Source organism: Curvibacter sp. GW821-FHT09D12 (genome assembly GCF_059416245.1).
Genome location: NZ_JBWKOU010000030.1, coordinates 1 through 55,754, shown reverse-complemented (window position 1 = coordinate 55,754; position 55,754 = coordinate 1). Strand labels below are relative to the sequence as shown.

51 protein-coding genes and 1 pseudogene (1 of these 52 running past the window's edge) are annotated in these 55,754 nt (G+C 66.8%); 20 read left to right on the top strand and 32 right to left on the bottom strand.

Translation table 11 applies throughout. The annotated features are described in order from the left end of the window. The 3 genes from AC07PT_RS27640 to tsaA form a co-directional block, all read left to right on the top strand. Positions 1-362, top strand: partial view of a Bug family tripartite tricarboxylate transporter substrate binding protein gene (locus AC07PT_RS27640; RefSeq protein ID WP_494658836.1) — the 3' end only. It extends 625 nt beyond the left edge of the window; 362 of the gene's 987 nt are visible here — the last part of the coding sequence; the start codon falls outside the window, past its left edge; it ends in the stop codon at positions 360-362. Between the two features lie 201 nt (positions 363-563). After that, complete coding sequence (locus AC07PT_RS27635; RefSeq protein WP_494658835.1) at positions 564-911, top strand: winged helix-turn-helix domain-containing protein; 348 nt, start codon at positions 564-566, stop codon at positions 909-911. After that, a complete protein-coding gene (tsaA, locus tag AC07PT_RS27630) occupies positions 908-1,396 on the top strand; it encodes a tRNA (N6-threonylcarbamoyladenosine(37)-N6)-methyltransferase TrmO (RefSeq protein ID WP_494658834.1) in 489 nt (162 codons plus the stop codon). Before AC07PT_RS27635 ends, tsaA begins: the two co-directional genes overlap by 4 nt. A gap of 6 nt (positions 1,397-1,402) precedes the next feature. Here tsaA and AC07PT_RS27625 read toward each other — a convergent pair whose 3' ends face one another. Then, positions 1,403-1,669: a hypothetical protein gene (locus AC07PT_RS27625; RefSeq protein WP_494658833.1), complete on the bottom strand. Its 267-nt coding sequence runs from the start codon at positions 1,667-1,669 to the stop codon at positions 1,403-1,405. 382 nt (positions 1,670-2,051) lie between these two features. Here AC07PT_RS27625 and AC07PT_RS27620 point away from each other — a divergent pair, with 382 nt between their 5' ends. Then, positions 2,052-2,834, top strand: a complete 783-nt coding sequence (locus AC07PT_RS27620; protein WP_494658832.1) for a MipA/OmpV family protein — start codon at positions 2,052-2,054, stop codon at positions 2,832-2,834. A 27-nt stretch (positions 2,835-2,861) separates the two neighbouring features. Here AC07PT_RS27620 and AC07PT_RS27615 read toward each other — a convergent pair whose 3' ends face one another. From AC07PT_RS27615 to AC07PT_RS27605, 3 genes are all read right to left on the bottom strand, one after another. After that, positions 2,862-4,256, bottom strand: coding sequence for a DUF1501 domain-containing protein (locus AC07PT_RS27615; RefSeq protein ID WP_494658831.1), 1,395 nt, complete (start codon positions 4,254-4,256; stop codon positions 2,862-2,864). 7 nt (positions 4,257-4,263) lie between these two features. Further along, positions 4,264-6,006, bottom strand: a complete 1,743-nt coding sequence (locus AC07PT_RS27610) for a DUF1800 domain-containing protein (protein WP_494658830.1) — start codon at positions 6,004-6,006, stop codon at positions 4,264-4,266. A gap of 91 nt (positions 6,007-6,097) precedes the next feature. Next, complete coding sequence (locus tag AC07PT_RS27605; protein WP_494658829.1) at positions 6,098-6,586, bottom strand: hypothetical protein; 489 nt, start codon at positions 6,584-6,586, stop codon at positions 6,098-6,100. Between the two features lie 838 nt (positions 6,587-7,424). Here AC07PT_RS27605 and AC07PT_RS27600 point away from each other — a divergent pair. The 3 genes from AC07PT_RS27600 to AC07PT_RS27590 all read left to right on the top strand — a co-directional run bounded on the left by AC07PT_RS27600 (position 7,425) and on the right by AC07PT_RS27590 (position 10,726). Continuing rightward, positions 7,425-7,751 (top strand): hypothetical protein, encoded by a 327-nt coding sequence (locus AC07PT_RS27600; protein ID WP_494658828.1) that lies wholly within the window; start codon positions 7,425-7,427, stop codon positions 7,749-7,751. 87 nt (positions 7,752-7,838) lie between these two features. Further along, a complete protein-coding gene (locus AC07PT_RS27595; RefSeq protein ID WP_494658827.1) occupies positions 7,839-9,428 on the top strand; it encodes a DUF1800 domain-containing protein in 1,590 nt (529 codons plus the stop codon). Between the two features lie 23 nt (positions 9,429-9,451). After that, positions 9,452-10,726, top strand: a complete 1,275-nt coding sequence (locus AC07PT_RS27590; RefSeq protein ID WP_494658826.1) for a DUF1501 domain-containing protein — start codon at positions 9,452-9,454, stop codon at positions 10,724-10,726. A gap of 16 nt (positions 10,727-10,742) precedes the next feature. Here AC07PT_RS27590 and AC07PT_RS27585 read toward each other — a convergent pair whose 3' ends face one another. After that, positions 10,743-11,708, bottom strand: a complete 966-nt coding sequence (locus AC07PT_RS27585) for a Bug family tripartite tricarboxylate transporter substrate binding protein (protein ID WP_494658825.1) — start codon at positions 11,706-11,708, stop codon at positions 10,743-10,745. Between the two features lie 33 nt (positions 11,709-11,741). Continuing rightward, positions 11,742-12,863 (bottom strand): L-talarate/galactarate dehydratase, encoded by a 1,122-nt coding sequence (locus AC07PT_RS27580; RefSeq protein ID WP_494658824.1) that lies wholly within the window; start codon positions 12,861-12,863, stop codon positions 11,742-11,744. A gap of 114 nt (positions 12,864-12,977) precedes the next feature. Here AC07PT_RS27580 and AC07PT_RS27575 point away from each other — a divergent pair, with 114 nt between their 5' ends. Both AC07PT_RS27575 and AC07PT_RS27570 read left to right on the top strand, forming a co-directional pair. Next, entirely contained in the window at positions 12,978-13,979 is a 1,002-nt protein-coding gene (locus AC07PT_RS27575; RefSeq protein WP_494658823.1) for a LacI family DNA-binding transcriptional regulator, read from the top strand. A 215-nt stretch (positions 13,980-14,194) separates the two neighbouring features. Then, positions 14,195-16,579 (top strand): DNA polymerase II, encoded by a 2,385-nt coding sequence (locus AC07PT_RS27570; RefSeq protein WP_494658822.1) that lies wholly within the window; start codon positions 14,195-14,197, stop codon positions 16,577-16,579. A gap of 520 nt (positions 16,580-17,099) precedes the next feature. On the opposite strand, the gene AC07PT_RS27565 is transcribed toward AC07PT_RS27570, so the two are convergent. The 3 genes from AC07PT_RS27565 to AC07PT_RS27555 form a co-directional block, all read right to left on the bottom strand. Next, positions 17,100-17,582, bottom strand: a complete 483-nt coding sequence (locus AC07PT_RS27565) for a GreA/GreB family elongation factor (protein ID WP_494658821.1) — start codon at positions 17,580-17,582, stop codon at positions 17,100-17,102. Between the two features lie 199 nt (positions 17,583-17,781). Further along, positions 17,782-18,498, bottom strand: coding sequence for a flagellar filament capping protein FliD (gene fliD, locus AC07PT_RS27560; protein ID WP_494658820.1), 717 nt, complete (start codon positions 18,496-18,498; stop codon positions 17,782-17,784). A 68-nt stretch (positions 18,499-18,566) separates the two neighbouring features. Continuing rightward, entirely contained in the window at positions 18,567-19,082 is a 516-nt protein-coding gene (locus tag AC07PT_RS27555; protein WP_494658819.1) for a DUF4405 domain-containing protein, read from the bottom strand. Between the two features lie 136 nt (positions 19,083-19,218). On the opposite strand from AC07PT_RS27555, the gene AC07PT_RS27550 reads away from it, so the two are divergent. Beyond that, the gene (locus tag AC07PT_RS27550) at positions 19,219-19,794 is read left to right on the top strand and encodes an Lcl C-terminal domain-containing protein (RefSeq protein ID WP_492350475.1); all 576 of its coding nucleotides are present in this window, start codon (positions 19,219-19,221) and stop codon (positions 19,792-19,794) included. 27 nt (positions 19,795-19,821) lie between these two features. Here the strand turns inward: AC07PT_RS27550 and AC07PT_RS27545 are convergent, their stop codons facing one another. Both AC07PT_RS27545 and AC07PT_RS27540 read right to left on the bottom strand, forming a co-directional pair. Beyond that, positions 19,822-20,217 carry a high-potential iron-sulfur protein gene (locus AC07PT_RS27545; protein ID WP_494658818.1) on the bottom strand — a complete coding sequence of 132 codons (396 nt, stop codon included), beginning with the start codon at positions 20,215-20,217 and terminating at the stop codon, positions 19,822-19,824. Between the two features lie 118 nt (positions 20,218-20,335). Next, complete coding sequence (locus AC07PT_RS27540) at positions 20,336-21,334, bottom strand: Bug family tripartite tricarboxylate transporter substrate binding protein (protein WP_494658817.1); 999 nt, start codon at positions 21,332-21,334, stop codon at positions 20,336-20,338. Between the two features lie 289 nt (positions 21,335-21,623). Here AC07PT_RS27540 and AC07PT_RS27535 point away from each other — a divergent pair, with 289 nt between their 5' ends. Continuing rightward, the gene (locus tag AC07PT_RS27535; protein WP_492350472.1) at positions 21,624-22,817 is read left to right on the top strand and encodes a porin; all 1,194 of its coding nucleotides are present in this window, start codon (positions 21,624-21,626) and stop codon (positions 22,815-22,817) included. Positions 22,818-22,972: 155 nt separating this feature from the next. On the opposite strand, the gene AC07PT_RS27530 is transcribed toward AC07PT_RS27535, so the two are convergent. From AC07PT_RS27530 to AC07PT_RS27515, 4 genes are all read right to left on the bottom strand, one after another. Continuing rightward, positions 22,973-23,530 (bottom strand): RBBP9/YdeN family alpha/beta hydrolase, encoded by a 558-nt coding sequence (locus AC07PT_RS27530; protein ID WP_492350471.1) that lies wholly within the window; start codon positions 23,528-23,530, stop codon positions 22,973-22,975. A 119-nt stretch (positions 23,531-23,649) separates the two neighbouring features. Then, positions 23,650-24,705, bottom strand: a complete 1,056-nt coding sequence (locus AC07PT_RS27525; RefSeq protein WP_492350470.1) for a beta-keto acid cleavage family enzyme — start codon at positions 24,703-24,705, stop codon at positions 23,650-23,652. Between the two features lie 58 nt (positions 24,706-24,763). Then, on the bottom strand, positions 24,764-25,612 hold the full coding sequence (locus AC07PT_RS27520) for a TauD/TfdA dioxygenase family protein (RefSeq protein ID WP_494658816.1): 849 nt from the start codon (positions 25,610-25,612) through the stop codon (positions 24,764-24,766). Positions 25,613-25,647: 35 nt separating this feature from the next. Continuing rightward, a complete protein-coding gene (locus AC07PT_RS27515) occupies positions 25,648-26,628 on the bottom strand; it encodes a quinone oxidoreductase family protein (RefSeq protein WP_494658815.1) in 981 nt (326 codons plus the stop codon). A gap of 130 nt (positions 26,629-26,758) precedes the next feature. Between AC07PT_RS27515 and AC07PT_RS27510 the strand changes: the two genes are divergently transcribed. Then, entirely contained in the window at positions 26,759-27,832 is a 1,074-nt protein-coding gene (locus AC07PT_RS27510) for an AraC family transcriptional regulator (protein ID WP_494658814.1), read from the top strand. Here AC07PT_RS27510 and AC07PT_RS27505 read toward each other — a convergent pair. Next, positions 27,728-28,759 (bottom strand): AraC family transcriptional regulator, encoded by a 1,032-nt coding sequence (locus AC07PT_RS27505; protein ID WP_494658813.1) that lies wholly within the window; start codon positions 28,757-28,759, stop codon positions 27,728-27,730. The two genes, AC07PT_RS27510 and AC07PT_RS27505, sit on opposite strands and share 105 nt — an antisense overlap. 139 nt (positions 28,760-28,898) lie before the next feature. Between AC07PT_RS27505 and AC07PT_RS27500 the strand changes: the two genes are divergently transcribed. From AC07PT_RS27500 to AC07PT_RS27490, 3 genes are all read left to right on the top strand, one after another. Beyond that, positions 28,899-29,882, top strand: a complete 984-nt coding sequence (locus tag AC07PT_RS27500; protein WP_494658812.1) for a tripartite tricarboxylate transporter substrate binding protein — start codon at positions 28,899-28,901, stop codon at positions 29,880-29,882. A 157-nt stretch (positions 29,883-30,039) separates the two neighbouring features. Beyond that, positions 30,040-31,134, top strand: a complete 1,095-nt coding sequence (locus AC07PT_RS27495; protein ID WP_494658811.1) for a YeiH family protein — start codon at positions 30,040-30,042, stop codon at positions 31,132-31,134. Beyond that, positions 31,127-31,435 (top strand): Rieske (2Fe-2S) protein, encoded by a 309-nt coding sequence (locus AC07PT_RS27490; RefSeq protein ID WP_494658810.1) that lies wholly within the window; start codon positions 31,127-31,129, stop codon positions 31,433-31,435. Before AC07PT_RS27495 ends, AC07PT_RS27490 begins: the two co-directional genes overlap by 8 nt. Before the next feature lie 29 nt (positions 31,436-31,464). Here AC07PT_RS27490 and AC07PT_RS27485 read toward each other — a convergent pair whose 3' ends face one another. Continuing rightward, entirely contained in the window at positions 31,465-32,541 is a 1,077-nt protein-coding gene (locus AC07PT_RS27485; protein ID WP_494658809.1) for a tartrate dehydrogenase, read from the bottom strand. A 109-nt stretch (positions 32,542-32,650) separates the two neighbouring features. On the opposite strand from AC07PT_RS27485, the gene AC07PT_RS27480 reads away from it, so the two are divergent. After that, on the top strand, positions 32,651-33,559 hold the full coding sequence (locus tag AC07PT_RS27480; protein ID WP_492350460.1) for a LysR family transcriptional regulator: 909 nt from the start codon (positions 32,651-32,653) through the stop codon (positions 33,557-33,559). Between the two features lie 136 nt (positions 33,560-33,695). Beyond that, positions 33,696-37,532, top strand: a complete 3,837-nt coding sequence (locus tag AC07PT_RS27475; RefSeq protein WP_494658808.1) for an ATP-binding protein — start codon at positions 33,696-33,698, stop codon at positions 37,530-37,532. 170 nt (positions 37,533-37,702) lie between these two features. Here AC07PT_RS27475 and AC07PT_RS27470 read toward each other — a convergent pair whose 3' ends face one another. The 3 genes from AC07PT_RS27470 to AC07PT_RS27460 all read right to left on the bottom strand — a co-directional run bounded on the left by AC07PT_RS27470 (position 37,703) and on the right by AC07PT_RS27460 (position 40,654). Then, a complete protein-coding gene (locus AC07PT_RS27470; protein ID WP_492350458.1) occupies positions 37,703-38,539 on the bottom strand; it encodes a TorF family putative porin in 837 nt (278 codons plus the stop codon). A 129-nt stretch (positions 38,540-38,668) separates the two neighbouring features. Further along, on the bottom strand, positions 38,669-39,040 hold the full coding sequence (locus AC07PT_RS27465) for a hypothetical protein (RefSeq protein WP_494658807.1): 372 nt from the start codon (positions 39,038-39,040) through the stop codon (positions 38,669-38,671). 138 nt (positions 39,041-39,178) lie between these two features. Continuing rightward, complete coding sequence (locus AC07PT_RS27460) at positions 39,179-40,654, bottom strand: MFS transporter (protein WP_494658806.1); 1,476 nt, start codon at positions 40,652-40,654, stop codon at positions 39,179-39,181. 91 nt (positions 40,655-40,745) lie between these two features. On the opposite strand from AC07PT_RS27460, the gene AC07PT_RS27455 reads away from it, so the two are divergent. Continuing rightward, positions 40,746-41,690, top strand: coding sequence for a LysR family transcriptional regulator (locus tag AC07PT_RS27455; protein WP_494658805.1), 945 nt, complete (start codon positions 40,746-40,748; stop codon positions 41,688-41,690). Between the two features lie 13 nt (positions 41,691-41,703). Here the strand turns inward: AC07PT_RS27455 and AC07PT_RS27450 are convergent, their stop codons facing one another. The 12 genes from AC07PT_RS27450 to AC07PT_RS27395 form a co-directional block, all read right to left on the bottom strand. After that, the gene (locus AC07PT_RS27450; protein WP_494658804.1) at positions 41,704-42,153 is read right to left on the bottom strand and encodes an Lrp/AsnC family transcriptional regulator; all 450 of its coding nucleotides are present in this window, start codon (positions 42,151-42,153) and stop codon (positions 41,704-41,706) included. Between the two features lie 109 nt (positions 42,154-42,262). Continuing rightward, positions 42,263-43,519 carry an NAD(P)/FAD-dependent oxidoreductase gene (locus AC07PT_RS27445; RefSeq protein ID WP_494658803.1) on the bottom strand — a complete coding sequence of 419 codons (1,257 nt, stop codon included), beginning with the start codon at positions 43,517-43,519 and terminating at the stop codon, positions 42,263-42,265. 121 nt (positions 43,520-43,640) lie between these two features. Next, positions 43,641-44,834, bottom strand: a complete 1,194-nt coding sequence (locus AC07PT_RS27440) for a saccharopine dehydrogenase family protein (protein ID WP_494658802.1) — start codon at positions 44,832-44,834, stop codon at positions 43,641-43,643. 221 nt (positions 44,835-45,055) lie between these two features. Next, positions 45,056-47,212, bottom strand: a complete 2,157-nt coding sequence (locus tag AC07PT_RS27435; protein ID WP_494658801.1) for a xanthine dehydrogenase family protein molybdopterin-binding subunit — start codon at positions 47,210-47,212, stop codon at positions 45,056-45,058. Between the two features lie 15 nt (positions 47,213-47,227). Continuing rightward, the gene (locus AC07PT_RS27430; protein WP_492350450.1) at positions 47,228-47,695 is read right to left on the bottom strand and encodes a (2Fe-2S)-binding protein; all 468 of its coding nucleotides are present in this window, start codon (positions 47,693-47,695) and stop codon (positions 47,228-47,230) included. Between the two features lie 155 nt (positions 47,696-47,850). Continuing rightward, positions 47,851-49,392, bottom strand: a complete 1,542-nt coding sequence (locus tag AC07PT_RS27425; RefSeq protein ID WP_492350449.1) for a UxaA family hydrolase — start codon at positions 49,390-49,392, stop codon at positions 47,851-47,853. Between the two features lie 35 nt (positions 49,393-49,427). Then, positions 49,428-50,570 (bottom strand): mannitol dehydrogenase family protein, encoded by a 1,143-nt coding sequence (locus tag AC07PT_RS27420; protein WP_492350448.1) that lies wholly within the window; start codon positions 50,568-50,570, stop codon positions 49,428-49,430. Between the two features lie 13 nt (positions 50,571-50,583). Next, the gene (locus AC07PT_RS27415; protein WP_494658800.1) at positions 50,584-51,594 is read right to left on the bottom strand and encodes a zinc-binding alcohol dehydrogenase family protein; all 1,011 of its coding nucleotides are present in this window, start codon (positions 51,592-51,594) and stop codon (positions 50,584-50,586) included. A 52-nt stretch (positions 51,595-51,646) separates the two neighbouring features. Beyond that, positions 51,647-52,420, bottom strand: a complete 774-nt coding sequence (locus tag AC07PT_RS27410; protein WP_494658799.1) for a transporter substrate-binding domain-containing protein — start codon at positions 52,418-52,420, stop codon at positions 51,647-51,649. Between the two features lie 35 nt (positions 52,421-52,455). Next, positions 52,456-53,184: an amino acid ABC transporter ATP-binding protein gene (locus tag AC07PT_RS27405; protein ID WP_494658798.1), complete on the bottom strand. Its 729-nt coding sequence runs from the start codon at positions 53,182-53,184 to the stop codon at positions 52,456-52,458. Further along, a complete protein-coding gene (locus AC07PT_RS27400; protein ID WP_494658797.1) occupies positions 53,168-53,818 on the bottom strand; it encodes an amino acid ABC transporter permease in 651 nt (216 codons plus the stop codon). Before AC07PT_RS27400 ends, AC07PT_RS27405 begins: the two co-directional genes overlap by 17 nt. 18 nt (positions 53,819-53,836) lie before the next feature. After that, entirely contained in the window at positions 53,837-54,520 is a 684-nt protein-coding gene (locus AC07PT_RS27395; RefSeq protein ID WP_492350484.1) for an amino acid ABC transporter permease, read from the bottom strand. 236 nt (positions 54,521-54,756) lie between these two features. On the opposite strand from AC07PT_RS27395, the gene AC07PT_RS27390 reads away from it, so the two are divergent. Continuing rightward, positions 54,757-55,458, top strand: coding sequence for a FadR/GntR family transcriptional regulator (locus AC07PT_RS27390; RefSeq protein WP_494658796.1), 702 nt, complete (start codon positions 54,757-54,759; stop codon positions 55,456-55,458). 58 nt (positions 55,459-55,516) lie between these two features. After that, a pseudogene (locus tag AC07PT_RS27385) lies at positions 55,517-55,754 on the top strand (hypothetical protein); the annotation flags it as partial.

Below are 55,754 nucleotides of genomic sequence, written 5' to 3'. Positions count from 1 at the left end.
TGGACCTGCCCAGCGGCATCAGCGCGGTCAAGGCCGGCAAGGTGGTTCCCCTGCTGGCCCTGTCGGGCGAACGCATCCCGCAGTTGCCCCAATTGGTCACCGCGCGTGAACTGGGCCACCCCGCGGTCGAAGCCTACACCTGGCAAGGCCTGGTGTTGCCGGCGGCCACCCCCAAGGAGATCGGCGCCCGCCTGGGCACTGAGCTGCAAAAGGCCATGGCCGATGCCGGCGTGCGGCAGAAGCTGTTCGATGCCGGCTGGGAGGCCCGCCCGGCCGACGCCGCTGACATGAACCGCCTGATCGACAGCGAGCGCAAGAAGTGGCAGCCGCTGATCAAGGCCCTGGGCATCACACTGGATTGATGCGCCCACCAGCCCGGTGCGGCCGCCGTGCCGGGCCTTGACTTGAACCATCGCCCAACCGGCACCCAGGGCAGGCCACTGTCCGCCGAACCGAGAGACCGCCGGCCTCTTGCCATCCAGACGGCTCAGGCTGGTGTGGCGGCCGGGCTAGGGCTGCGTTAGGATCCAAGCCAACAGCCCCTAAGAGAGTCTTCCAGCCCCATGACGACCAGTATCCAGTTTCGGCTCCGAATCCGACGCGAAGAAGAAATCGCCATTGGGCCTGGCAAGGTCCAACTGCTGGAGGCCATCGAGCGCACCGGCTCGATCTCTGCGGCTGGGCGAGAGCTCGACATGTCCTACCGGCGCGCCTGGCTGCTGGTCGACGAGCTCAACCGAAGCCTTCAAGAGCCCGCGGTGATGACCTCGGCAGGGGGTAGCCAAGGCGGTGGAACCAGCCTCACGGCGGTCGGCCAGGAAATCGTGAAGCGCTACCGCGAGATCGAAGCCAAGGCCGAACTGGCCGCCCGGGCCGACCTCAAAAAGCTGCTCAAGCTCCTGCGCCCATGAACGACGATGCGGTTCAATGCCGTCCGATCGGTGTGGTGCGCAGCCGCTTCACCGACCCCATTGGCATGCCCGTCCAAACGGCTGGTGCCCCGCATGAAGTGGCCTGCCTGGAGGTACACGAGGCCTTTGAGGCCGGGCTTCGCGACATCGAGGGCTTCGAGTTTGTCTGGCTGATCACCCATCTGCATCAGGTGCAGGTTGAGCGCCTGGAGGTCGTTCCCTTTCTGGACAACGAGCGCCACGGTGTGTTCGCCACCCGGGCACCGGCCAGACCCAACCGACTGGGTCTGAGCCTGGTTCGACTTCTGCGCCGAGAAGGCCGCTTGCTGCACTTCGCCGGCAACGACATGCTGGACGGCACGCCCGTGCTGGACATCAAGCCCTATGTCCCCAAGTTCGATGCACGCCAGACGGAACGTGTGGGCTGGTTCGCCAAGAACCTGCCCAGCCTGGAGCAGACGCGATCAGATGATCGGATGAGTTAGGGCGCGTTAATTGAACGCTTGCTCAGCCGGCGGCCCGACCCTTTGCAATGCAACCGCCAGGTCTTGTGCATCCACCGCTTTCAGCAAGAGGGACTGGGCAGCGCCATCGGGCCTCAAGAAGCTCAGCACCACATCGTTTGAGCCCATGACAGTTTCAAGCGCCCATTCCTCGACCTGAAGTGCGGGCCTGGCTTGGGTGTCGCAAGTGACCGCCGCGCGCACCCAGACGGTTTGCTCACCAGCGCTACCGCTGCCATCGTCCAGGACGGGCAAGGGTTGACGTCTCCCGAATGGCGCTGGGATCAAGGCCTCGCCCCATGAGGCCGCCGTATTGTCCTCCCTCGCCTCCCTCGAGGCGAGGGAGGGCGTGACGATGCCAGAGCGGATTGACTGCATGATGGTCGCCAGGTTCGTTATATTCTTCAGTATATAGTCCTTGCTTGTTGCGCGACAAGCAATCGGTGCCTTTCGTGAAGGGCAAGGGTGGCACACGGGTGGGTCACGGGTGGATAACGGTTGGGAAACGGGTGCGAGACGGGTGGGTCACCGCATGAAGCACGCCACACCTTGGTTGGATGGTCGCCCTGCCGGGCTTGGGTACACTCGCGCCGCAACCAGTCCCGGACGCTCGCTCGGGCGTCCCACCATCAAAAGCATGCCCACACCAAGCACCTTCAAAATTCCATGCCCCACCGGGGCCCTGATGGCCTCGCTGCTGGCCGCTTTGGCCACGCTGACGCCAGCGGCCGGTCGTTGTGAGGACACAGCCGCTAAGCCTGACGCCGAGGCCTTCAGCGGCGACATCGGCCTGGGCGTGTTGCATGGCGGCAGCTGCATTCAGGGCGTGCCGGCCCGAACCAGCGTGGTGCCTTATCTGAACTTCGAAAAAGGGCGTTTGTTTGCCCGCATCGATACCTTTGGCATCAAGACCCTGCCCCTGGGGGCCGGCCATCTGGAGCTGCTGGGCCAGGTGCGCAGCGATGGCTACAAAGGCGGCGGTTGGTCGGCGCGCAAAGACCCGGTGCCCCTGGGGCTGGGCACGCTGCAGATCACCCCGGTGGGCGCCTTTGGCGTGAATGTGCTGCACGACTTCGGCGCCTCGGGCGGCACCCTGGTGCAGGCGCGCTACCTGGCCGAGCTGCCGCTGGGGCGCGTCACGCTGTACCCCGAGCTGGGGCTGGAGCGACAGTCGTCGGGCTACACCCGCTACTACCTGGGCACCACGGCCGCCGATGCGGCTGCCGCTGGCCGGGCCTACCAGCCCGGTGCGGCCCTGAACCCCTATGTGGGCGGCCTGATTGAGCTGCCGGTGAGCGGCCCCTGGGTGCTGAACCTGTACCTGCGTCGGGTGTTCACCGACCGCAGCCTGGCCAACAGCCCCCTGGCCGGCCCGGGCCACCGCGATACGGCGCTGCTGGCACTGACCTGGCGCTACTGAGCGTTGTCGCGGTGGCCGGGCGAGCCCTCAAGCCCCCATGAAGGCCAGATTGCCCGTTGAATAGTTGCCGATGTTGGGCAGCACGCTGACCAGGTCGGTGGCCGACACCCCAAACCAGGTGGCCAAGGTGGCGGCGTACTGGTCCACCGCGGTCGACGGCAACAACCTGCCCTGCCCCACATCGTCAGGGCCGTTGTTGGCGATGACGGGCGGGGTGCCGACGAAGCCTTGCCCCTTGACCGCATCGCCCACCACAAAGTGCATGCTGCCCCAGCCATGGTCGGAGCCGTCGTTGTTGCTGACCAGGGTGCGGCCAAAGTCGGAGGCCGTGAATGCCGTCACCTGCTTGGCCACACCCAGCTCCACCGTGGCCTGGTGGAAGGCCCCCAGCGCGTCGCCCACCGTCTTCATCAAGCCTGGGTGAACGGCCAGCAGGCTGTCATGGGTGTCGAAGCCGCTGATGGACACGAAAAACACCTGGCGCTTGGCACCCAGGGTGGATCGAGCGGCGATCAGACGGGCCACCATCTTGAGTTGGTCCGCCAGGTTGTTGCCGCTCGGGAAGGGGGTGCTCAGGCTGACCCCGTTGAGGGCCGTGCTCACCTGGCTGTTGGCCGAAATGGAGCGGGCACCGACACGGGCGTACTCGTTCTCGAACAGATGGACCCGGGTGGCGGTCATGAGTTGATTCAACGCGCTGCTGCAGGCGGCCGAACCAAACAGTGGCGACTGCAGGCCCGCCACGGGCACCGAGCCGGTGGGGGTCATCTGGTATTGCACGGCCGACTTGCCGGACAGGTAGACCGCATTGCCCGACACACCGATCGCCGTGAAGGTGGCATTGCCATTGCCCGCGGCAAACAGGTCACCCATGCGGCCACCCCAGCCCGAGACGGCACCCTCGGGCGACTCGGACTGCCAGAACGACTGCTGGTCATTGTGCGAGAACAGCTTGGGCGGCAGCGGCACGGAGCCGGCGGTGTACTGGGCCTTGGTGGTGGGCTGGATCAGCGTGCCCACATTGAGCAAGACCGCCATCTTGCCGGCGTTGAACAAGGGCAGCAGGGGATCCAGCCCGGGGGCCAGGGCGTATTGCCGCCCACCGGGCAGCGCGTTGGCGGGCTGCAGCAGCAAGGGGCTCAGGCTGTTGCGGTCGATGGCCAGGTTGCTGCGAAACTGAAGCTGGGCGTTGTAGCTGGCCTGGTCATAGGGCAGCAGGGTGTTGGCGTAGTCGTTGCCGCCGTACAGAAAGACGCAGACCAGAGCCTTGTAATCGCTCGCAGTGGCGGCCGCGGCCTCGCCCATGGCGGCCAGGCTCAGGGCAAAGGGCGTGGCGCTGCCCGCCAGGGACAAGGCAGCACCGCGCTTCAAGAAGGCCCGGCGTGAGGCATTGTCGGGATGGAGCTTGGGGAAGTGGTTCATGACAGCCTCACTTTTGCGTGATGTACTCAGGACTGGCCAGCACCAGGGTCAGGGCGGCTTCGATGCGCCGCAGCTGCCCCGCCGGCGTGCTGGTCGAGACGGTGGCCACCGCGCTCTGGATCAGGTTCAAAGTGGCGGCCGAAACCTGGCCGCCCGCCAACACCTGGTTGATCTCGGACAACAGAGCGGCCGGATCATTGGCCAGGGGCAGCAAGCTGCTGTAGTCGGCCGTCAAATCCCCGGCCCCGCTGCCGGCCACGACGCGCTGCATCCAGTTCACATAGCCGGCCACCGATGATTCGTTGGTGATCTGGAACTCGGGCCCGCACAGGTTCTGGCTGGCCAGCGCCGTGCCCGGCGGCACATAGCCGGGCCGATAGAAGTTGAACACCGAGCCCGAGCGCATGGGGCTTTGCCCCAGGCGGGTGGCCGGGTCTGAGGTGTCGCCAATGGCCCACTGCCCCGATGGCGAGGTGGCACCGTACGCGCGTGCCCAATTCAGGAAGCGGACCACCGGCTCGCGCAGCTTGCCATAGCTGGGCGAGGCGGCCAGGCTGGCATTGCGGGCCTCCGGGTCGAGCAAGATGGCGCGGATGACCGCCTTCAGGTCACCCCGAACGCCCACCCCGTTGTTGCCGAAGGCAGCGGCCACCCGCGACACATAGGCCGCACTCGGGTTGCTGGTGACCAGGCGCTGGATCAGCTGCCGCCCAATGAAGGGGGGCAGGTTGGGGTGATTGAACAAGGTGTCGAGCGCGGTGTTGAGGGCATCGAGCGCTTGGGTGCCCGCGGCAATGGTGGTGCCGAGAAAGCTTTTGCTGCCCGTCTCGTAGTTGCTGGCGTGGTTCACCAACGGCCGCATCTGGTAATCCGGTGGGTATGGCGCGGTCAAACCGGCCACGTCGACGTTCCACCCCGTGAAGACACGCGCCAGCCCGCTGACATCGGCTTGTTGGTAGGTCTCAAGGCCCGCACCGTGGCTGCCCGTCTTGACGCTGCCGTCAGCATTGAGCTGCAGCAGGCCAATGGTGAAGAGCTGCATCAACTCACGGGCGTAGTTCTCGTCGGGCTCGCTGCCCGTGCTGGGGTTGGCTTTGAGGTTGCCCCGGTAAGTCAGGTAGTACGCCATGGCCGGGCTCAGCGTGATGTCTTGCAGCAGCTGGCGGTAGTTGCCGAAGGCGTTCGCCTCCAGGAGGTCGAGGTAATGCCCCACGGAGAACTGCCGCCACTGCGCATTGATGCCCAGCACCGAGACCACACAAATCTCTGACAAGGCCAGCACCAGGCGTTGGCGCAGCGGGTCGCCCGAGCTGATGAACTTGCGCCACAGGGTGTTGTCCAGACCGGTGGTGTTGTTGATGTGGCTGGCATCGGCATAGCCGTTGGCCTTGAGCCAATCGCAATGGCCCTGACTGGTCGGGGCATTGAACTGTGCCGTGATCCAGTCGCTGTAGTTGCTAGCCATCAGGGTGTTGAGGTCGGCCCGGCTGTAGCCCAGCGTGGCCTGGCTCAGAAACCGGCCGGCGTCGGCCGCGCTGGGGCCTGCGACGGTCACCGCCAAGGCCTTGGTCTCAACCGAGCCGCTGGCCAGGCCGGCCTGGCCCTCCCCGCCCCCACAGGCCGCCAGCGTGGTCAACAGCAGGCCCGCCCCGGCCGTGGCGGCCACGCGCCCAGGGGCTTCGGGCCACTGCGCCGGTGGCAGCGAGCCCACATCATCGTTCGGCATCGGGGTCTCCAGGTCGGTCAACATGGCGGTTCCTTTCCTTGGTCAATCCCTTGCGGGCGGTGGCATGGGCAGGCTGGCCAGCACCGTTGGGGTGCACAACGCGCCGGCCTTGCCTTTACAGGCTACGGCTGGCGTCGCGCAAGGCCAGATCGGTGGCCCGGATGGCCTCATCGATGTGGCGGATCGCGCGATCCCGCAGGCCGCGCACATCGGCGTAGTCCTCTTCGCGGGCGATGTCGTTGTGCGCCTTGCGCAACAGTTCCATGGCACGGTTCAGGCGGCCGCGGCCGTCCAGGCGTTGGTCTACCGGCGGGTGGTCGTCCAGGTTCTTGCCATCGTCCAGGGCCGCGCGTTTGATCTCGTTGATGGCCTCATTGACGCGCTCCATGGCCGCCTCTTCATCGACGGTGACCCGCAAGTCCCCCGGGCGGTGCGAGAGCAGCCAGCGCGCGGCGCGCAAATCGCTCAAGGCGTGCAGGTAGGCGGGGTGCTCGGCGCGGTATTGCACGCGCAGCGGCTGAGGCGCGGGTTGGGCAGGCACCATCTGCACGGCGCAAGCCATCAAGGGAAGCGTGAGCAAAAGGCTGTAGGGCCAGGTTTTCATGGATTCTCCTCGTGAAGGTCTGGTGGGGGCGAGGGGTCTCGATTCAGGCCCTGGCCAGAAGGCGCAACAAGCGCCGGGCCCACATTCGTCTGCCCCGGGCAGCGCTGGCCGACTGCGGCCCGGGTGACCTGCCCTGAGGGCAGGACCGCACCTGCCCGGCTGGCGAGGCGAGCTCGCCTGAGCGGGTCTCACGGGCAATCTCTGAATCCGAGAACATCGGTTGCGCGGGCAGTTTCATGGTCGTTCAACAAGGTCGCCTACGGGCTTGATCCATTTGTAGCGAATACGTTACCGTTCGTTAACTGACCAGGCACTGACTGCCCCGTGATACCCGACAGCCCACCCAGCGTTCGACCGCTGGCAGGCGAAGCGGTGGCACAGTTCGCTCAGGGAGAGAATCCGTTTTGACCAAGCTGCCCGCGTTTGAAAGGCAGCGCAGACGACGCTGTTTTGAAGGCCTTCCCATGGAGCGCGACACGATTCCGTCCCAGCTTTTTACTGAAGAGACGACACCCAGGCGCCGCCCGCCCACCCGAAAGATCGGGGGCCTGGGCGTGGTCGTGATCGCGGCACTTTTGGCCCTGGGGGGCCTCGCCCTGACCAAACTCATCCAATGGCTTGTCAGGCCAGCCAAGAAGTAGAAGAGGCCGGGCCTGCCCCCGCCGGAGCCGCCTGAGCCACCGGCCAAGGCCGGCCCGCACCACGCAAGCCCGCCGCGCTGAGCGTCAAGGTTTACGCAAGCGATACGCAAGCCGGGTCAACTGCGGTTTCCAGGCCCACGTTGTAGGCCCAGGGTACCCAAAACCACTCAACCGCAACATCCAAGCAGGAGATCACCATGAAAAAGCAAGTCATCCTCGGTGCCGTTCTCACCACCCTGGCCTTGGCCGGCTTTGCGCAAACCCCTGCCGCCACCTGGAAGCAGGAGCACCCGCGACGCGCTGAAGTGAATCAACGCCTGGCGAACCAGAACAAACGCATCCAGCAAGAAGCCAAGAGCGGCGAGATCAGCGCCTCCCAAGCGGCTGCGCTGCACCGCGAAGACCATCAGATCCGGCAAGAGGAGCGCAGCATGGCCTCGCTCAACGGCGGTCACATCACCAAGGCAGAACAAAAGGCACTGAACCAGCAGGAGAACAGCGTCAGCCGGCAGATCGGCAAGTAAGCCACCGGCTGCAAGGGCCTTGCCAAGTGCAGCGCTTGTTTTTCAAGCCCCGGGGCCTCTGGCCCCACCTCTGACACCACCGCCATCATGACCCTGAACCCAAGCCAACTGAGCCGACGCCAACTGCTGAACCTGGGGCTGGGTCTGCCCCTGCTGACGGGTGTTGGCCTGGGGCCAGCACGGCCTGCCTGGGCCCAGGCCATGCCGCCGCCACAGGCAGACACCCTTCACCTGTTGAACCGCCTCAGCTGGGGCCCGAGCCCGGCGCAGGTGCAACAGGTGCAGCAGCTGGGCCCCGAGGCCTGGCTGGAAGAGCAGCTGCATCCCGAACGCATCCCCTTGCCAGAGGGCCTGGTGCGCACGCTGCAGGCGCTGCCGTCCACCCAGCTCAGCCAGCGTGAGGCCGTCACGCAATACCGCAACGCGGCCCAGCAGGCCCGGCGCGACCCCGGGGCGGGCAAAGAGGCGCGGCAGGACATGCTCAAGCAGGTCAGCCTGGAGGCCGGCGAAGCCCGGCTCTTGAACAGCCTGATCAGCCCCCGCCAACTGCACGAAGTCATGGTGGATTTCTGGTTCAACCACTTCAATGTGTTTGCCGGCAAGGGGCTGGATCGCGTGCTGGTTGAAAACTACGAACAAGAGGCCATCCGCCCCCATGCCCTGGGCCGTTTCCGCGACCTGCTGGGTGCCACGGCCCACCACCCGGCCATGCTGTTCTACCTGGACAACTGGCAATCGGTCGCGCCCGGCTTTCAGCCACGGCACCCCGGAGCCAAGAATGCGCCAACCGGCCTCAACGAGAACTACGCCCGAGAGCTCATGGAGCTGCACACCCTGGGCGTCGAGGGGGGTTACAGCCAGAGCGATGTCACGGAACTGGCCCGCATGCTGACCGGCTGGACTTTCGATCTGCGTGCCCGTGGCCCGTCCCTGTTTGTTTTCGAGGCGCCACGCCATGACACGGGCAGCAAACGCTGGCTGGGTCAAACCGTGGCATCAGCCGGCCAGGCCGAGGGCGAGTGGGCGCTTGACCAGTTGGCCCGCCACCCGGCCACGGCCCGGCACATCAGCTTCAAGCTGGCCCAATACTTTGTGAGCGACGACCCACCCGCCGCCCTGGTCGATCGACTGGCCCAGCGCTTTTCTGCCACCGATGGCGATGTGCGTGCGCTGCTGAAGACCCTGGTCACCAGCCCCGAGTTTCGGGACCCGGCCCACCATGGGGCCAAGTTCAAGACCCCCCAGCGCTATGTGCTGTCGGCCTTGCGCGCCGCGGCCGTGCCCGTGGTGAACGTGCGGCCCTTGCTGGGCGCACTGCGGCAACAGGGCATGCCGCTGTATGGCTGCCCCACCCCGGACGGTTACAAAAACACCGAGCAGGCCTGGCTCAACCCCGAAGCCATCACGCGCCGAGTCAACTTTGCAAGCGCACTGGCTGCGGGGCGGCTGCATCTGGATCGCCCGGCACCCGCCCTGGCCACGCCGGGGCGCGGGGGCGGCAACCAACCGCCCCCTGGCGAGTCATCGCCGCGCCCTGCTCAGGCACTCGATGCCGGTACCTTGCTGGCCGCGCTGGGCAGCAGCATCTCGGCCCCGACCCGTGAGGCCGTGCAAAAAGAGCGCGTGGATTTGCAGGCAGCACTGGTTCTTGGCAGCCCCGATTTCATGCGCCACTGACTTTCGTCGACTGGAGCCCCCTCATGCAACGCAGAACCCTGATGTGCGCCAGCCTGGCCGCCGTGACGACGATCCCTTTGGGCCAATATGCGCTGGCGGCTGTGCGCACCGATGCCCAAGCGTCTGAAAGGCCGCGTCGCCTGGTGGTGGTTTTTTTGCGGGGGGCGGTTGATGGCCTGAACGTGGTGGTGCCCTACGCCGACCCCGGGTACGCGCGCAGCCGCCCCACCATCGGCCTGCGCGCGCCAGGCCAAGACGGGGGCACCCTCGACCTGGACGGCCAGTTTGGTCTGCATCCAGCCCTGGCGCCGCTGATGCCCCTGTGGCGTGCCGGCCAACTGGGCTTTGTGCACGCTTGCGGCTCGCCGGACCCGAGCCGTTCGCACTTTGATGCGCAGGACTACATGGAATCCGGCACACCGGGCCGCAAGGCCACCGAGGATGGCTGGATGAATCGGCTGCTGGGGCAGCTGCCACAGGAGGGCACGGCCCCAGGGCCGGCGCCCACGCGCGGCATCAGCGTGGGGCCGGTGCTGCCACGCATCTATGCGGGCCCGCAGGCGGTGGCCAATCTGGCCACGGGTGATGCGGCCAGCAAACCCATGGCCTTGGACCGTCCGCGGGTGGGGGCGGCCTTTGACAAGCTGTACGCAGGCCAAGACAAGCTGGCCACGGCCTACCAGGCATCGCGCCAGGCCCGCCGCGAAGTGATGGACTCGCTGCAAGGTGATGAGGCCATGAGCCAGGAGATGGCGGCAGCCAACAACGGCGCACCGCTGCCCAACGGCTTTCCGGCCGATGCCGCCCGTTTGGCCAAGCTCATGCGAAATGACCCTCGGGTCCAGCTGGCTTTCATGGCGGTCGGTGGCTGGGACACCCACGCCAACCAGGGCGCAGCCACCGGGCAGCTTGCCAATCGCCTTCAACCCCTGGGGCAAGGCCTGGCCAGCCTGGCCCAGGGCCTGGGCCCGGTGTTCGAAGACACCGTGGTGTTGGTGATGTCCGAGTTTGGGCGCACGGTTCGGCAAAACGGCAATGGCGGCACCGACCACGGGCACGGCAATGTGGTGTGGGCACTCGGTGGCCCGGTCGCTGGCGGCAAGGTGCATGGCCGCTGGCCGGGGCTGGAGCCCCAAGCGCTTTACGAAGGCCGCGATCTGGCCGTGACCACCGATTTCCGTGCCATGCTGGCCCAGGTGGCCAGTCGCCATCTGGGGCTGGCGGACCCGCAGCTGGCAGCGCTGTTGCCCGGTTTTCAGGCCCCTGTGGACTTGCGGCTGGACTTGATCCGTGGCTGAGGGTGGACGACCCTGATCAATCCACGCTGATCTTGCCCTGCTCAATGACCTGCCTCCAGCGGGCATGTTCGCGCGCCTGAAACTCGGTGAACTGCTCGGGCGTGCTGCCAACCACCTCAAAGCCCAGCTCCAGCAGCGGTTGCCGCACGGCCGGCTCGTTGAGGATGGACAGCACCGCGGCATGCAGGCGGGTGCGAACCTCGGCGGGCACGCCCTTGGGCAAGACCACCGCTTGCCACGAATAGACCGTGGCGCCCTTGTAGCCCAGCTCGTCCATCGTGGGCACCTCGGGCAACAGCGGCGAGCGCTGGCTGCTGGTGATGGCCAGGGCACGCAGCTTGCCGGCGCGCAGGTTGGGCAAGGCGGTGTTGATGTTCATGAACGAGGCATCCACCTGACCTCCGAGCAGGTCCTGCAGCGCGGGCACGCCGCCTTTGTAGGGGATGTGCAGGCCGGTGGTGTGGGTTTCGAGCCAGAACAGTTCCGCAGTCAAGTGATCGCTGGTGCCATTGCCCGCCGAGGCAAAGCTCAGCTTGCCGGGTTGGGCCCGCATGCGCTCCAGCATCTGGGGCACGGTCTTGTCGGGTGAGCCGGCGCGCACCGCCAGCACATTGGGGGCCTGCACGAGCACGCTCAGGTCGTCAAAATCTTTCAAGGGGTCGTAGCCCAGGCCCGATTTCAAGTGGGGGCCGATCACCAAGGGGCCGAGCGAGGTCACCAGCACCGTGTGGCCGTCGGGCGAGGCCCGTTTCGCCACCGCCGTGCCGAGGGTACCCCCTGCCCCAGGCGTGTTCTGAACCACAAAGATGCCGCCCCCCAGCTTGGCGGGCAGGCGGTTGGCCAGGGTGCGGGCCACGGAGTCGGTGGTGCCACCTGGCGGAAAGGGCACGATCAGGGTGACGGGACGGTCGCCGGGCCAGCCTTGGGCTTGAGCCAGCAAGGTGGTGCAGGCCAGTGTGAATGCAGCAATCAGGGCTTTCATCATGTCTCCTCGGGTGGGTATCGTGGTCCGGCCTCAGGCCGAGAAGCTGGCTTGCTCACGCGTCCAGTGGCGGGCCTGCTCGCTCAGCGAGAGGCCCAGGCCCGGGCGGCTGGGCACCAGCATCCGCCCGTTGCGGATTTCGATGCGTTCGTTGAACAAGGGCTCCAGCCAGTCAAAGTGCTCCACCCAGCCTTCACGCGGATAGGCGGCCGCCAGGTGGATGTGCAGCTCCATCGCAAAATGCGGGGCCACCAGCAAACCGGCATGGTCGGCCTGGGCGGCCACCTTGAGGTAGGGGGTGATGCCGCCCAGGCGCGGCGCATCGGGCATCAGAAAATCCGCGGCCCGGTGGCGGATCAAGTCCATGTGCTCGGCAGCGCTGGTGAGCATCTCGCCGGTGGCGATCGGGGTGTCGAAAGCCTGGGCCAAGGCGGCGTGGCCCTCGTGGTCGTAGGCATCGAGCGGCTCTTCGATCCACACCAGGTTGAAGGGTTCGAACGCCCGGCACATGCGTTGCGCGGTGGGGCGGTCCCACTGCTGGTTGGCGTCCACCATGATGGCCACCCCCTCGCCCAGGTGGGAGCGCACCGCCTGCAAACGCGCCAGGTCCAGCCGGCCATCGGGTTGGCCCACCTTGAGCTTGATGCCGCCGATGCCCCGTTCGATCGAGGCCGCCGCGTTGACCAGCAACTGCTCGGTCGGTGTGTGCAAAAAGCCCCCCGAGGTGTTGTAGCAGGGCACCGAATCGCGGTAGGCGCCCAGCAGCTTGGCCAGCGGCAATTGGGCGCGACGAGCCTTGAGGTCCCACATCGCCACGTCGAAGGCCCCAATGGCCTGGGTGGCCATGCCGCTGCGCCCCACCGAGGCACCGGCCCAGCACAGCTTGTCCCACAGCTTGCCGATGTCGCTGGCGTCTTCGCCCAGCAGTGTGGGCGCCACTTCACAGGCATGGGCAAACTGGCCCGGTCCCCCGGCCCGCTTGGCGTAGCTCAGGCCCAGGCCGCGCTGGCCATCGGCGGTTTCCATCTCGACAAACAGCATGGCCACCTCGGTCATGGGCTTTTGCCGGCCCGTCAGCACCTTGGCGTCGCTGATGGCTTGGGCCAGTGGCAGGTAGCAGGACGAAACCTGCAATCGGGTGATGCGTGAATCCATGGCTTGTTAACGTTAACAAATTGATTGAAAAAAGAAGCAGGCCGATGCCTGCCGACGCAAATGTTATCGTTAACATGACTTCGATGCTTGGTGGTTTTCCCTGATCATTGCTCGATGTCCTCTTCTCAGCCGCCCAAAGCCACCACCTTGCACGATGTCGCCCAGGTGGCCGGGGTGTCGTTCATGACCGTGTCGCGCGCGTTGAACACGCCCGATCGTGTGTCACCCGCCACGCTGGACAAGGTGCGCCAGGCGATTGCAGCCACCGGCTACATCCCGAATCGGTTGGCCGGGGGTTTGAAATCCAGGCGCAGCATGACCGTGGTGGGCCTGGTGCCCATCATTTCGGTGGCCCAGTTTCTGCCCACCGTGCGCGCCCTGACCGAAGCCCTGGATGAGCAGGGCTACCAGTTGATCCTGGGCCAGATGGGCTACGACCACGCCCGGGAAGACAAGCTGATCACCACCATGATGGCGCGCCGCCCCGATGGCTTTGTGGTGATCGGCAAACTCAACTCTGCCGCCGCTCGCCAGCAACTGCGCGCCGCCGGCATTCCCGTGGTGGAGACCTGGGACCTGGTGCCCGACCCGGTGGACATGGTGGTGGGCTTTTCGCACCAGCAGGTTGGGCGGGCCGTGGCCGATCATTTTCTGGCGCGCGGCCTGACCCGCCTGGCCGTGGCCACCGGGGATGACGACCGGGCCCAAAGCCGGCTGGCCGGGTTTTTGGAGCGTGTGGGGCATGAGGTCCCCGTGGTGGTCAACCCCGCCCCCAGTAGCCTGGCGCACGGTCGCCAGGCCCTGACCGGCCTGCTGAAGCAAGACCCACAACTGCAGGCGGTGTATTGCAGCTCGGATGTGCTGGCACAGGGGATCCTGGTCGAGGCCGCCGCCAGGGGCCTGCGCATTCCGCAGGACCTGGCCGTGTGTGGCTTTGGCGATGCCGATTTTGCGGAACACCTGTTCCCCTCACTCAGCTCGGTGCGGGTGGATGGTGCATGGATCGGGCGCCAGGCCGCTCAGATGATGCTGGACCGCTGTGCCGGCAAAACGCCGCCTGAGCGCAGGGTGGACGTGGGGTTCAGTGTGGTGGCTCGGGCCTCGAGCGGCGGTTGAGGCGGGGCGGGCTCAGAACCAGGCCCAGATGCGGCGCAGCAAAGCGGGAGCCGGGCGGGCGGGACGGAAGACGTAACGGGGTGCTTTGTACATGGGCTTCTCGGTGCGAGGAGTATTGCTCAATACTGTACAAAAAATCAGTATCATGAGCAAGGCCTCCAAAAACCTCCGACCTGTTCATCCCTGTCGTCAGCCAGCGCCCTCTGCTCTCACTGATGTCCTACTCGCCCGCACCCACCGAGCTTCCGGGCTTCATCCTGACACGCCACTGGCGCGATCTCGCTGAGGGGACCGAGATCGAATACTGGCTGGCCACCGACCAGGGGCCGATGAAGGTGCTGTTGACCCAGCAGACCTCGGTCGCCTTTGTGTCGGCCCACCATCGGGCGGTGGTCGAGGCCCAGTTGGCCAAGCTGCCAGGCCTGGAGCTCAAAGAGCTCGGTTTGAAAACCTTCGACCAGGCGCCCGTGCTCGGTGTCTATGCCCGCAGGTTCCGCGACCTCAGCAAGCTGGCGCAAGCCCTTCAGCCTCTGCAGATCCCACTCTATGAGGCCGATGTGCGCCCGCACGACCGATACCTGATGGAGCGGTTCATCACCGCCGGTGTGCTGGTCGAGGGCGGGCTGCGCGAAGGTTCTACCCTGGTCAACGGCCGCTTGAAGCCCTTGCCGGCTTGGCGCCCGACCTTGAAGGTGGTGTCGCTGGACATCGAAACGAGCGCGACCGAGGCGCTGTACTCGATCGCCTTGGACGGTGCGGGCGACCGGGTGGTGTTCATGCTGTCGCCGGCGCCAGCGCCGGCCGAGCCAACGAGGGACTTCAGGCTGGTGTACTGCCCCACTCGCCAGCAGATGATCGAGCAGCTCAATGCCTGGTTTGCGGCCCATGACCCCGACGTCATCATCGGCTGGAACGTGATCCAGTTCGATCTGCGGGTGCTGCAGAAGGCGGCCGACGCGTGCGCCGTGCCACTGCTGCTGGGGCGCGAGCATCGCCCCATCGCGTGGCGCACCCACCCGGGCCGCCAGGGCTACCTGTTCGCCCCCATGCCGGGCCGCGTGGTGATCGATGGCATCGAAGCCCTGAGGGCGGGCATGTGGAGCTTTCCGTCGTTCAGCCTCGAATCGGTCTCACAGGCCCTGCTGGGCGAGGGCAAGGAGATCGGCGATGCCTATGACAAGATGGCCGAGATCGAGCGGCGCTACCAGGAAGACAAGCCCGCGCTGGCCAGCTACAACATCCAGGACTGCGCGCTCGTGTTGCGCATCTTCGACCAGTTGGAGCTGCTGCCCTTCATGCTCGAACGAGCCCAGACGACGGGTTTGCAGGTGGATCATTTTGGCGGCTCCATCGCCGCGTTCAGCCACCACTACCTGCCACGCATGCACCGCCTGGGCTACGTGGCCCCGAACGTGGGGGACATCGCGGCCCAGGCCTTCCCGGGCGGCTATGTGATGGACTCCAACCCGGGCTTCTACGACTCTGTGGTGGTGCTGGACTACAAGAGCCTGTACCCCTCCATCATCCGGACCTTTCTGGTCGACCCCGTGGGCCTGGCCGAGGGATCGCACGCGGATGCCGGGGGCGGTCTGGTTCACGGGCCGCAAGGCACGCTGTTCTCGCGCGACAAGCACTGCCTGCCCGACATCGTGACCACCTTGTCGACGGCCCGGGACGAGGCCAAGCGCTCGCGCAACCAGCCGCTGTCGCAGGCCCTGAAGCTGCTCATGAACTCCTTTGCCGGCGTGTTGGGGGCCTCGGAGTGCCGATTCTTCAACCCGAAGTTGGTGTCCGCAGTGACCCTGCGCGGCCACGAGGTGATGAAGCTCACCCGCGTGTGGGTGGAGCAGCGCGGCTATCAGGTCATCTACGGCGACACCGACTCCATCTTCATCTGGCTCAAACGCCAACACCCCAACGCCGAGGCCCACGCCATTGCGGCCAGCCTGGTGCAGCAGATCAACGCGTGGTGGACCCGCAAGCTGCGTGAGGAGCGGCAACTGGAGAACTATCTCGAAATCGAGTTCGACACCCACTATGCCAAGTTCTTCATGCCCACCATCCGAGGCTCGGAGGTCGGCAGTAAAAAGCGATACGCCGGCCTGAGCGTCGATGAAGCGGGGCGTGAGGAGATGGTCTACCGCGGGTTGGAGATGGCGCGCAGCGACTGGACCGCGCTGGCCCGGCAGTTTCAGGAGGGCCTGCTGTCGCGCATCTTCCACGGCGAGCCCTACCGGGCCTATGTGGCCGACTACGCGCGCTCGATGCTGGAAGGCCAGATGGATGCGCTGCTCGTCTACCGCAAACGCCTGCGCCATGCACTGGATGCCTACCAGGTCAACACCCCACCCCAGGTGCGCGCAGCACGCCTGGCCGACGCCCACAACGCCCGGCTGAACCGCCCCCAGCAATACCAGCGCGGGGGCTGGATCCAGTACGTGATGACACAGAGCGGCCCCGAGCCCCTGGAAGCGCGACACGCCCGCATTGACTATGAACACTACCTCACCAAGCAACTCCAGCCCATCGCCGATGCGATTCTCCAGCCCTTGGGCGACAGCTTTCTGGCCTTGACCAGCGCGCAGAAGCTGCTGTTTTAATCGACAACAAAGTCCGTCCGTGGTCGTGACGAGTCGTCGTCTGTTTGAACTCTTGAGCCGCCTGGTCAGGCCACACGCATGGGGCACCCCGGCCAGTGGCTCGCGGCTGATCCCTGCGTTGGATGCCGGCAAGGCGACGGAGCGCGCGGTTCCGAGCACCAACCTGTGGCATACCTCAACCGTCGCGGTGTCGTAAAAACTGGCGACGAGAATACCAAAGCGCACCGAGTCCCAACAAGAGATACGCCACGCATGCCAGCACGAAGGTCTTGGGGTGATCCTCGAAGTGGATGACCCTCGGGTGAGGGCCTTTGCCTATCTGCCATCTGTCTTCCACGATGGACCTCAGCGTGACGAAAACGAGCACGCCCCCCGCGATGCCCGCTGGCAATGGCGACCGTATACGCGGCCCCCCATCCGGGTCATAGGTCAACCTTTCCCAGAGCGTCATGGCCTCCATCATCGCTCCATTCGACGTGTTTGGCGCAATAGGGCGTGCTTGCCAGTGGGCTGCTCTCAATCATGCCACCTGCAACACCTCAAACCGCTGGCGGACAGGCCCGGTGCCAATCACCACCTCATCCCCCTCCCCTTTGCCCAGCAAAGCGCGGCCCAGCGGCGCATCGCTGCTGATGACCTGAACGATCTGGGTGCCGCTGTGCAGCTTCATGCTGCCGCCGGCAGGGCCCAAGAAAAGGTGCTGCTGCTGGCCGTTGGGATCGGCCAGGCAGACCCGTGCGCCCAACTGGATGCCCAGGCCGGCATCGTAGGGGCGTGGACGAAACTGGCGCCAATGGGCCAGGGCCTGGCGGATGGCCTCGGCGCGGCGCGCCTGGCCGGTGGCCAGGTAGGCGGCTTCGAGGCCCAGGGTATCGTATTTGTTCTCGGCGATGTTTTCTTCGTGGGTGGCCGCTTCATGGGCCTCGCGCAAAGCCTGTTCGACCTGCAGCAGGTCTTGGGCCAGGCGGTCCAACACCTGCTGCTGGAGCATTGACTTGTCCATGGTGGATGAGAGTGGGGCGGCTCGCATCAGCGATGCGTGCAAAGGAGGAAGGGGGCAGCTTGGGGTGATGAGGAACAGGCCCTCACCGGTTGAGGCGCGCTGATCGTAGCAGGCTCTGTGGGCGGTGACGCGGGCCACGCGGCCTTTGGCCTGCAAGGGCTTCACACCGCGAGCCAGGCACGGCCTGGTGCTGGCATCGCTATGAACCCGAGGCCTGCTGATACACCGACAAGCCCGTGCTCTGCTGCAGGCTGAGCATGGCCTTTTGCTGCTGCGCCAGGGCGCTGCTGTGCAGATTGAGTTTGGCCACACTGGCGCCCACGTTGCCGTCGCCGGCCAGTTCCTTGTTGGCTGCGGCCTGCACTTGCTGGCCCAACTGGGCCAGGGCCGCCCTCACGCCGGCCGGGTCTTTGGCCAGGGCGGCGGCAAACTTGCTGGCATCTTGCTTCAGGGAGCCATCGGCCTGCACCGACAGCCCCAGCTTGCTCATGGCGCTCTGATTGGCCACGCCACCGGTCAAAGCGCCATCCAGATCGCGACCGACACGCCCCGCCGCTTGGGCCGCCTGGCTTGAGCCCGACACGGCTGCTGTGGTCTTGGCCGCCTTCACCGCCGCATTGAAGGCATTGAAGAAATCCCCGGTGGCTTGGGTCACCTCCGACGCTGACGAGACCGATGACAGCTGGGTCAAGGCCAGCGCAGCCGTCTGGCTGCCTGCCAACGCCGACTTGAGCTGGCCAAACGACGACAGTTGGGCGGTGGTGGCGCTCGCATCGGCCTGGATGCGGGTGGCCGTCTTGGTCAGGGCCGCCGACGCCGCCGCCAACGTGCCCGTCGCCTGAGTGGCCTGCGAGCCGGACCCGTTGGAGGCCGAAGCGCTCAGCAGCGTGTTGAGGTAGGCGGTGTTGATGTTCATGACACCACCGACGCTACCACTTCACGCCCCCGCAGATCGCCCGATTTCAGGGGCCATCGGCCTGCTTTTCAGCGTGCTGCGCCAGCCCGCCCTTGCGCCAGGGTCTTGAGGGCGAGGCCCAGGCGCTCGCGGTCCTTGCCCACGGCCGCAGCCAGCGTGGCCTCATCGTCGGCCAGAGGGATGCCCGCTTCGGCCAGGGCCTGGCGGGCCTGCTCAGGTGTCTTGCCATACAGGGGGGCCAGCAGGCGGATGGGCGCGCCCGACACGGCCTGGAGGGCCAAGCCTGGGGTGGATGGGCCTTTGGGGGCGCCGCCCGACCAAGGCACGAAAGAGCCGGCCAGCACCAGGGCCAACAGCAGCATGAGCCACAGGGCCGGCCCAGGCTTGAAATAACGCTTGAAGCCGAGCCAGTTGGCCAGCGCGTGTACCACCACCGCGGCCACCATCAGCCAACCCACCCATTCGTGCAGGGTCTTCTGAAGGCTGTTGTCCCAGTGGAAGAACATCAGCAGGCCGGTGGCCCCCATCAACACAAATACACCGATGGTGAGCGGCGTGGCCCACTCACGAGAAACCTTGATCATGAAACGAATCCTTGAAACGTCACACACGCTGCAGCCCTTGTGCGGGGCCCGAGCCGACTCATTTTGGCGAGCCAATGTGCAAGCAATTTGAAGAAACGCAAGCCGGTGCACAAAGAGCCTGGGCACAATCCGGAACATGATCATTGCCCTGCCCCGCTCGTTGGCTGTTTTTCTGCTGCTTGGTGCAGCCCTTGGCGTGCAGGCCGCAGCACCCGAGCCTGCAGCGTTGCTGGCTGGCGATCCGCACAGCGACGAGGTTCGAGAGACGGCCTCTGGGCTGGTGTGGGCCCGTTGTGCCGAAGGCATGCGCTGGAGCGGCAGCCACTGCCAGGGCCGCCCCATGCTGCTGACCCGGGCCGAGGCCATGAAGCGTGCCGCCGAGCGCCAGCGCGACAGCGGGCTGGCCTGGCGCCTGCCCACTGCCAAGGAGTTGCAGCGCCTGGTCAAGCTCAACCGCCAGGACGAGGGCCTGGACCCCAAACTGTTTCCGGATGCGCCCCTGGGCTGGCACTGGTCGTCCACGACGCGCGCCAATGGCCAGGCCGTGAACGCCTACCGCTACGACAACATCACCCGCGGCGTGTCGGGCGAGTCGGTGAACCGGCTCAGCTTTCTGCAGGGCTGGTCGGTGGACCTGGGCACGGGTGAGATGAACGGCGAGGTGGCGAAGAAATCGGAACTGCCGGTGCGGTTGGTGCGCAACGAACGCTGAGGCCGATGCGCCGACGCCCGTGAAGGATCAGCCGGGCTTGCGCTCCCAGGCATTGCACCAGCCTGCGGCCGCCACCTCTTTGCCATAGAACAGACCGCAGCCCCCCTGGGGCTGAGCTGCATCGCCGGCATACAAGGCGCAGTTGGCGCAAGTCTGGCCAGGTTTGTAACTGGGGTTCTTGCCCGGGTCGACCCGGGTCGCATCGGCGCGGTAGGCCAGGCCCACTGCGCCGGGGTCGGATTCGTCGAGCAAGCCTGAGCTTGCCTGGGCCCGGGCCAGGCGGGGGGCCGCGGCCCAGGCGCCCAGCGCCAGCGCGGGCAGGCCCAGCAGCCACAGGCGGCGCGTGGAGGCGGGCCGGGTGCGGGCCGCAGGGTTGGGGAGTGAAGAAGTGGTGAGCAGCATGGGGAGCTTGGGGTGCGTCATGACCGCACTATAGAAGCCGCGCAGATCACCTGTGTGGCGCTCGGAATAACGCCGAGATGGCGCAGGGATGACGCTGGGATGACGCCGTGCGGGGCCTGGCACCGGCCTGCGGCAGCCCTCAGTCCAAAACCACCTTGCCCGCCTTGACCAGTTCGGCAAAGCGCTCGGTCTCGGTCTTGAGGGTGCGCGCCATGTCCTCGGGCCGGTCGCCCACGGGCTGGGCGCCGATCTCGTCCATGCGCCGGATGAAGTCGGATGACTGAATCACCTTGACCATCTCGGTGTTGAGGCGGGCCACGATGTCGCGCGGCGTGAGCGCCGGCGCCAGCACGCCGAACCAGGTGCCGATGTTGAAGCCCTTGAGGCCGGCCTCGTCCAGCGTGGGCACCTCGGGCAAGGCAGGCGAGCGGCTGGCGGTGGTGACCGCCAGGGCACGCAGCTTGTTGCTGCGGATGTGCGGCAGCACCGGGGTGATGGTGTCAAAGGACATCGTGATCTGACCGCCCAGCAGGTCGGTGGCCAAGGGGCCGCTGCCTTTGTAGGGGACGTGGGTGAGCGCCACGCCCGTGTTGTTCTGGAACTGGGTGCCGATCAGGTGCTGGGCCGTGCCATTGCCGTTGGAGCCATAAGTGGCCTTGTCGGGCTGGGCCTTGAGCAGGGCCACCAGTTCGGCCACGCTGCGCACCGGTGTGGCGCTGTTGACCACCAGCACATTGGGCACCACCGCCACCATGGTGATGGGGGCGAAGTCTTTCTGAAAGTCGTAGGGCAGCTTCTTGTAGACGCTGGTGGCAATGGTGTGGTGCACCGCGCCCATCAGCAAGGTGTAGCCATCGGCCTTGGACTTGGCCACATAGTCGGCTCCGATGGTGGCACCCGCCCCTGGGCGGTTGTCGACGATCACGGGCTGGCCCAGGCTCTTGGCCAGGGCCGTGCCCAGGGCCCGCGCCAGCACGTCCGTGGTGCCTCCGGGCGGAAACGGCACCACCAGGGTGACGGGCTTGGCGGGCCAGGCCTGGGCCTGGGCGGCACCGGCAAGGCAGACCAGCGCCCCGACCGCGGCCTGCAGCAGCAAACGCCGTCGAGGCCTGGATGCCCCAGTTGGGTGAAAGTTCATGTCGGTCTCCTGAATGGGGGCTGGCCCTTGTTTGAAGACCGACTTTAGGAGTTCATGCAAGTTGTGAATCACCCCGGAAGTGAATCCACAGTTAACTCAGATTCAAGAATCGGGCCCCATGCCAACCCGGATCCCAGGGATCGGTACAGACCCCTAGCTGGCATGAAATGGCAAGAGCGTGTCGCCTTTTGCGAGGTGCCCGGCAACCGCCAAAACTAGATTCCCACCCCAGGACTCCTGCACCAGGAGACCTCCTGAAATCCAGCTTTTGAACCACATCGGAGACCTCATGAAAACCCGCACACTCACCACCAGCGCGCTCTGCCTGCTCGCCGGGGCGGCACAAGCCCAATCCAGCGTGACGCTTTACGGCACCCTGGATGCCGGGATCGTTCACCAGACCAGCTCGGCGGCCGGCTACTCGACCAGCTTCCCCGGCATGGCCAGCAACACGGGTCGCCTCACCAAGTTCCAGGACGGTGGCATCGGCGCGAGCTTCTTCGGCTTCAAGGGGACAGAGGACCTGGGTGGGGGCCTGAAAGCCCACTTTCAGATGCAGGGCAACATCAGCCTGGCCACGGGCGCAGGCAACCCGATCAGCGGCAGCCTGACGCCCAGCACCGCGGTCTTCAATCAGATTGCCACGGTGGGTCTGGGCGGTGATTTCGGCGACATCAAGGTCGGGCGCCAGATCAGCCCGCTTTACTACGCACTGGCCTACACCGACCCGCGTGAAGGCCGGTATTTCGGCAGCATCCTGGGCGCCCTGGTGGGGATCAACAGCTCGGCGGGCTGGGCTGGAACCACCACCAATGCCCCTCTGGGCGCCATCTACGATGACAACTCGGTGGTCTACACCTCGCCCACCTTCCGTGGGGTCACGGCCCATTACCAGCACACCTTTGGCAACGTGGCGGGCAACGCCAGTGCCGGGTCGCGCGATGCCCTCACACTGCTGTACAAGGCCGGCGGCCTGAAGGCCTCGGCTGCCTACTACAACGCCCGCGATGCCTACACCCTGCCTGCGGCCGCCACGGGCGCCAGCAACAACCGCCTGGTGCATCTGGGCGCCTCGTATGCGTTGGGCGACTTCAGCGTGAGTGCGGGCTACATGGGGGCCAAGAACCCCTCGGGCGTGGCCAGTGGCCAGGGCATTCTGAGCGCTGCCCGGCCGGCCTACGGCAGTGCCAGTGGCCGGGCCCACTACGATGTCTTCAGTCTGGGCGGCAGCTACCAGGCCGCGCCCCTGGTGCGGCTGACTGCGGGGCTCTACCGCATCAACGACAAGGCCGATTCGACCAACAGTTCACAACTTTGGGCGCTTGGGCTGGACTACCGCCTGAGCCCGCGCACCACCGCCTATGTGCAGGCGGGCCAGGTGAACAACAAGGGCACCATGAACCAGGCCATGGTGTATGGCGTGCCCGTGGCCGCCGGCCAGTCGACCACGGCCTACATGGTGGGGATCCGTCACTCCTTCTGAAGCTGACGGCTCAGTCCTGCCGGGTGACGTGCAGCCCAAGGGCTGCGCGCGAGTACGTCGCCAGGCAGGCTGGGAAGGGTTGAATCACCGTTCAAGCCCGCCGAGCCTGACCACGCCAGCCCGCACCTGAACGGCCCGCAGCGCGGCCCGGTCCATCAAACGCGCAGCTGTTCCAACAGCGTCAACGCCAGGGGCCAATCACCGTAGCCAGAGGCCGGATTCAAATGGCCCACGGCCCCCAGATCCAGGCATTCACTGCCCCACTGGGCCACCAGATCCAAGATGCGCGCCCTGTCGCCCAGGGGGTCGTTGCGGCTGAGCGCCGCCAGGCTGCGAAACGGCAGCCGCTGCCTGGGCACCGGCAACCAGCCGGCCTGGGCCAGTTCGTCCAGGCTCGGGTAGCCCGGGGGCATGGCGGTTTCAAAATCAGGTGGGGTGGCCAACAAGGCGCTGTGCACACGGTGGCACTGGCCTGAGGCCTGGGCCCAATGCGCCAGCATGATGCAACCCCCGCTGTGGGCCACCAGTTGCACCGGCCCTTCAATGGCACTGACGGCTTGTTCGATGGCGCGGACACGGGTCTGGCAATCCAGATCCTGGCGGCCCATGGCGGGCACGCTGCGCGCGTCGGGCAGGCGCTCGGCCAGCAGGGTTTGCCAGTGGCCTGGCACCGCATCGCGCAGGCCAGGAACGATCAGAACAGTGGGAAGCATGGCGCATCTCCGGGCTGTAAGAAGACATGAAAAAAGGGCGCTGCCTGCGCACGCGCCCTGCACACACCCGCCAGCGCCCGGTCGGCGCAGGGGCGGAGCCGTGTCACCGTGTCATCGCGTCAGACTGGCTGGGCCAGGCCGCGCTGAGCAGGCCGACGGTTGGGGGCAAAGCCGTTGGCCGCCAGGGTCTGGTCGGCGTTGTCGTAGAAGGTACCGATGCGGTAAATCTCTCGGGCCTCTTGGGCATTGGCCACATCACGGCCAAATTCTTTCGCCAGGCGCACCAGTTGTTCGATCTGCTCGACCGTGCCCATCTTGCGGTCGCGCCGCTGGGTCCAGAGGTTGTCTTCAATGCCACAACGCACGTGCAGGCCCATGGCAATGGCCATCATGTTCAGGGGCAGCACGTTGAGCATGGACGACTCCAGGGTCAGCACCGAGCCGTCCGGGCAGCCACGCACAAAATTGGCCAGGTTGTACAGGTTGGGCTGGTCAAACCCCCCGCCAATGGCCACCCACGTCAGGATCAGCGGCACGTTGCAGACCCCCCGGCGCATCATGCGCTCGACCGTCTCCAGCTGGGTGATGTTGGCCAGTTGGAAGTGGGTCTGGATGCCCTTGGCAGAAAGGCGGCGGATGTGTTCCTCCACCCAGTCCGGGCCGGCTGGAATCGTCATCTCCCGGTAGGCGTGGTACATCGCAGGTTGCGCCAGCGTGGTGCCACGGATGTCGGCCTCGCACATCTGCTCGACCACGTTCATCTGGTTGGTGTTGATCGCGATGGTCACCTGGTCGGGGGTGGGGCTGAGCTCCGCCAGCATGTGGCGGGTGTCGTCGGACAGCCATTTGGCCACGTCGCCGTCGCCCTCGGGGGCGAACGAGATCGAGCCCCCAACCTGCAGGATCATGTCGGGCACGCGGGCCCGGATGCCGGCCAGCAACTCATTGAATTTGGACAGGCGCTTGGAGCCCTTGCCGTCGAGTTCGCGCACGTGCAGGTGCAGCACGGTGGCGCCCGCGTTGTAGCAGTCGACCGCCTTCTGGATGTGCTGTTCCATGGTCACGGGGATGTCTTCAGGGAAGTCTTCGGGCATCCACTCAGGGCCGTAGGGGGCCGCGGTGATGACCAGTTTTTGCTGGTTTTCAGGAAAGTTCGAGCCGTCAAGGAAGTTCATGGTGTGTCTCCGGATGGAATGGCAAATGGGGGGGGCTTGAAACAGGGCCTGCAGCGCGTCAGTACGGCTTGTCGCCGATGATTCCGGCGCGCTCCATCTTGCGGTGGCAGGGCGGGTAGTCCATCACCGCGTAGTGCTGGGTGCTGCGGTTGTCCCAGATGGCCACGCTGTTGGGTTGCCAGCGCCAGCGCACCTGGTACTCAGGGACCATGGCCTGGTTGATCAGGTACTGGAGCAGTGCGGCACTGCCCTGGGTGTAGTCCTGGCCATAGCGCACCCGTTCGGGCGTGTGGAAGTTGGTGAAGTGCGTCGTGAAGGCATTGACGAACAAGACCTTCTCGCCGGTTTCGGGGTGAATGCGCACCACGGGGTGTTCGGCGTCAGGAAACTGCGCCTTCAGGGCCAGGCGCTTTTCAAGCGGCATGGCCGCGCCGAAGGTCGCCTCGATGCTGTGCCGCGCGCGCAGGCCCTCGATCTGCTGCTTCACGCTGTCGGGCAGGCGCTCGTAGGCCAGCACCATGTTGGCCCACTGGGTGTCGCCCCCCACCGGCGGGCACTCGACACAACGCAGCACGCAACCCATGGGCGGGGCCTCGCGCCAGGTGGCGTCGGTGTGCCAGGCGTTTTCGTAGCGATCGTTGGCTTGCTCGGGTGATTTGTAGATGCGCACCAGGCCGGGGTGGTCAGGGTCGCTGCCGGCCACGGGGTGGTCCTCCAGTTCGCCAAAGCGACGGGCAAAGGCCACATGGTCGGCCCGCGTGATGTCCTGGTCGCGCAGGAACAGCACGCGATGGCGCAACAAGGCAGCCCGGATCTCGGCGAACAAGCCCTCGTCACGCGCGGCATCGGCCAGGCTCACGCCTTGGATCTCGGCACCAATGGCACAGGTCAGTGCTTGAATTTTCATGTCATGTCTCCTGTCGGTCTTTTGGTGGTGGTCGCTCAGATCACGAAGATCGACGACCCGGTGGTCTGGCGTGATTCGAGTGCCCGGTGCGCCTGTACGGCGTCTTGCAGGGCATAGCGGTGCTCGATGTCGACGCGGATGCGGCCTGCCGCCACGTGCCCGAACACCTCGCTGGCCAGCGCGGCCTTTTCAGCGGGGTCGGCGATGTAATCCGCCAGGGCCGGTCGCGTGAGGTACAGAGACCCCTTCATGGCCAGCAGTTGCGGATCAAAGGGCGGGATGGTGCCGCTGGCCGTGCCGACACACACCATCAGGCCGCGGCGCTTGAGCGAGTCGAGCGAGGCCATGAAGGTGCTGCGCCCCACGCTGTCGAAAACCACGTCCACCCCCACGCCACCGGTGATCTCGCGCACCCGGGTGGCCACGTCTTCATGGCTGTAATTGATGGTGGCCACGCAGCCGTGGGCCTTGGCCACTTCGGCCTTGGCCTCGCTGGACACGGTGCCGATCACGTTCACGCCCAACAACCGGGCCCATTGAGCGACCAGCAGGCCCACGCCGCCCGCAGCGGCATGCAGCAGCAGCGTCTGGCCGGCCTGGAAGTTGTGGATCCGACGCATCAGGTAGGCCGAGGTCAGGCCGCGCATGGTCATGGCGGCGGCGGTTTCACAGGAGATCTCGGCCGGTAGCCTGATCAGCGGTGCCGCCGAAATGACCCGCTCGGTGCAGTAAGCCCCCAGGGTATTGAGAAAGCCGGTGTAGGTGACACGGTCCCCCAGCGCCAGGTGGTCGACCCCCTCACCCACGGCCTCGACCACACCCGCCGCTTCAACCCCGATGCCGCTGGGCAGGGGCACCGGGTAGGTGCCGTTGCGAAAGTAGGTGTCGGCGTAGTTGAGGCCCACGGCAACGTGCCGCAGCCTGACCTGGCCTGGGCCGGGATCCCCCACGGCCACTTCTTCGAGGCGGAGCACTTCGGGTCCTCCGGTTTCATGCATGCGAACGGCGAGCGCCATGGTCTTGTCTCCTGCAAAGGCGTCAATGAATGAGGCAACTCTAGGGATTGACCCGACTGGCGGCTTTGCAAAACATGTCTCAAACTTTGCATTTCATGCCAAACCCAGCCCCACAAAGCGCCCTGAACCCATGGCCCACCTGATTCGCTCCGCTGTCCTGACCAAGTTTCTGGAAGTGGCTCAGGCCGTGAACCTGAACCCCCAGGACGTGCTGCGCCAGGCGGGATTGACACGGGCCTTGATCGAAGACCCGGAACAACGCATTCCGTCGCGGGCCGCCGTGAACCTGCTGGAGGCCGCTGCCCGGGCCTCGCAATGCCCGACCTTTGGCTTGCGCATGGCACAGGCCCGGCAACTGGCCGACTTTGGCGTGGTCAGCCTGTTGATCAGCCACCAGGCCACCTTGCGCGATGCGCTGGCCACGCTGCTGCAATACCGCCACCTGCTCAACGAGTCCCTGGCCATGCAACTCGAGAACGTGGGCAAGATGGTGATCGTGCGCGAAGAGGTGGTGGTGGGCATGCTGTCGCCGCAGGCCACCGAGCTGGCCATCGGGGTGTTGTTTCGAATGTGCGCGGCTTTCCTGGGCGGCGCCTGGCACCCCCACAGCGTCAACTTCACCCACGCGGCGCCAGCCGACCTGTCGGTTCACCGCAGGGTCTTCGATTGTCGGGTCGAGTTCGGCAGCGAGTTCAATGGCTTCGTGTTCTCGTCGGCCGACCTGGATGCCCCCAACCCCTCGGCAGACCCGGTGATGGCCAGCTATGCCCAGCGGTTTCTGGAGTCACTGCCGAGAAACAGCCAGCACAGCACGACCGAGGCGGTGCGCCAGGCCATCTACCTGATGCTGCCCATGGGCCGGGCCAACAGCGAGTGCGTGGCCCAGGGCCTGGGTTTGAGCGTGCGCACCATGCAGCGCCAGCTGGATGAGGACCAGGCCAGCTTCACCGACCTGCTCAATGAAGTGCGCCGCGAGCTGGTGCAACGCTACCTGGCCAATGCCCAGTACAACATGACGCGGATTGCCGATTTGCTGGGCTACAGCACCCCCAGCGCCTTCACCCGCTGGTTTGCCACCCATTTCGGGCAATCACCGTCCTCATGGCGGCGCATCCAGGCGCAGCAGATCCTGCCCGCGACGCCACGCAGAAGCGCTGCACCCGAAACGCAGGCGAAACCAGTATGCGAAGGCGCTGGGTGCTGAGAACCCGAGCAGGCCCGCCACCTCATTCAGCGGGACGTCACTGGCCTCAAGCTGACGCTGCACCAGCTCTTGCCGAACCTGATCGAGCAGTCGAGAGAAGGTCACGCCCTCCAGGCTCAGGTGGCGATGCAGGGTGCGCCGGTCCACGCCCAGATGGGCCGCCACCTGCTGGGCCGTGCAACGTCCGCCAGGCAACAAGGCCACGATCAATTGGCGCACGGTTTCATGGGCCTGCTGGGGTTGCCGGCTCAGGGCCTGGTCGAGCAGCTTCAGGGCAAAGCGTGCCATGTGCGGATCGCTGTGATTGAGCGCGACGTCGAGCTGTGCGGCCGAACAGACAATGCCGGTGAAGTCCTGGTTGAAGGCCAGCGTGGGCCCAAAAAATGCCCTGTGGCGCGCCTCGTCCCGGGGGGGCCGGTGCATGAACGCCACCCGCAGGGGCTGCCATTCGGGGCCCAGCAACTCTTTCAGGATGCGGAACATCACCCCCAGCGCCAGCTCGGTGGATTGGCGGATGGACGCCGAGCGCGGGACCAGCAAGGCCTCGCGGATGGTGACGGTGTCGGCCAGCCTGTCCAGGCGGGTCAGCAGCGAGGCATTGAGCAGGCGCAGGTAGCGGAACAAGGTGTTCAAGGCCGCCAGCGCAGTCGGCTCGGAGCGCATCACCAAGCCAATCGGCCCGAGGTTGGACAAGGTGCGCCCCGCGGCCAGGCGCAGCCCGAAATCCTCGATGCCGCTGGCATGCGCGCTGTCTTCCAGCAACTGGGCCACGGCGTCTGCGGACACCAGGGTTTCGGGGTCGTCCAGCGATCGCGGTGGCAAGCCCGCATGGCGCAACATGGCAGGCGCGTTCAAGCCCAGGGACTGCGCCAGGTCTGGGTAGCCGCTGAGGCTGGCACTGCGCACGGTGCGGAGGGTGAGCGCCATGAAATGTCCCAAATTCGAAACTTGATGTCCCAAATTATCAAGCATCGGCCGACCGCCCTGCCTACGATGACGGCATGGCTGAAACAGACCATGCACGGTCCCTTGAACCCGACCGGCCCCCAACCATCAGGAGACAAAGATGAACCTTCACACCCTCAGCGCCCTGACGCGCCGAGCCGCCTGTGCCGCCGCGCTGGCGCTGGCCCTGCCCTCGGCCATGGCCTGGACAGAACGCCCCGTGACCCTGCTGGTGCCGGCACCCGCCGGCGGCACCATGGACGTCATTGCCCGCCTGATGGCGGACCAGCTCGGCACGGAGCTGGGCAAGCCCGTGATCGTGGACAACCGCCCTGGCGCTGGTGGCGCCATTGCCGCGCAGGCGTTGAAGAGCGCGCCCCCTGACGGGCAGACCTTGATGCTGACCGCCAGCAATGTGCTGACCGAGATTCCGCACGTCATGAAAACGGGCTTCGACCCCCTGCGCGACATCAAGCCGGTGGCCGTGGTGGCCCGCGCCGGCATGGTGCTGGTCGGCAACCCGGCCCTGCCGGCCAAAGACATGAAAGAACTGGTGGCCTACCTCAAGGCCAACCCGGGCAAATTCAGCTTTGCCTCGTACAGCGCGGGCACCAGCTCGCAATACGCCGGCATGATCCTGAATCAAAAGGCAGGTCTGGACCTGCAGCACATCCCGTTTGCCGGCTCACCGCCCGCACTCACCCAGGTCATGGGCGGGCAGATTCCGATCATGTTCGATGGCATCGTGACCTCACGCGCCATGGTTCAGGCAGGCAAGCTGCGCGCCTTTGGCGTGGCCTCGAAGCTGCGCTCGCCCCTGCTGCCTGAGGTCCCCACACTGGCTGAACAAGGCTACCCGGACCTGGTGTTCAGCAACTGGCTGGCCGTGATCGCGCCTGCAGGCCTGCCCAACGAGCTGCTGGAGAAGATCCACACCGTGATCGCCCGGGCCGCCCAGGCCCCCAAGGTGCGTGAACGCATGACCGCTGCAGGCTTTGAGACCGAAGCGCCGCAAACACCCGCCCAGTTGGCCCAGTTGATGAAGGCTGACTACGAGCGCAATGGCGCCATCGTGCGAACCTTCAACATCCAGCTCAACCCCTGAGCCTGGGCCCGGCGCACGCCCCCCGCCACCCGTTCCCCTCCCTCCCCGGTCTTCCCGCTCCCCAAGCCGCCCTGGGCGGCTTGACGGGTGGCATCGCCCTGCGTGCCTGAGTCTCGGCGAGACAGAGTCCCCTTCCCTGCTTCCAAGGATTGCCACCATGAACCTCCCCAAGCTGCCGCTCCCACCCCTGGCCAGCGCCGCGACCCTGGGCCCGGGGCTGCTGATCAGCGCCATCGTGGCCGTTGCAGCCCTGTTTCTGGCGGATCACTATGGCGCGCCGGTGATGCTGTTTGCCTTGCTGCTGGGCATGGCGGTCAATTTTCTGTCGCAAGAGGGGCGCTGCCGCCCAGGCATCGAGTTCGCAGCGCGCCAGGTGCTGCGTTGGGGCGTGGCCTTGCTGGGGCTGAAGATCACGGCCGACCAGGTCCAGTCGATGGGCTGGCAACCGGTGGCCATGGTGGTAGTGGCTGTGGTGGCCACCATCGGCTTTGGCATCGTGAGCGCGCAGCTCATGGGGTTTCAGAAATTCTTCGGCCTGCTCAGCGGGGGGGCTGTGGCCATCTGTGGCGCCTCGGCGGCCTTGGCCCTGGCGGCGGCGTTTCCGCAGCACCCGCAAAAAGAGCGCGCCACGCTGTTCACGGTGATCGGCGTGAGCACTTTGTCGACGTTGGCGATGGTGCTGTACCCCCTGGTGGTGCGCTGGTTGCAGCTGGACCCACTGAACGCCGGCTTCTTTTTGGGCGGCACGATCCACGATGTGGCGCAGGTGGTGGGTGCCGGCTACAGCATGGGCACCGAGGTGGGAGATGCCGCCACGGTGATCAAGCTGATGCGCGTGGCCATGCTGGTGCCGGTGATCGCGTTTGCGGCCTGGATGACCCTGCAGCACGAACGCACCCAGCGCCAAGGCCAGACGCCAGGGGATGGCCCGGGGGCCGCCCCGGATGGGGCCCAGGGGATGGCCCAAGGGGGCACACGCCCCCCCTTGCTGCCCTGGTTTGCAGTGGCATTTGTGGCCTTGGTCATGGTCAACAGCACAGGCTGGCTACCCAGGCCCCTGACCCAGGCCGGCAATGAAGCCTCGCGGGCCTGCCTGGTGGCCGCCATGGCGGCCATCGGCATGAAAACCCATCTGAAGGACATTCTTTCGGTGGGCTGGAAGCCAGTGCTGCTGATGCTCCTGGAAACCCTGTTTCTGGCCGTCCTTTTCTATGGGCTGATGCAATGGGCCGGGCTGCACAGCCATGGCTGAGTGGGTCAGCGTTTTGCCCCTGGAGACCCTGCGCCAGCAGGGTCGGGCCCTGGTGCGCGTGGCCGGGCGCGAGTTGGCCTTGTTTTGGGTCGACGGCACCCTCCATGCGCTCGAAGACGCCTGCCCGCACGCGGGCGCCTCGCTGGCCTTCGGCACACTGGAAGGCCATTGGGTGCGCTGCCAGGCCCACGGCCTGCGCTTTGATGTGCGCAGCGGGCAGATGGCTGGGGCCAAGGGCTTGTGTGCCCACCGCTTCGAAGCCCGCGAGCGCGACGGCTGGGTTGAAATCAGCCTGGACTGAAACCCGGCCACCCTGATCAGGCCACCGGTTCAGATCGAGGTAGCCCCCAGGTGGGCGCACACCGCCTCGGTCACCTGGCCGGTGGTGGCCCGGCCCCCCAGATCGCCGGTGTGCAAGGCCGAGTTGGCGGTGACGGCTTCGATGGCGGCCATCAGGCGGCGCGCGGCATCGTGCTCGCCCAGGTGCTCCAGCAGCATCACCACCGACCAGAACGTGCCCACCGGGTTGGCCAGACCCTTGCCCATGATGTCGAAAGCCGAGCCATGGATGGGCTCGAACATCGAGGGGTAGCGGCGCTCGGGGTCGATGTTGCCGGTGGGTGCGATGCCCAGGCTGCCGGCCAGTGCCGCCGCCAGGTCGCTGAGGATGTCGGCATGCAGGTTGGTGGCCACCAGGGTGTCCAGCGTGGCCGGCCGGTTCACCATGCGCGCCGTGGCGGCGTCGACGATCTCCTTGTCCCAGCGCACGTCCGGGAACTCGAGCGCCACCTGGGCGGCGATCTCGTCCCACATCACCATGGCGTGGCGTTGCGCATTGCTCTTGGTGATCACGGTCAGCAGCTTGCGCGGCCGCGACTGGGCCAGTCGGAAGGCAAAGCGCATGATGCGCTCCACGCCCACCCGGGTCATCATGGTGACGTCGGTGGCGGCTTCGATCGGGTGGCCCTGGTGCACCCGCCCGCCCACGCCGGAGTACTCGCCCTCGGAGTTCTCACGCACGATGACCCAGTTCAGGTCTTCGGGCCGGCAACGCTTGAGCGGCGCATCGATGCCCGGCAGGATGCGCGTGGGCCTCACATTGGCGTACTGATCAAAGCCCTGGCAGATCTTCAGGCGCAGGCCCCACAGGGTGATGTGGTCGGGAATGTCAGGATCGCCGGCCGACCCGAACAGGATGGCGTCCTTGCCCCGCAGGGCCTCCAGGCCATCGGCGGGCATCATCACGCCGTGGCGGCGGTAGTGGTCACCGCCCCAGTCGAAGTTTTCGAATTCGAAACCGAAGCCAGCGCCGGTGGCCGCCAGGGCCAGCATCACCGCCTGGCCTGCGGGCACCACTTCCTTGCCAATCCCGTCGCCGGGGATGGTTGCGATCGCATAGGTCTTCATGGCTGTGGGTCTCCGACAGAAATTGAGTGCTGTCACTGTAGGGAGGCCCGGGCCCGTTGGCGCGCCGCTATAGTGAAACCATCGTTTACTTGAATTCAACAATCACGCCATGTCCGAGCTCATTCAACCTGCCGACCTGGGGTTTTTCTCGGTGCTGGCCAGTGCTGGCAGCCTGAGCGCCGCGGGCCGCGAACTGGGGGTGACCACCCCGGCAGTGAGCAAGCACCTGGCCCAGATCGAGGCCCGGCTGGGGGTGCTGTTGATCAACCGGACCACGCGCCGCATGAGCCTGACGCCCGAGGGCGAGCTGTACCTGGCCCATGCACGCCGCATCCTGGGTCAGATCGACGACATGGCCGAGCTGCTGGGTGTCTCGCGCTCGACCCCGAGCGGCCTGCTGCGGGTGAATGCCACCCTGGGCTTCGGGCGCACCCACATCGCCCCCATCATCTCGCGCTTCGCACGCACCTACCCCAAGGTGGAGGTGCAGCTCCAGCTGTCGGTGAACCCGCCAGCCCTGACCGACGACAGCTACGACGTCTGCATCCGCTTCGGCGCACCGCCCGATGCGCGGGTGATTGCCCAGCGCATCGCCCCCAACCGGCGCCTGCTTTGCGCAGCCCCGGCCTACCTGAAAAAGTTCGGTACCCCCAAGGTGCCCAACGACCTGATCGGGCACAACTGCATCGGCATCCGCCAGGGCGAAGAGGCGTATGGCCTGTGGCGCCTGACCCCGCTGCGGGGTCGGCAAGACCGCACCGAATCGATCAAGACCCGCGGTACCCTGAGCACCAACGACGGTGAAATTGCCGTCAACTGGGCCCTGGAGGGGCACGGCATCCTGATGCGAGCCGAATGGGACATCGAGCGCCATCTGCAAAGTGGTCGCCTGGTGCAGGTGCTGCCGGGCTACGCCACACCCGATGCCGACGTCCATGCGGTGTACCCGCAGCGCCACCAATCGGCCACCCGGGTGCGCGCCTTCATCGAGTTTCTGAAACAGTCGTTTGCCCGCTAAGGCCTCCGGCCGCCGCACCGGCTTTCAGGTGTCATTTGGTAACAAAAATGCAAACCCATCCAGAGGGAATCGACCGTCCATCTAGAATCAATTTTTAACATTTAGCCCCGCCACGGCCAGACGAGCGGCTTGTTGAATGGTGACATCTCTCTCTTCAAGTGCTCCCGGGGCAGGTCTGTCGTTGCGGTTTTTCGGTCCCTTCGAGGTTCGCCTCGACGAGGGCCCGGTGCTGGCGTTTCCGTACGACAAGGTGCGCGCCCTGCTGGCCTACCTGGCCCTGGAGCCTGCTGAGCACCCGCGCGAGGCCCTGGCCCTTCTGCTGTGGCCCGACCTGGAAGCCGAACAGGCCCGGGCCAATCTGCGCCGCTGCGTGTTCGATCTGCGCCGCTGCCTGGGCCCGGCCGGGGCTGACTGGATTGGTGGCGGCCACCGCGCCCTGCGCCTGAGCGACCAGGCACTGATCCATTTCGACGTGCCGGCGTTCGAGCGCAGCGCCACTGCGGTGGTGATCAGCCCGGAGGAACTGGCCCTGCGGCTGGAGCAGCAACTGGCGCTGTACCGCGGCCCCCTGCTGAGCGGGCTGAGCCTGCCCGATGCGCCCGAGTTCGAGGCCTGGCTGTTGGCACGCCGCGATGCATTGCATCGGCGGGCCCTGGCCTTGCTGGAGGAGCTGATCACCCACCACGAACAGCGCCACGAAGCGGCGCGCGCCCTTCAACATGCCCGGCGTGCCATCGAGCTGGAGCCCTGGCGCGAATCGCTGCAACGCAGTTGCATGCGGTTGCTGGCCCGCCACAGCCCCGAGGCAGCCCTGGCCCACTTCGACACCTTCGAGCGCCAGCTGGAACAAGAGCTGGGGGTGCGCCCCAGCCCGCAGACCCTGCAACTGGCCGAGCAGATCCAGCGCCAGTGCCAAAGCCAGGCCCCCGCCGGCACGGAGCGGCCGGCCAGGGTCGAGCGGCGCCGGCTGGTGGCCCTGGTGGCCGAACTGGACCTGCACCACCCCGGCGACGACGCCAGCACCCTGCTGCAGCAGGCCCTGAGCAGCGCGCAGGCCAGCCTGCAGGCGCGCGGTGCCCATGTGGCCCTGGCCGAGCGCGCCGAGCTGCTGGCCTATTTTGGCCACCCGGTGGCGCGGGAGCAGGCGCCCCGGGACGCCGCCGAAGCCGCGCTGGACCTGGCCGCCGCTTGGCAGCCCTTGGGCGCCTTGAGCTGGCGGGTTGGCCTGCACGTGGGCTGGAGCCATGGCAGCAGCGATGCCAACCGGCCCGACGAAGCAGGCACCCTGGCCCGAGAGGCTCGTCGCCTGGCCTGGCAAGCCCCGGCCCGGGGACTGGTGCTGGGGCCGACACTGCAACGGCGGCTGCACAACCATTTCCAGCTGAGCATGCTGGAGGGCCCTGATGCCCCCTCGCACGCCCTGTTGCTGGGCCGGCGGCCCCTGCCCGCCCACCCGCAGGCGAGTGAGCCCCAGCCCCCCCGGCTGCTGGGCCGACAGAGCGAACTGGCGCAACTGAACCAGCTGTGGCAGCAGGTGGGCCAGGGCGGGCGGGCCGCCGCCCTGCTGCTGCGCGCGGAACCCGGGTTGGGCAAATCGCGCCTGGCGGCCACACTGGCCCGCCAGGTGCAGCAGGAGGGTGCCCAGGTGCTCACACTGCGCTGCCAGGCCGAATCGGCCCACACGCCCTACTTCGCATGGCTCGAGAGCCTGCCCGCATGGCTGGGGCTGGACCGCGATGCCGCCTCGTTGAACCAGCAAACCCTGGGCCAGGCCTTGGCCGCCTTGGGCCTGGAGCAGCCGGACCAGCTCCAACGTTTGCTGGGGCTGCTGGACAACAGGCCTCTGCCCCCCGAAGCTGCCGCCCAGGACGACACCCACCCGGCCGAGCGCAAACGCCACGAGCAAGCCTTGCTGTGCGAACTGATCGTGGCCCTGGGCCGGGGCGATCCGATGCTGCTCTGGGTGGACGACCTGCACTGGGCCGACGCGGCCACGCTGGAAACCCTGGCCCGCCTGGTAGCCCTGGGGGGCCCTGTGCTGCTGCTGGCCACGTCACGCCAGGCCCTGCCCCCGGCCCTGGCGCACAGCGGCATGGCTGAAATGACGCTGGGCCCGCTGTCCACCCACGCCGCGCGTGAACTGGTGCAGGCCCTGGCTGGGGCCCAAGCCCTGAACGAGGCTTGGCAGGCCGCCATCGTCAGCCGGGCCGATGGCGTGCCTCTGTTTGTGGAAGAACTGACCCGCGCCTGGCTGGCGGGCCTGAGCGAGCAAGTGCCCGACTCGCTGTGGGATGTGCTGGCCGCCCGGCTGGACAGCCTGGGGCCGGCCAAACACATCGCGCAGCTGGCGGCAGCCATCGGGCGTGACTTCAGCGACGCCTTGCTGCTGGCCCTGGGTGAGCCAGCCGACCGGGTGGCCGACGGGCTGGAGGCCCTGCTGCGCTCGGGCCTGCTGCGCCGGCAGCGCAGCGGGGCCTACCATTTCAAGCATGCGCTGGTGCGCGATGCGGCCTACCAGTCGCTGGCCCAGGCCGAGCGCCGGGCCATCCACGCCCGGCTGGCCCAGGTGCTGCGCACCCACTTTGCGGAACGCCTGCAGGCCCACCCCGAAATCCTGGCCCACCACCTGAGCGAAGCCACCGACCCGGGCGCGGCCCAGGCCTGGCTGGCCGCCGGCCGGCAGGCTGCCGACCGCTCGGCCCACGCCGAGGCCCTGCACGACTTTCAGGCGGGGCTGGTGGCCTTGCAGGCCCTGCCGCCCACGGAGGCCTACCGGGTGCGCACCGAACTGGAGCTGCAGGTGGCCCTGGGCACCTTGCTGGTGGCCACCGAAGGATATGGCTCCGAGACCGCCAAGACCTGCTTCATGCAGGCTTGGGCCTTGAGCGCGCTGGCCCCACCCGAGCAGGACCGCTTCCCCCTGATGTGGGGGCTGTGGATGGTGGGGCGCAGCAGCGCCGACGAACACCCACTGGAGTTTGCCGACCGCCTGCGCGACCAGGCCGGCCCCAGCCCCGACGCCGCCACCCAGCTGGCTGTGGCCTATGCCTATGGCAACAACACCCTGTGGCTGGGCGAACTGGTGCAGGCCCAGGCCCACCTGGAGGCCGCCGTGGCGCTGAGCCGCCAGGTGTCAGGCAACACCCTGGTGCGCCGCTTTGGCGAAGACATCGGCGTGGCTGCCCGGGCCTTGCTCAGCTGGGTCTGCTGGCTGCAGGGGCGGCTGGAGTCGGCCCGCACCCTGGCGCAGGAGAACCTGCAGCACGCGCGCCACCTGGATCACGCCCACAGCCTGGGCTATGCGCTGGGTTGCGCTGCGGTGCTGCACCGCCACCTGGGCGACCTGGAGGGTGCGACAGCGCTGAGCCACGAGTTGCTGGCCCATGGGCAGCGTCACCAGTTGCTGTTGTGGCAAGCCGGTGGCGCCACGGTGTTGGGCTGGACCTTGGCCACCCAGGGCGATGACCGCGGCCTGGACACCCTGCACCAGGGCGTGGCCGGTGCCCGGCAGGCGTTTCGCATCATCGAGCTGACGTTCATGCACATCCTGGCTGACGCACTGCTGCGCCTGGGGCGCAGCGATGAGGCCCTGGCCGTGACCCGCGATGCGCTGACGCGCGCCCAGGCCAACCACGACCTGCACCTGGTGGCCGACTTTCTGCGCCTGCAAGGCGATGCACTGCTGAGCCAGCCGCACGCCGACCCCGCCGAGGTGGCCGGCTTGTACCAGCAGGGCTGGCAACTGGCCCAGACCCAGGGCGCCCACCTGCTGGCCTTGCGCTGCGCCACCGCGCTGGCCCGGCTGTGGCAAGGCACGGCACGCCAGGCCGAGGCCCAGGCCCGCCTGAGCCAGGCGCTGGGCCGGGTCGACGCGCCAGTCCGATCCGCCGATGTATTGGCCGGTATATGGGCTGATGTGCGGGCCGCCAGGCAGGCCTTGAACCCACAGCCCAGCCTGGAACCGGTGAGCTGAGCCGCACGGATCGAGGTGCGCGAGCCGCCAAGGCCCCGGGGCAGGACGCCGCTGCCGCCGGCAGTTGCGTGTGCGTGAATCTGGCGGCCAGCGGCAGCCTGCCCGGAACCCCTGGGCAGCCGCGCCTCAGACCCGAAACGCGGCGCTTGATGACGAAGCGGCGGCGACGCTCAGAAGGTCTTGCCCAGCGAGAGCACGACACTGGGGCGGCCCAGCTTTCTGGCGTCGGCCCCGGCCGAATTGCCCGCCTGGTAGTACGCCGTGTCGGCGTTGCTGCCCACCAGCGCGGCCCCAAAGTTCAGGCCATGCCAATCTTTGGCGAGGCCGATTTTGTAGTCGGTGTAAGAAAGCTCGCCGTAATGGCGCACCGAGGTGTGCCCCAGGTGCAGGCCGAGCGTGAGCTGGTCCCCCAGATCCAGGTTGTAGTTGAGGTCAAGGTAGGTGCTGCCGCGCGAGCCGCCCCGATTGGGCAAGGCGCTCCAGTAGGCATAGGCGGCAGTGTCGCCCTTGAGGCCGAAATAATCGCTGACCGCATACGAGAGCTTGGCACTGAAAGGGCCGTGGCTGAGGCCGGCGTACAGCTCGGTGTTGTCGTAAGCGTTGGCGCTCGGCTGGGCCGGTGCGCTGTTCAGGCGTGCGCTCGGGTAGAGGTAGTGCAGCAGGCCCAGGTCGGCGCCCCACTCCGGCGCCAGATCAAAGCGGTAACCGCCATAGAGGTCGACCTCCAGGCTGGCCCCGTTGTTGTAGCTGTTGGACGACACGCTGGAGTTCCAGTTGCCCAGGTACCAGCCGCTGGCATGGGTGTAGTCAAAGCCCCCTTGCACGGCCGGCTGGCGCCAGCTTTGGGAAATGCCCCGAAAGCGGTAGTCCGACACCAGGCTCAGATTGCCGGTGAGCGTGTGTGCCGAGGCGTCGGCAGCAGCGGGTTCGCCGCTGGCCTGCGCCAGGGCGGCGCTGCAAAACAGGGTGAGCGCCAGGGGCGCCAGAACGTGGCTTGTCTTGATCATGGAAGGGTTGCCATCCGGTGATGGCGATGGAGGTTGTGCACGGCTATGGGTCATCGGCAGGCGGCCGCGCAAACGCCTTGTGGCTGCAGTGCAAGCACTGAGCACGCTCTGGCACCGAGGGCTGAGCCCTCAGCGGTGCCGGGGCGAAGGTGGATTGAGCGGAGGGTTGAGCCGAGGGTGTAGCGGGGGGTTTATCGAGCCCCAGTCGCAACTGGGCACTGCACGCTGCAGGCAGCGCCGCAAAGCGGCCGCCTGCCCTGCCGGGTGGCTGATGTGCAGCTGCACGCGGGCATCGGCGGGCCAGGGCAGGCAGCATTCGATGCGGCTGTTCGGGCAGGTCGCCACGGCCTGGCGCGCCTGGGCCGCCTCGCAGGCGGCCACGGTGACACGCATTCTTTCAAGCGAACGGGTTGCCGGGGCAGCAGGTGGGCGATGCCCGGCAGCAGCCATGCGCGGGCCGGCCGTGTGCAAGGGTGACAAGAGAAAAGCGAACAGGCTCATGCGTGGGTTCCGACGTGCCTTGGGGGCTTGGCACTCGGGGATGAGCTTAAAAAGGAGCGCGTAAAAATGCCGATGAAGCTGGCAGGCTGGGCGCAAAAATGTCGTAAACGCCCGGGCGGCGCGCCCTGCCCATCCCACCTAGCGGAACACGCGCTGCAGCAGCACGGCCAGGGCCAGCGGTACGGAAAGACCGGCCAGCAACAAGAAGACACAGGCCGCCGGCTGGGCCACCGGCGTGCCCAGCCAGGCCCCCAGGCCCTGCAAAGCACCCCCCAGGCTGGCCAGGCGGCCTTCGCCCAATTGGTGCAGCAAACCCGTGAGCAGTGCCACACTGAAAGACAGGCTGAGCTGGCGCACGATGTTCTTGACCTGGTAGCCGTGCGAGAACACCGCCTGGGGCAGCTCCACAAAGGTGCCCTGGGCCACCGGGCCGATGAACAGGGGAAGCGACAGGCCGCTCAGCACCGTGCCCAGCCCCAGCGCCAGCGCACTCCAACCCGAGCCCGGCCCACCCCCCTGAACCTGTGACAGCAGCAGGCAGGCCAGCGCCTGCAGCAGCACCCCCGACAGCATGTAGCCCTGGTGGCGCGGCCAGCGTTGCGCCGCAAAGATGTGCAGCAAGGCCATGCCGACGCTGCTCAACAGGCCCAGAGAGGTCCACAAGGCCGTGGCCAGCAAAGACAGACCCAGCTCCTGGTGCAGCATCCAGGGCAGAAGCAAACCCATGGCGCCGGCCAAAAAGTAGCCCAGGGCATAGAACACCAGGCCCACCAGGTAGCGCCGCTGCACCAGCCCACGGTAGTTGATCAGGGGGCGCTCGCGCCCCCACTGGCGCCAGGCAAACAGGCTGAGCACCAAGGTCGAGAGCAGGGCCACGGCCAAGCCCTGCACGGGCAGCTCGTCGGCGCGCTGGAGCGGGATCTGCTGGATCACCCATTGCAGGCCGCACACACCGGCCAACACGACCAGCAGCCAGGCCCAATGCTCTTGCGAGCGTTCGTGGGGCGCGCTGCGCTGGTCCGGCAGGCAGGCCCTGGCAGCCCAGCCCACCAGCGCAGCCCAGACCAGGCCGAACCCGAACAGCGCCCGCCAGCCCCCCAGGCCCAGCAGACCGGCGGCCACCAACGGCGCCAGCGCGGTGCCCCCCAGCAGCGCACAGACAAAGGTCAGCAGGCCGTGGAAGCGCCGCTCCGGCGGCAGCTCATTGATCAGCATGCGCCCGGCCACGAAGAAGGTGGAGCCCCCCAGGCCCTGCAGCAATCGACCCAGGGCCAGTGACAGCACGCTGCCATCGACCGGGCTGCTGGCGCAGACCCCCGAGCCCAGTCCGAACACCAGCAGCGACAGGCCGACAAAACGACGGTAGCCCAGGCGCTCGACCACCCACTGGTGCTTGTAGAGCATGAAGACGGCCGCGGCGCCATAGGCGGCATAGACCAGGGCAAAGGCCGAGGCCGACACCCCGGCGCCCGCCATGATGGGCCCGGCGCCGAACAGGACCAGGCCGTTCTCCAGAAACTCCACGCTGGTCACGGCGGCCAGCGCCAGCAAGAGCGCGGCGGTGGAAGGGCGATCGCGAGCGACCTGAAGGGTGGAAACGGAAGCAACAGACATGGGCAAAAGGCAGCCCTGCAGCAGGCTGAAGAAACGATGATCTCGCTTGAGTTTGCCCAGAGCGGCACAATCACGCCAATCGATTGTTCTGATGCACAACATCAACATGGCTGATTTTGATCACACCGCGCTGCGCCGCCTGGACCTGAACCTGCTGGTGGCGCTGGATGCCCTGGTGGCCGAGCGCAGCGTGACCCGCGCCGCAGCGAGGCTGTGCGTGGGTCAGCCGGCCATGAGCCACGCGCTGGCCCGGCTGCGCGAGTGGCTGGGCGATGACATCCTGTACCGCGAAGGGGCGGTCATGGTGCCCACGGCCCGCGCCCAGGCCCTGGCACCGCGGGTGCGCCAGTGGCTGGCCGAGGCCCAGGCCATGACGCTGAGCGAGGCCGTCTTTGACCCCTTGCGCGTGCAGGAGCGCTTTGACCTGTGCCTGAACGATCCGCTGGAGGCCCTGCTGTTGCCCGGCCTGGTGGCCGCCTTGCGGCAAAAGGCCCCAGGCTTGAGCCTGTCGGTGCGCCCGGTGCCGGCCTGGCAACAGCTGGAGCAACTGGACGCAGGCGAAATCCGCATGGCGCTGGGGCATTTCCCCCGGCTGCGCAGCGTGCACGAGCCGGTGCTGTTGTTTCGCTCGGGTTTCAGCTGCGTGCACAACCCGACCCTGCTGCAGGTGCCGGCCCGCCCCCGGCCGGCGGATCTGGCCCGGCTGCCCCACATCCACACCAGCTATGCCGGCGATGGGCCGGGCCTGGTGGACAAGGTGTTTCAGCAGTTGGGCCTGACTCGGCAGGTGGTAGCCCACACGGCCAACCCGCTGTCGATCCCCTTTGTGGTCAAGCAAAGCCCGCTGGTGGCGGTGCTGCCCGATATGTTGACGCGCCTGTTCGGCAGCCATGGCGATCTGAGGATCGTGCCCCTGCCCTGGCGCACCCTGGTGTTGCCGATCTCGATGGTGACGCACCGGCGCGACGCCTCTGACCCGCTGGCACGCTTTGTGAGCCAGGAGCTGCTGGCGGTGACGCGCTCGGTGTTCGCCTGACGCGTCAACCCGCTCAAACCTGGCTGCGGCGGTCGATCTTGCGGCTGAGGATGAGCGAGGTGTGGGTCTGGTGGATGCCCTCGATCTGGCCCAGTTGGTCCAGCAGGCGGTCCAGTTGCTCGGGCGTGTTGCAGCACAGCAGGGCCAGGTAGTCGAAGGCGCCGCTGACGGCACACAACTCTTCCACCTCAGGCAGGCGCTCCAGTGCCTGCAGCACGGCGCTGGCCTTTTTGGCATTGACGCTGAGGCCACACCAGGCGCGCACGGCCGCCCGCTCCAGCGGCTGGCCCAGGCGCACGCCGTAGCCGGCCACCACGCCCTCACGCTCCAGGCGCGCGATGCGCGCGGCCACAGTGGTACGGGCGATCTGGAGCTTGCGCGCCAGGTTGGCCACGGGTTCACGGGCGTTGGCCTGGAGCAGGCTCAACAGGTGGCGGTCGGTGTCGTCGAGTTTGACGTCCATGGGGGATGCAAAGGTTCAAGGCTGGAGGCCGGCCCTCTGGCCTGGGCCAGGGGCGCGATGCGTCCACTGTAGCGGACGAAAGGTACTCTGCGAGGCCTGGACGCTGGCCTCAGCGCACAAAGCGCTCTGGCCGGAAGGGTGTGGCGTCCAACGGCGGGGACTGGCCGTCCATCAAGGCCGCCAGCAGCAAGGCCGTGCCGGGCCCGGTGCTGAAGCCGATGTGCTGGTGGCCAAAGGCCAGCCACAACCCGGGTCGCCCGGGTGCCGCGCCGATCACAGGGCGGCTGTCGGGCAAGGTGGGGCGTCGGCCCAGCCAAGGCTGGGACTCCAGCCGCTCTGCCAGCCCAAAAGCCTGGCGGGCAGCGGTTTCGGCCAGCCCCAGTTGGGTGTGGTTGGGAGGGGCGTCGAGCTCGGTCAGCTCCACCCCGGTGCTCAGGCGCAGGCCTTGGGCCATGGGGGAGAGCACGTAGCCGCCGGCGCTGTCGTACACGGGCCGCCTCAGGGTGGCCTCGCCCTCGGCCGCGTAGTGCATGTGGTAGCCGCGCTCAAAAGCCATGGGCACCGACAGGCCCAGGTGCTGCTGCAAAAAGCCCTTGCTCCAAGGGCCCAGGGCCAGGACCACGCGCTGAGCGGCCAACGGGCCGGCCTCACCCAGATCAACCTGCCAGCCACCGTCAGCCCCGGTGCGGGCCAGGCCCTGCACCGGGGCCTGCAGCAGGCGCCCGCCACGGGCGGTGAACAGGCCCGCATAGCTTTCGGTCACGGCACCGGGGCTGTCGACCGAGGCCGCATCGCGCACCCACAGGGCGCGGGGGAACAGGGGGCGCAGGTGCGGCTCCAGCGCATGCAGGGCACCAGCATCCAGAGGCTCGGTCTGCACGCCGAACTGGGCCAGGGCGTCGCGCCCCAATTGGCCCGCATCGAAGGCGGCCTGGCTGCGGTACAGAAAGATCCAGCCGTTCTCGCGCAGGCGGTGGCCCTGCCCTGCCTCCGCCAACCACTGGCGATGGGCTGGCTGGCTGAGTCGGATCAGGGCGTCGAGGGCCGCGGCGGTCTGCTGGAAGGGGGCCTGCCGGGCCCGGGCCAGAAAGCCCAGCCCCCAGCCCGGGTGGCGCGCCAGAAAGGCCGGGTTGTAGCGGAACTGGGCCGTGCGGTTTTTGAGCAGGGTGGGCAGGCTGGCCCACAGGCCGGGGTTGTTGAAAGGGATCAGTGAGCTGCGGGTCAGCACACCTGCATTGCCGTAGGAGGTCTCTCGTCCGGGCCCCAATCGGTCGACCAGGGTGACCTGGTGGCCACGCCGTTGAAGCTCCAGCGCGCAAGACACGCCCACCATGCCAGCGCCCAGAACGGCAACCGTGCTACTCATTGAAAAACCCCTTTTGTTGGTCTGTGCGGCGGCCAGGCCACCGAGCCACGCACCGCCGCGCTGCAGGCGCATGGCCGACGCGGCCCAGTATGCCACCGCACAGCTTTTGAGCGGCACACGATCAGGCGTGAACGGCAAGTGCCTTGCGCAGGAGCGGCACCGTCGCTGCCCCTGCAGGCGCAGAGGCTGTCGCAACATCCAGGCCAGGTTGAGCCGCCTCGCGCAGGCCGGCGTAGTGGTGACCGACCCGGGTGGCCAGCAAGGCCTGCAGGGGCACCTGCTCCTGGCGGACAAAGCCCGCTGCGGGCAGTTGGCCGCGTTGCAGCAGCTCCAGCACCCCGACCACGCCGGCGGCGGTGCTCAGCTCGATGGCGGTGCGTAGGCGCCCCCGCAAGAGTCCCCCTTGCACCCGGGCGAGGCGGGTCTGTTGCTCCAGGCGGCCCTGGCGCAGGCCGGTGGCCGAGGCATGCACGATGACCACGTCGTCACGGCTGTGCGGCACGGCGTGGTCCAGCACCTGGCGCAGCAGGTCGCGCTGTTCGATCAGGCGCAGGTCATGCAGCAGAAAGTCCATGGCGTCGCGGTGGCCTGGGTAGCGCAGGGTTTTGTAGCTGAGGTTGCGCACGCGGCCCTGCAGGGTTTCGCACAGGGTGCCCAGCCCACCCGAGGTGTTGAAGGCTTCGTAAGTGTCGCCATCGAGCAGCAGTTGCTCCAGCCCCTCCAGGGCCTGGGTGCTGACGCGCTGGCCTTGCACGATGGCGTCGCAGGGCTGGCAGTACTCGTTGATGACGCCGTCGATGCTCCAGGTGAAGTTGTAGCGCAGGCGGTTGGTGGCGTGGCGGGTGAGCGCGCCCACGCGCAGATTCAGATCGAACAACTCGTCGAAGCCCTCTGCCAGTTGCATGCCCAACATGCCGATCACCCCCGGCGCCAGGCCACACTGGGGCATGAGCAGGCTGCGGGCGCCCACCGCCAACTGGCGGATGGCCTGGGTGGCGGCCACGTCTTCGGTCAAGTCGAAGTAGTGCACCCCGAGCCGGGCCGCCTGGGGCGCGACGGTCTGGGCCAGGAAGTAGGGCAAGGCATTGATCACCACCGGGTGCTGTGACAGGGCCGCAGCGAGGGCAGCCGGGTCACGAACGTCGAGCTGCAGGGGCTGCACCAGGGCGTCGTAGGGGTGGGTGGCGCGCTGCTGGTCGGCCAGGGTGACGGGCAGCTGGTGGGCCTCGGCCACCATGTCGGCGATGGTGCCGCCGACCTTGCCGGCCCCCAGGACCAGGACGCTGCGCAGGGGGGTGTGGGAATTGCGGGACATGGCGGACTCTCTCTCAAGGGGTGGATCGATGAGAAAAAGTCTAGGCGGGGTGCTGCACCGTTGCCAGAGCACAAAGTGCCGGTGGCAACAGGGCAGTTTGTCATTCTGACGGCTTGGGCTGCCGAAATGACGGTGGCCGGCCATGGCCCGAAGACACGGCCCTGGTCTGGGCTGGGTCTTCAGTGGGGGCCCGGGCCGTTCAGGCCTCGTTCAGGCCTGGCTCAGGCCTGTTTGAGCGCTTCGGCCGTGATGGGCAGGCGGCGCACCCGTTTGCCGGTGAGCGCGGCCACCGCATTGGCAATGGCGGGGCCCACCACGGCCGTGGCGGGCTCGCCGATGCCTCCGGGCTTTTCCTGGCTTTGCACGAGCACAATGTCGACCTTGGGCGCCTCGAACATGCGCACCGGCTGGAAGGTGTTGTAGTTGGTCTGTTGCACGCGACCGGCCTCGAGCGTGATCTGGTGCTTGAGGGCAGCCCCCATGCCGAACACGACGCTGGACTGGATCTGGGCCTCGACTGTGTCGGGGTTGACCATGTGGCCCGGATCGACCGCCACGGTGACCCGGTGCACATGCACCTCACCCGCCTCGTTGAGGCTGACCTCGGCCACCTGGGCCATGTAGGTGTCATAGCCCTCCATCAGCGCGATGCCGCGGGCCCGGCCCTTGGCCAGCGGCTGCCCCCAGCCGGCCTTCTCGGCGGCCAGCTTGAGCACGTTGGCAAAGCGGGGCTTGCCTTCGAGCAGGCTGAGGCGGTAGCGGTAGGGGTCCTGGCCGGCGGCCAGGGCCAGCTCGTCGATGAAGCTTTCGTTGGCGAAAGCGTTCATGTTGTGGCTGACCGCGCGCCAGTAGCCCACGCGCAGGCCGGCATCGTGGATGACCAGGTCGTGCTGGGTGTTGGGGATGTTGTAGCCCGGCACCGAGGCTTCGGCCATGAAGGGATCCAGCGTGTTGGCGGGCAGGCCGAAGGCGCGCTGGGTAACCGACTGCGAGGCAACCTTGAAGTGCATGGCCACCGGTTTGCCGCTGGCGTCGAGCCCGGCCTTGAGCTGGTTGACGGCCACGGGGCGGTAGAAGTCGTGGGTGAAGTCGTCTTCACGCGTCCAGACCAGCTTGACCGGCTTGTTGACGGCCTTGGAGATCTGGGCCGCCTGCACGATGAAGTCCAACTCAAGGCGGCGGCCAAAGCCTCCGCCCAGGTAGGTGGTCTTGAGGGTGATGGCCTCGGGCTTGACGCCCAGCGCCGCCGCCACGGCCCCCTGCGCGCCTTGCTGGAACTGGGTGGGGCCCACCAGCAGGATGTTGTCGCCATTGACATGGGCCGTGAAGTTCATGGGCTCGAGCGGCACGTGGGCCTGCAGGGGCTGCACGTACTCGGCCTCGACCACCTTGGCTGCGCCCTTGAAGGCGGCGGCCACGTCACCCTGGGGCTTGGCGATCTCGATGGGCTTGGTGCTGGCAGCGGCGGCGCGGGTGCTGTTGATCATGCCTTCGCTGCTGAGCTGGGCGCCAGCGCCCTCATCCCATTGGATGGTGACGGTGTCGCGCGCCTTTTTGGCCTGCCACCAGCTGGCCGCGACCACGGCCACGCCGTCGGGGATCTGCACCACATCGATGACGCCGGGCATGCTCTTGGCCTTGGCGGCATCAAAGCTGACCACCTTGCCGCCAATCACCGGGCACTGGGCCAGCGAGGCGTAGACCATGCCGGGCAGCTTGACGTCGATGCCGAACTCGGCCGTGCCATTGACCTTGGCGGGGGTGTCGATGCGCTTGGTGCGCTTGCCCACCAGGACAAAGTCTTTCGGGTCTTTGAGGGCGGGCTTTTCGGGCACGGGCAGCTTGGCAGCGGCTTCAGCCAATTGGCCGTAGCTGGCCTTTTTGCCGCCCGGGCCGGTGACCATGCCCTGGTCGGCCTTGAGGCTGGCCACGTCGACACTCCACTGGTTGGCGGCTGCCTGCAGCAGCATCTGGCGCACCTGGGCGCCGGCCACGCGCAGCTTCTCCCAGCCGTCACGCACCGAGGTGGAGCCACCGGTGATCTGCGCGCCCAACAGGGCGTTGACATAGACGGCCGCCGGTGGTGCGGCCACCACCTGGACCTGCTTGAGGCCGACGTTGAGCTCTTCGGCAATCAGCATCGACATGGAGGTGTAGACGCCCTGCCCCATCTCGGAGCGGGCCACCATCAGGGTGATGCGGTTGTCGTCGGCGATGTGCACCCAGGCATTCGGGGTGTGCACGGTGCCGGCGGCCTGCGCAGCGCCCGCGCCCAGCAGGGGCAGGCTGACGCCCATGATGAGGCCACCGGTGGCGGCGGTGGAGGTCTTGAGGAAGGCCCGGCGGGAGGTGTTGGCAACAGATTGGTGCTTGTTCATGTGGGTCTCCCGGGGTCAGGCCTTGTTGCGCATCATGGCGCCGGCATCCTTGATGGCGGCGCGCATGCGGTTGTAGGTGCCGCAGCGGCACAGGTTGCCGCTCATGGCCGCGTCGATGTCGGCATCGCTGGGGTTGTTGTTGCGCGACAGCAGGGCTGCCGCACTCATGAGCTGGCCCGACTGGCAGTAACCGCACTGGGGCACCTCGTGCTTGAGCCAGGCCACCTGCAGCGGGTGGTTGGCGGTCTTGGACAGACCTTCGACGGTGGCCACGTTCTTGCCGGCCACGGCGCTGAGCGGGGTCTGGCAGGACCGTGCGGGCTGGCCGTTGACATGCACGGTGCAGGCGCCGCACAGGGCAGCGCCGCAACCGAACTTGGTGCCGGTCATGCCCAGCTCGTCACGGATCACCCACAGCAAGGGGGTGTCGGTCTCGGCCTGGGCCGTGACCGGCTTGCCGTTGATCTTGAATTGAACGCTCATCGTGGGGCTCCATCTGGGTTGTTGTTCTCGCAGGGGAGGTTAGAGCGCCACCCAGTTGGGCCTATCCGGGTAAGCCCGGAAACAATTAGATACCGCCTCAGATTTTCTCAAATTGCGACAGATCTCGTCACAAATGACCCAGGCGGGCACCTCGCCTACATGACCGCGCCCAGTTGCCAGGGCAGGAACTCGTTGTCCCCCAGGCCGTTGTCCTCGCTTTTGCTGCGCTGGCCCGAGGCCGTGGCCAGCATGAGGGCAAACAGGTGTTGGCCCGCTTCGAGCACGGTCTGGCGCCCGTCGACCACGCCGCCGCAATCAAAGTCCATGTCGAGCGACATGCGCTGGAACATGGGGGTGTTGGAGGCCAGCTTGAGCGAGGGCGTGGGCTTGCAGCCATAGGTGCTGCCGCGCCCGGTGGTGAAGCAGATCAGGTTGGCCCCACCGGCCACCTGGCCCGTGGCCGAGACCGGGTCGTAGCCCGGGGTGTCCATGAACACCAGGCCCGGGGCCTGGACCGGCTGGGCGTATTCGAGCACCTCCATGAGGCCGGTGGAGCCGGCCTTGGCCACGGCGCCCAGTGATTTCTCGAGGATGGTGGTGATGCCACCCGCCTTGTTGCCGGGCGAAGGGTTGTTGTTGAGGTCACCGCCGTGCAGAGCGGCATAGCGCTCCCACCAGGCCACGCGCTGCATCAGGCGCTGGGCCACCTCGGGGGTGGCGGCACGGTGGGTCAGCAAATGCTCGGCGCCATAGATCTCGGGGGTTTCAGAAAGAATGGCCCGGCCGCCATGGCGCACCAGCAGGTCGACCGCGGCGCCCAGCACCGGGTTGGCGCTGATGCCGGAGTAAGCATCCGAGCCGCCGCATTGCAGGCCCACGGTGAGCTGCGACAGCGGCACCCGTTGGCGCTGAAACTGATTGGCCTGGGCCAGCATGGCCTGCACGATCGCCTTGCCCGCGGCAATGGTCTCGCGGGTGCCGCCTTCGTCCTGGATGGTGAGGCTGGCCAACAGGCCCGCGGGGCGGGCCGCCATCTCGCTGACCAGGGGGGCGATCTGGTTGACCTCGCAACCCAGACCAATCACCAGCACACCCGCAAAGTTGGGGTGGCTGGCATAGCCCCGCAAGGTGCGCTGCAACAGCGCCAGGCCCTCGCCATCACCGCCCATGCCGCACCCGCTGCCATGGGTGATGGCCACCACGCCATCCACATGCGGGTAGGCGGCCAGGGCTTCGCCCTTGAAGGCATCGGCAATGTGACGGCACACGGTGGCCGAGCAGTTGACGCTGGCGATCACGCCCAGGTAGTTGCGCGTGCCCACACGACCATCGGCACGGACAAAGCCGTCAAAGCCCAAGGCATCGCCGGCCGGCACGGTGGGCACGTAGCCCTGCCCGGGGTGCTGAGCACCATCCGAGTTCACCATGGCCAGGTTGTGCACGTGCACGTGCTGGCCCGGCGCGATGTCGGCACAGGCCAGACCGATGCGCTGACCGTACTTGTAGACCGCTTGGCCACTGGCGATGGGCTGCAAGGCCACCTTGTGGCCGGAGGGGATGGGCTCTTGCACGAGCACGGCCGGGCCGGCACCCAGCGCGAGGGCCTGGCCCGCCACCAGGGCCTGACGGGCCACGGCGACGTTGTCGAGGGCGGACAGTTGCAGGGCGGGCGCTGGGGTGAGGGGGTCGGAGGTCATGGACGGGCGCTGGGTGGAGTCAGTTGGGGGGCGCATCAAGGCGTAGGGGCCAGTGCGGACTGCAGGCGCGCTTGCACCAGGCCAGGCGCGCGCTGGGCCGCCAAGGCCACGATGGGGGCGAGGCGTCGCAGCTTTTTGGCCGCGTGGTTCTGGGCGATGTCGGCGATGCGGTGCTCGAGAAAAGGGTTTTCGAAGCGCTCGCGCACGTCGCGCAGGTAGGCCTCGGCCTGGGGGCCTTCGCCCAAGGCCTGGAACACGGGCAGGATTTCGTCACGCCACAAGGCTTCTAGCTCGGCGCGCAGGGGGATATCGGCCATGGCCTGGCGCACGGTCTCCGCCACGGGGCGCTGCTCGATCAGCCAGCGCTCGGCCAGAAAGGTATGGGCCGCGTTGAGCAGGAACAGCTTGAGGCGCTCGTGCGCGGCCAGGTCGTCGGTGAGCACGATGGCCGGGTGCCGGCAGGGCAGTTGCAAACCGGCCTGGCGCTCGACCACCCACACGGCATAGGGCTCGGCCACGGCGCCAATGGGGTCGATGGCCTCGGAGACGATGCGATCGACCAGGGAGTTGGCCCAGACGGGCCCCTGGCGCAGCCAGCTTTGCAGGCTTTCGGGCAGGCCCCACTGCAGTGCCAGTTGGCAGACCCGGTCGCGCAGCACCTCGCCGTTGCGCTCCACCAGCTCACAAGGCAGCAAGGTGAGGGTTTTGTTGGGGCTTTGTTGCCAGCGCCCGTGCAGCAGCACCAGCAGTTTGGCCGGGAAGCTGTGCGGTGCGGGGCTGGCCTGGGCGAGTAGCTCGGGGCCGTCCTGCTCGTGCAGCTGGTAGCCCTGGTCGCCCGTGTTGGACACGATCACCGTCACATGGCCCTCGGCCACGGCCTGACGCAGGGCCGGCCAGCGGGTGTTGACGTGCCAGGCCTCGCGCACGGCATCGCAGTGTTGCAGGCGATCCACCCGCTGCCCACCGGCCACGCCCCGCACGCGCACCGGATAGCCCTGGCCGAGGGCCAGTGCGGCAATGCGTGCCGCGCCGTCGGCGCGGTCGGTGGTCTGCACCACGGTGATACCGCCCAGGGCGTCGCCCGCCCCGGGCACCTGGGCCAGGGCTTCGGCGATGAACAGGTCGACGTGGGCCTGCAGAAAGCGGCTGGTGCCGAACTGGAGTATGGGTTGGACCATGGCGGTGGCGGGCTCAGATTTCGACGATGGCCTTGACCACGCCCTGCTTCGGGTCCAGCAAGGTGGCAAAGTGGGCGGGCACATCGGACAGGGTCATGCGGTGGGTGTTGAGGGCGGCGGTGGGCACCTGGCCGGCGCGCATGGCACTCAACACGGTTTCGAAGTCTTCGGTGGTGGCGTTGCGGCTGCCCAGCAAAGTGGTTTCGCGCTTGTGGAACTCGGGGTCAGAGAAGCTGATGGTGTCGCGCACCACCGAGATCAGCACGTATTGACCGCCGTGGGCGACGAAGGCGAAGCCGCGCTCGATGGCCCGGGCATTGCCGGTGGCATCGAACACCAGGTCAAAGAACTCGTTCTGGCTGGCTTCGGCCAGTTGGGCCTCATCGCCCTCTCCCAAGGCCACGGTGCGCGTCAGGCCCAGCTCACGCTGGCAAAAATCGAGTCGGTCCTGGCGCCCGTCGAGGGCCGTGACTTCAGCCCCGCGCAGGTGGGCAAAGATCATGGCGGCCATGCCGATGGGCCCGGCCCCCACCACCAGCACGCGCTGGCCGGCCTGCACCCGGCCCCGGCGCACCGCGTGAGCGCCGATGGCCAGGAACTCGATCATGGCAGCCTGGTCGAGCGTGACGCCCTCGGCCTTGTGCACAAAGGCTTCCGGCAGCGACAGATACTCGGTGAAGGCGCCGTCACGGTGCACGCCCAGCACCTGGATGTTGACGCAGCAATTGGTCTTGCCCTGCCGGCAGGCCACGCATTGCCCGCACGACAGGTAGGGCATCACATAGACCACATCGCCCACGGCCAGGCGACCGCCGGGCGCCGCCTCTTCGACCACGCCCGACAACTCGTGCCCCATCACGCGGGGGTACTGCAAAAAGGGCTGGTTGCCGGTGAAGATGTGCAGATCGGTGCCGCACACACCGACGCGCTTGACGCGCACCAGCACCTCCCCTTCGCCGCGGCTGGGGCGGTCGCGCTCCAGGGCGCGCAGGGTTCCGGGGGTTTCACAGATGACGGTCAGCATGGCGGGATCTCGGTGGCGGGTGGGTAGAGGAGGAGTGGGTGGAGTGGACGGATCAGCCGCCGTGGTACTTTTTGTAGATCGCACCCAGCTTGCCGTTGTCGGTGTTGCGCTTGATCCAGTCGTTGAGCCAGGCCTTGAGTTCGGGCTCGTTCTTGCGCAGGCCGATGCCCAGCGGCACGGTCTGCATCACGAACTTGATGGCCAGATCTTTCTGAGGAGCCTTGGCCAGCACCGTGTTCACGATGGCTGGCGAGGTGGCAATGATGTCGGCCTGGCCGCTCACAGTGGCGGTGACCAGGGTGGCGTCGTCGTCGTAGCGCACCATCTGCGCACCCTTGGCCGACTGGGTGGCTACCTTGTCGTTGTTGGAGCCCCGGGTGGTGGCCACGCGCTTGCCGTTGAGGTCGTCAAAGCCCTTGATGTCGGCCCCTTTGGGCCCGGCCACGACCGCCTGGATCTGGGCATAGGGCGCCGAAAAGTCGATCACCTTTTCGCGCTCGGGCGTGACGGACAGCGAAGCGACCACGATGTCGGCTTTGCCAGTCTGCAGGAATGGGATGCGGTTGGGGCTGGTGGTCTGCACCACTTCGATGGCCACGCCCAGGTCATGGGCGAGCATCTGGGCCGTCTCGACGTCGGAGCCCACGGGCTTCAGGGCGTCATCCACAAAACCATAAGGGGGCGAGCCCGTGTCCAGCGCGATGCGAATCTTCTTCGCTTCACGGATGTCCTTGAGCAGGTCGGCATGGGCCGGGGCCTGGCCCAGGGCCAGCAAGGCGGCCGAGGCCAGCAGGGTGCGCAGCATGAGGGAACGACGGGCTTTCATGGGTTTGTCTCCTGGGTATGAATGGAATGAGCGGATCAGAGGCCGTTGCCGACGAAGTCGCGCAACTCGGTGGTAGCGGGCGCGTCGAGGATGGAGGCAGGCCCGTGCTCCCACACGCGGCCGCGGTGCATGAAGATGACTTCGTCTGCCACCTTGCGGGCAAAAGCCATCTCATGGGTGATGAGGATCATGGTCATGCCGTCAGCCGCCAGGCGCTCCATCACGCGCAGCACCTCGCCGGTGAGTTGGGGGTCTAGGGCCGAGGTCACCTCGTCGAACAGCATGAGTTGGGGCGACATGGCCAGCGACCGTGCGATGGCCACGCGCTGCTGCTGCCCGCCCGAGAGCTGCGAGGGGTAGTGTTCGGCCTTGTCAGCCAGGCCCACCTGATTGAGCACCGCCAGGGCCGTGTCCCGGGCCTGGGCCTTGCGAGCCTTCTGAACCAGGCGCGGGGCCAGCATGATGTTCTGCAGCACCGTGAGGTGAGGAAACAGGTTGTAGCTTTGGAACACGATGCCCACGTCGCGGCGCAGCTGATGCAGGTCCAGCCCCGGGCCGGTCACATCGTGCCCACAGACCTTGATGTGCCCGCTGTCCACGGTTTCGAGCCGGTCGATGCAGCGCAAAGCGGTGCTCTTGCCCGAGCCGCTTTGGCCGATGATGGCCACCACCGAGCCCTTGCGCACGGTGAAGGACACCCCTTCAAGCACACGCGTGCTGCCAAAGCACTTGGAGATGTTGTCGATCTCAACGATGGGCGACATGGAATTTCCTCTCGAGGCTGCGGCTCAGCACCGACAGCGGGTAGCACAGGACGAAATAGAGCGCGGCAACGATCATGAAGATGACGAAGGGCTCGAAGGTGGAGTTGTTGATGATCTGCCCGGCCCGGGCCAGCTCGACAAAGCCGATGGCCGACGCCAGCGACGTGTTTTTGACGATTTGCACCATGAAGCCCACGGTAGGCGGCGTGGCGATCTTGATGGCCTGCGGCAGGATCACATGCCACACCCGCTGGTGCCAGCGCAGGGCCAGGCATTCGGCGGCCTCGGCCTGGGTGCGCGGCACGGACTCGATGCAGCCGCGCCAGATCTCACCCAGGTAAGCCGACACGTAGATGGACAAAGCCAGGGCCGCCGCCGCCAGGGGAGCCACGTCCAGGCCCAGGGCCGGCAAGCCAAAATAGGCCAGCGGCAACAGCACCAGCAGTGGCGTGCCCTGGATCAGCTTGATGTAAAGCGATGCCAGCAGACGCGACCAGCGCGGACCATAAGAGCTGCCCAGCGCCACGGCAAAGCCCAGCAGACCGCCGCCCGCGAACGCCAGCAAAGACAGGCCCACAGTCCACAGCAAACCATCGAACAAAAAGCGCAGATGCGCCGCATTGAGAAATCCCATGTCGTGCTCCGTAACAGGTCAGAGTGGGGTGCCGAGACGGCGACGGCGTGGGAAAGCGAGGCGGGCCAGCAGCCAGAACAGGCCCCGCATGAGCAAAGACATCAGCAAGTAGGCGAGCGCCACAATCAGGTAGGTTTCTACCGATCGGTAGGTATCGGACTGAATGCGGTTGGCCACGGCCGTCAGTTCTTCAGCCGAAATCTGTGAACATATCGAAGAGGCCAGCATCAGCAGCACATACTGACTGGTCAGCGCTGGGTACACCCGCTCGATGGCCGGTGGCAGCACCACATGCAACAGGGTCTGCCATCGGCTCAGGCCGATGCACTCAGCCGCCTCCAGTTGACCTTTCGGAATGGACTCAATACCGGCACGCACGATCTCGCTGGTGTAGGCCCCAACGTTGACGACCAGCGCCACGGTGGCCGCGGTGAAGGCGCCCACCTGCCAACCCAACGACGACAGCCCGAAATAGACGATGAAGACCTGGACCAGCAAGGGTGTGTTCCGGATCACCTCGATGTACGCCCCTGCACACCGCGCCATCCAGCGAGTGCCCTTGGTATTGGCGATGGCGCAAAGAACCCCCAGCAGAAAGCCGAAGAACGTGGATGCCAGTGACAGCGTCAAGGTGGTCCACGCACCGGCCAGCAGGTCTGGGGCATACGCGAGCGGAGCAGAGAAGTCGAAAGCGTAGTTCAAGGTGGTATGGGCGGTGCCATGCAAAGGCACCTGATCTTCTTTTTGGTAAGGCCAATTTGAATGCACAAAGCAAATTGGCCTTACCGGGTTTACCCGAATTCCACCATGAAAGAGACAAATTCATGCTGAATCGCTCACAATCTCGCATTCAGAGGTCCATTGATCGCCTTTACACTTCATCAAAGGCCCCTTTGGCCTGACCAATTGGACAGACCAAAATTCACATGAACCTGCCTATGAACGACTTGGAAAAGAGCCTGGAGCCCAGACGCCTGTATCAACAAATTGCAGATCGGGTGCGTGTGCTGATCCAAAGCGGTGATTTCCGCGAAGGCAGCCGCCTGCCTCCCGAAAGAGACCTGGCGCAGCAACTGGGGGTGTCACGTCCCTCGCTTCGCGAGGCACTGATCGCGCTGGAGATCGAAGGCAGCGTGGAGATCCGCATGGGATCCGGCGTTTATGTCTGCGCGCGAGCCATGCGACGGCCTGCCATGTCCATTCCGATGGGCGAGAGCCCTGCAGAATTGATGCAGGCCCGGGGGGTGGTCGAGGGCTCGGTGATTGTTCTCGCCTGCGTGAACGCCACCACGGAAGGGCTAGCACGCGTACGGGAAAGCATCGAAGGCATGCGGGCCGACATCATCGCGGGCCGGGATGTGTTGGCGCATGATCGAGAGTTTCATGTGCGCATTGCGGAGATGGCTGGCAACTCGGTGCTGACGGCACTGATCAGCACCCTCTTCGATGAAAGACAACGGCCTCTGGCCAGTCACATGCGCAATCGACTGGAAAGCCAACCCACTTGGAGCGCTGCACTGGCAGAACACGAGCAGATTTATCGCAACCTGGTCGCCAGAGACCCCTTGATGGCTGAGTCCGCCATGCGGGCCCACATTCGGTCGGCAGCGGAGCGCTGGGTGATTCCAGACGCAGCGTGAGTTGACAAACAATGCATGTCGCGAACGGTGATCCAAACCGGAAAGAACCCAATGGAGTGTGGAACTGCCGGGGTGGGCATGGGTCGTCAAAGCGGTGGTTGAAGCACAGGAGCTGGACAGCCGGGCATCGACGGGGGCGATCTACTGGGAGGGCTTGAGCGAGGTGTTCGACGTTCAGGGCCGCCTGCTGGGCCGAGGGTACGTGGAGCTGACGGGGTACGCGCAGGCCCCCCGCGTCAGAATAGTTGTCGCATCCTTAAAACAGAAGAAACTAGGGGGTGTGGACGATGAGAGAA

Bases quoted from the DNA above. Each gene is read 5' to 3' on its own strand.
- AC07PT_RS27425 (WP_492350449.1), bottom strand. From the start codon at position 49,392: ATGACCTCCGACCCCCTCACCCCAGCGCCCGCCCTGCAACTGTCCGCC.
- AC07PT_RS27600 (WP_494658828.1), top strand. From the start codon at position 7,425: ATGAAAAAGCAAGTCATCCTCGGTGCCGTTCTCACCACCCTGGCCTTG.
- AC07PT_RS27465 (WP_494658807.1), bottom strand. From the start codon at position 39,040: ATGAGCCTGTTCGCTTTTCTCTTGTCACCCTTGCACACGGCCGGCCCG.
- AC07PT_RS27490 (WP_494658810.1), top strand. From the start codon at position 31,127: ATGGCTGAGTGGGTCAGCGTTTTGCCCCTGGAGACCCTGCGCCAGCAG.
- AC07PT_RS27555 (WP_494658819.1), bottom strand. From the start codon at position 19,082: ATGATCAAGGTTTCTCGTGAGTGGGCCACGCCGCTCACCATCGGTGTA.
- AC07PT_RS27420 (WP_492350448.1), bottom strand. From the start codon at position 50,570: ATGGTCCAACCCATACTCCAGTTCGGCACCAGCCGCTTTCTGCAGGCC.
- AC07PT_RS27460 (WP_494658806.1), bottom strand. From the start codon at position 40,654: ATGTCTGTTGCTTCCGTTTCCACCCTTCAGGTCGCTCGCGATCGCCCT.
- AC07PT_RS27445 (WP_494658803.1), bottom strand. From the start codon at position 43,519: ATGAGTAGCACGGTTGCCGTTCTGGGCGCTGGCATGGTGGGCGTGTCT.
- AC07PT_RS27495 (WP_494658811.1), top strand. From the start codon at position 30,040: ATGAACCTCCCCAAGCTGCCGCTCCCACCCCTGGCCAGCGCCGCGACC.
- AC07PT_RS27590 (WP_494658826.1), top strand. From the start codon at position 9,452: ATGCAACGCAGAACCCTGATGTGCGCCAGCCTGGCCGCCGTGACGACG.
- fliD (WP_494658820.1), bottom strand. From the start codon at position 18,498: ATGAACATCAACACCGCCTACCTCAACACGCTGCTGAGCGCTTCGGCC.
- AC07PT_RS27620 (WP_494658832.1), top strand. From the start codon at position 2,052: ATGCCCACACCAAGCACCTTCAAAATTCCATGCCCCACCGGGGCCCTG.
- AC07PT_RS27485 (WP_494658809.1), bottom strand. From the start codon at position 32,541: ATGAAGACCTATGCGATCGCAACCATCCCCGGCGACGGGATTGGCAAG.
- AC07PT_RS27400 (WP_494658797.1), bottom strand. From the start codon at position 53,818: ATGGGATTTCTCAATGCGGCGCATCTGCGCTTTTTGTTCGATGGTTTG.
- AC07PT_RS27430 (WP_492350450.1), bottom strand. From the start codon at position 47,695: ATGAGCGTTCAATTCAAGATCAACGGCAAGCCGGTCACGGCCCAGGCC.
- AC07PT_RS27455 (WP_494658805.1), top strand. From the start codon at position 40,746: ATGCACAACATCAACATGGCTGATTTTGATCACACCGCGCTGCGCCGC.
- AC07PT_RS27505 (WP_494658813.1), bottom strand. From the start codon at position 28,759: ATGGCGCTCACCCTCCGCACCGTGCGCAGTGCCAGCCTCAGCGGCTAC.
- AC07PT_RS27480 (WP_492350460.1), top strand. From the start codon at position 32,651: ATGTCCGAGCTCATTCAACCTGCCGACCTGGGGTTTTTCTCGGTGCTG.
- AC07PT_RS27635 (WP_494658835.1), top strand. From the start codon at position 564: ATGACGACCAGTATCCAGTTTCGGCTCCGAATCCGACGCGAAGAAGAA.
- AC07PT_RS27520 (WP_494658816.1), bottom strand. From the start codon at position 25,612: ATGAAAATTCAAGCACTGACCTGTGCCATTGGTGCCGAGATCCAAGGC.
- AC07PT_RS27540 (WP_494658817.1), bottom strand. From the start codon at position 21,334: ATGAACTTTCACCCAACTGGGGCATCCAGGCCTCGACGGCGTTTGCTG.
- AC07PT_RS27500 (WP_494658812.1), top strand. From the start codon at position 28,899: ATGAACCTTCACACCCTCAGCGCCCTGACGCGCCGAGCCGCCTGTGCC.
- AC07PT_RS27440 (WP_494658802.1), bottom strand. From the start codon at position 44,834: ATGTCCCGCAATTCCCACACCCCCCTGCGCAGCGTCCTGGTCCTGGGG.
- AC07PT_RS27595 (WP_494658827.1), top strand. From the start codon at position 7,839: ATGACCCTGAACCCAAGCCAACTGAGCCGACGCCAACTGCTGAACCTG.
- AC07PT_RS27450 (WP_494658804.1), bottom strand. From the start codon at position 42,153: ATGGACGTCAAACTCGACGACACCGACCGCCACCTGTTGAGCCTGCTC.
- AC07PT_RS27470 (WP_492350458.1), bottom strand. From the start codon at position 38,539: ATGATCAAGACAAGCCACGTTCTGGCGCCCCTGGCGCTCACCCTGTTT.
- AC07PT_RS27510 (WP_494658814.1), top strand. From the start codon at position 26,759: ATGGCCCACCTGATTCGCTCCGCTGTCCTGACCAAGTTTCTGGAAGTG.
- AC07PT_RS27530 (WP_492350471.1), bottom strand. From the start codon at position 23,530: ATGCTTCCCACTGTTCTGATCGTTCCTGGCCTGCGCGATGCGGTGCCA.
- AC07PT_RS27545 (WP_494658818.1), bottom strand. From the start codon at position 20,217: ATGACGCACCCCAAGCTCCCCATGCTGCTCACCACTTCTTCACTCCCC.
- AC07PT_RS27565 (WP_494658821.1), bottom strand. From the start codon at position 17,582: ATGGACAAGTCAATGCTCCAGCAGCAGGTGTTGGACCGCCTGGCCCAA.
- AC07PT_RS27550 (WP_492350475.1), top strand. From the start codon at position 19,219: ATGATCATTGCCCTGCCCCGCTCGTTGGCTGTTTTTCTGCTGCTTGGT.
- AC07PT_RS27410 (WP_494658799.1), bottom strand. From the start codon at position 52,420: ATGAAAGCCCGTCGTTCCCTCATGCTGCGCACCCTGCTGGCCTCGGCC.
- AC07PT_RS27405 (WP_494658798.1), bottom strand. From the start codon at position 53,184: ATGTCGCCCATCGTTGAGATCGACAACATCTCCAAGTGCTTTGGCAGC.
- AC07PT_RS27585 (WP_494658825.1), bottom strand. From the start codon at position 11,708: ATGAAAGCCCTGATTGCTGCATTCACACTGGCCTGCACCACCTTGCTG.
- AC07PT_RS27605 (WP_494658829.1), bottom strand. From the start codon at position 6,586: ATGAAAACCTGGCCCTACAGCCTTTTGCTCACGCTTCCCTTGATGGCT.
- AC07PT_RS27475 (WP_494658808.1), top strand. From the start codon at position 33,696: ATGGTGACATCTCTCTCTTCAAGTGCTCCCGGGGCAGGTCTGTCGTTG.
- AC07PT_RS27580 (WP_494658824.1), bottom strand. From the start codon at position 12,863: ATGGATTCACGCATCACCCGATTGCAGGTTTCGTCCTGCTACCTGCCA.
- AC07PT_RS27615 (WP_494658831.1), bottom strand. From the start codon at position 4,256: ATGAACCACTTCCCCAAGCTCCATCCCGACAATGCCTCACGCCGGGCC.
- AC07PT_RS27535 (WP_492350472.1), top strand. From the start codon at position 21,624: ATGAAAACCCGCACACTCACCACCAGCGCGCTCTGCCTGCTCGCCGGG.
- AC07PT_RS27390 (WP_494658796.1), top strand. From the start codon at position 54,757: ATGAACGACTTGGAAAAGAGCCTGGAGCCCAGACGCCTGTATCAACAA.
- AC07PT_RS27415 (WP_494658800.1), bottom strand. From the start codon at position 51,594: ATGCTGACCGTCATCTGTGAAACCCCCGGAACCCTGCGCGCCCTGGAG.
- AC07PT_RS27610 (WP_494658830.1), bottom strand. From the start codon at position 6,006: ATGTTGACCGACCTGGAGACCCCGATGCCGAACGATGATGTGGGCTCG.
- tsaA (WP_494658834.1), top strand. From the start codon at position 908: ATGAACGACGATGCGGTTCAATGCCGTCCGATCGGTGTGGTGCGCAGC.
- AC07PT_RS27435 (WP_494658801.1), bottom strand. From the start codon at position 47,212: ATGAACAAGCACCAATCTGTTGCCAACACCTCCCGCCGGGCCTTCCTC.
- AC07PT_RS27525 (WP_492350470.1), bottom strand. From the start codon at position 24,705: ATGAACTTCCTTGACGGCTCGAACTTTCCTGAAAACCAGCAAAAACTG.
- AC07PT_RS27575 (WP_494658823.1), top strand. From the start codon at position 12,978: ATGTCCTCTTCTCAGCCGCCCAAAGCCACCACCTTGCACGATGTCGCC.
- AC07PT_RS27570 (WP_494658822.1), top strand. From the start codon at position 14,195: ATGTCCTACTCGCCCGCACCCACCGAGCTTCCGGGCTTCATCCTGACA.
- AC07PT_RS27515 (WP_494658815.1), bottom strand. From the start codon at position 26,628: ATGGCGCTCGCCGTTCGCATGCATGAAACCGGAGGACCCGAAGTGCTC.